Origin of the sequence: Actinophytocola sp. (assembly GCF_036378875.1) — a bacterium.
Taxonomy (GTDB): domain Bacteria; phylum Actinomycetota; class Actinomycetes; order Mycobacteriales; family Pseudonocardiaceae; genus Actinophytocola.
This window is the reverse complement of sequence record NZ_DASUVO010000006.1, coordinates 1-56207: the sequence shown is the minus strand read 5'-3', so window position 1 is coordinate 56207 and position 56207 is coordinate 1. Positions and strand designations below refer to the sequence as shown.

The 56207-nt window shown below is 68.9% G+C and carries 49 protein-coding genes and 2 pseudogenes; 29 read left to right on the top strand and 22 right to left on the bottom strand.

Annotation, left to right across the window (positions count from 1 at the left end; genetic code table 11):
* Positions 1 to 143 precede the first annotated feature (143 nt).
* A complete protein-coding gene (locus VF106_RS02385) occupies positions 144 to 1106 on the bottom strand; it encodes a Gfo/Idh/MocA family protein (RefSeq protein ID WP_330837862.1) in 963 nt (320 codons plus the stop codon).
* Positions 1103 to 2041 (bottom strand): TIM barrel protein, encoded by a 939-nt coding sequence (locus VF106_RS02380; protein WP_330837861.1) that lies wholly within the window; start codon positions 2039 to 2041, stop codon positions 1103 to 1105. Before VF106_RS02380 ends, VF106_RS02385 begins: the two co-directional genes overlap by 4 nt.
* Before the next feature lie 212 nt (positions 2042 to 2253).
* Between VF106_RS02380 and VF106_RS02375 the strand changes: the two genes are divergently transcribed.
* From VF106_RS02375 to VF106_RS02340, 8 genes are all read left to right on the top strand, one after another.
* On the top strand, positions 2254 to 3243 hold the full coding sequence (locus VF106_RS02375) for a sugar ABC transporter substrate-binding protein (RefSeq protein ID WP_330837860.1): 990 nt from the start codon (positions 2254 to 2256) through the stop codon (positions 3241 to 3243).
* The gene (locus VF106_RS02370) at positions 3240 to 4313 is read left to right on the top strand and encodes an ABC transporter permease (protein WP_330837859.1); all 1074 of its coding nucleotides are present in this window, start codon (positions 3240 to 3242) and stop codon (positions 4311 to 4313) included. Before VF106_RS02375 ends, VF106_RS02370 begins: the two co-directional genes overlap by 4 nt.
* Before the next feature lie 7 nt (positions 4314 to 4320).
* A complete protein-coding gene (locus VF106_RS02365) occupies positions 4321 to 5133 on the top strand; it encodes an ATP-binding cassette domain-containing protein (RefSeq protein WP_330837858.1) in 813 nt (270 codons plus the stop codon).
* 34 nt (positions 5134 to 5167) lie between these two features.
* Entirely contained in the window at positions 5168 to 6193 is a 1026-nt protein-coding gene (locus tag VF106_RS02360) for a LacI family DNA-binding transcriptional regulator (protein WP_330837857.1), read from the top strand.
* Between the two features lie 208 nt (positions 6194 to 6401).
* Entirely contained in the window at positions 6402 to 7973 is a 1572-nt protein-coding gene (locus VF106_RS02355; protein WP_330837856.1) for a glucuronyl esterase domain-containing protein, read from the top strand.
* Between the two features lie 1043 nt (positions 7974 to 9016).
* A complete protein-coding gene (locus VF106_RS02350) occupies positions 9017 to 9448 on the top strand; it encodes a Fur family transcriptional regulator (RefSeq protein WP_330837855.1) in 432 nt (143 codons plus the stop codon).
* A gap of 16 nt (positions 9449 to 9464) precedes the next feature.
* Positions 9465 to 11690 (top strand): catalase/peroxidase HPI, encoded by a 2226-nt coding sequence (katG, locus tag VF106_RS02345; protein WP_330837854.1) that lies wholly within the window; start codon positions 9465 to 9467, stop codon positions 11688 to 11690.
* Between the two features lie 513 nt (positions 11691 to 12203).
* Positions 12204 to 12461 (top strand): NAD(P)H-dependent oxidoreductase, encoded by a 258-nt coding sequence (locus VF106_RS02340; RefSeq protein ID WP_330837853.1) that lies wholly within the window; start codon positions 12204 to 12206, stop codon positions 12459 to 12461.
* Between the two features lie 106 nt (positions 12462 to 12567).
* Here VF106_RS02340 and VF106_RS02335 read toward each other — a convergent pair whose 3' ends face one another.
* Entirely contained in the window at positions 12568 to 15405 is a 2838-nt protein-coding gene (locus tag VF106_RS02335; protein ID WP_330837852.1) for a M36 family metallopeptidase, read from the bottom strand.
* A gap of 307 nt (positions 15406 to 15712) precedes the next feature.
* On the opposite strand from VF106_RS02335, the gene VF106_RS02330 reads away from it, so the two are divergent.
* The 4 genes from VF106_RS02330 to VF106_RS02315 all read left to right on the top strand — a co-directional run bounded on the left by VF106_RS02330 (position 15713) and on the right by VF106_RS02315 (position 20566).
* Complete coding sequence (locus tag VF106_RS02330; RefSeq protein ID WP_330837851.1) at positions 15713 to 17323, top strand: alkaline phosphatase D family protein; 1611 nt, start codon at positions 15713 to 15715, stop codon at positions 17321 to 17323.
* Positions 17324 to 17438: 115 nt separating this feature from the next.
* Positions 17439 to 18260, top strand: a complete 822-nt coding sequence (locus VF106_RS02325; protein ID WP_330837850.1) for a polysaccharide lyase family protein — start codon at positions 17439 to 17441, stop codon at positions 18258 to 18260.
* Positions 18261 to 18307: 47 nt separating this feature from the next.
* Entirely contained in the window at positions 18308 to 18787 is a 480-nt protein-coding gene (locus VF106_RS02320; protein WP_330837849.1) for a flavin reductase family protein, read from the top strand.
* 177 nt (positions 18788 to 18964) lie between these two features.
* Positions 18965 to 20566 (top strand): glycoside hydrolase family 43 protein, encoded by a 1602-nt coding sequence (locus VF106_RS02315; protein WP_330837848.1) that lies wholly within the window; start codon positions 18965 to 18967, stop codon positions 20564 to 20566.
* Positions 20567 to 20893: 327 nt separating this feature from the next.
* Here the strand turns inward: VF106_RS02315 and VF106_RS02310 are convergent, their stop codons facing one another.
* Positions 20894 to 22075, bottom strand: a complete 1182-nt coding sequence (locus VF106_RS02310; protein WP_330837847.1) for an MFS transporter — start codon at positions 22073 to 22075, stop codon at positions 20894 to 20896.
* Positions 22076 to 22238: 163 nt separating this feature from the next.
* On the opposite strand from VF106_RS02310, the gene VF106_RS02305 reads away from it, so the two are divergent.
* Positions 22239 to 23096 (top strand): SDR family NAD(P)-dependent oxidoreductase, encoded by an 858-nt coding sequence (locus VF106_RS02305; protein WP_330837846.1) that lies wholly within the window; start codon positions 22239 to 22241, stop codon positions 23094 to 23096.
* Between the two features lies 1 nt (position 23097).
* Here the strand turns inward: VF106_RS02305 and VF106_RS02300 are convergent, their stop codons facing one another.
* The gene (locus VF106_RS02300) at positions 23098 to 23658 is read right to left on the bottom strand and encodes a hypothetical protein (RefSeq protein ID WP_330837845.1); all 561 of its coding nucleotides are present in this window, start codon (positions 23656 to 23658) and stop codon (positions 23098 to 23100) included.
* A 124-nt stretch (positions 23659 to 23782) separates the two neighbouring features.
* Entirely contained in the window at positions 23783 to 27061 is a 3279-nt protein-coding gene (locus VF106_RS02295; RefSeq protein ID WP_330837844.1) for a S8 family peptidase, read from the bottom strand.
* 184 nt (positions 27062 to 27245) lie between these two features.
* Between VF106_RS02295 and VF106_RS02290 the strand changes: the two genes are divergently transcribed.
* The 3 genes from VF106_RS02290 to VF106_RS02280 all read left to right on the top strand — a co-directional run bounded on the left by VF106_RS02290 (position 27246) and on the right by VF106_RS02280 (position 28646).
* Positions 27246 to 27554 carry a hypothetical protein gene (locus VF106_RS02290; RefSeq protein WP_330837843.1) on the top strand — a complete coding sequence of 103 codons (309 nt, stop codon included), beginning with the start codon at positions 27246 to 27248 and terminating at the stop codon, positions 27552 to 27554.
* A gap of 136 nt (positions 27555 to 27690) precedes the next feature.
* Positions 27691 to 28479: a helix-turn-helix domain-containing protein gene (locus VF106_RS02285; RefSeq protein ID WP_330837842.1), complete on the top strand. Its 789-nt coding sequence runs from the start codon at positions 27691 to 27693 to the stop codon at positions 28477 to 28479.
* Positions 28480 to 28481: 2 nt separating this feature from the next.
* Entirely contained in the window at positions 28482 to 28646 is a 165-nt protein-coding gene (locus VF106_RS02280; RefSeq protein ID WP_330837841.1) for a DUF397 domain-containing protein, read from the top strand.
* Positions 28647 to 28695: 49 nt separating this feature from the next.
* On the opposite strand, the gene VF106_RS02275 is transcribed toward VF106_RS02280, so the two are convergent.
* Positions 28696 to 29454, bottom strand: a complete 759-nt coding sequence (locus VF106_RS02275) for a S1 family peptidase (protein WP_330837840.1) — start codon at positions 29452 to 29454, stop codon at positions 28696 to 28698.
* A gap of 115 nt (positions 29455 to 29569) precedes the next feature.
* On the bottom strand, positions 29570 to 30178 hold the full coding sequence (locus VF106_RS02270; RefSeq protein WP_330837865.1) for a TetR/AcrR family transcriptional regulator: 609 nt from the start codon (positions 30176 to 30178) through the stop codon (positions 29570 to 29572).
* Between the two features lie 108 nt (positions 30179 to 30286).
* On the opposite strand from VF106_RS02270, the gene VF106_RS02265 reads away from it, so the two are divergent.
* Complete coding sequence (locus VF106_RS02265) at positions 30287 to 31450, top strand: oxygenase MpaB family protein (protein WP_330837839.1); 1164 nt, start codon at positions 30287 to 30289, stop codon at positions 31448 to 31450.
* Positions 31451 to 32269: 819 nt separating this feature from the next.
* Here VF106_RS02265 and VF106_RS02260 read toward each other — a convergent pair.
* Positions 32270 to 33850: a glycoside hydrolase family 30 protein gene (locus tag VF106_RS02260; protein ID WP_330837838.1), complete on the bottom strand. Its 1581-nt coding sequence runs from the start codon at positions 33848 to 33850 to the stop codon at positions 32270 to 32272.
* 251 nt (positions 33851 to 34101) lie between these two features.
* On the opposite strand from VF106_RS02260, the gene VF106_RS02255 reads away from it, so the two are divergent.
* The gene (locus tag VF106_RS02255; RefSeq protein WP_330837837.1) at positions 34102 to 34632 is read left to right on the top strand and encodes an SRPBCC family protein; all 531 of its coding nucleotides are present in this window, start codon (positions 34102 to 34104) and stop codon (positions 34630 to 34632) included.
* A gap of 267 nt (positions 34633 to 34899) precedes the next feature.
* Here VF106_RS02255 and VF106_RS50790 read toward each other — a convergent pair.
* Positions 34900 to 35034: pseudogene (locus tag VF106_RS50790) on the bottom strand (Imm1 family immunity protein); the annotation flags it as partial.
* Positions 35035 to 35163: 129 nt separating this feature from the next.
* Here VF106_RS50790 and VF106_RS02250 point away from each other — a divergent pair.
* Together VF106_RS02250 and VF106_RS02245 are read left to right on the top strand one after the other, a co-directional pair.
* The gene (locus VF106_RS02250; protein WP_330837864.1) at positions 35164 to 35892 is read left to right on the top strand and encodes an arsenate reductase/protein-tyrosine-phosphatase family protein; all 729 of its coding nucleotides are present in this window, start codon (positions 35164 to 35166) and stop codon (positions 35890 to 35892) included.
* Positions 35885 to 36265, top strand: a complete 381-nt coding sequence (locus tag VF106_RS02245; RefSeq protein ID WP_330837836.1) for a VOC family protein — start codon at positions 35885 to 35887, stop codon at positions 36263 to 36265. The genes VF106_RS02250 and VF106_RS02245 overlap by 8 nt, the downstream gene beginning before the upstream one ends.
* A 3-nt stretch (positions 36266 to 36268) precedes the next feature.
* On the opposite strand, the gene VF106_RS02240 is transcribed toward VF106_RS02245, so the two are convergent.
* From VF106_RS02240 to VF106_RS02215, 6 genes are read right to left on the bottom strand one after another with little or no spacing between them, the layout of a single operon-like run.
* Positions 36269 to 36997 (bottom strand): MBL fold metallo-hydrolase, encoded by a 729-nt coding sequence (locus VF106_RS02240; RefSeq protein WP_330837835.1) that lies wholly within the window; start codon positions 36995 to 36997, stop codon positions 36269 to 36271.
* Entirely contained in the window at positions 36988 to 38106 is a 1119-nt protein-coding gene (locus VF106_RS02235) for a M20 family metallopeptidase (protein WP_330837834.1), read from the bottom strand. The genes VF106_RS02240 and VF106_RS02235 overlap by 10 nt, the downstream gene beginning before the upstream one ends.
* Positions 38103 to 39035, bottom strand: a complete 933-nt coding sequence (locus VF106_RS02230; RefSeq protein WP_330837833.1) for an ABC transporter permease — start codon at positions 39033 to 39035, stop codon at positions 38103 to 38105. The genes VF106_RS02235 and VF106_RS02230 overlap by 4 nt, the downstream gene beginning before the upstream one ends.
* Positions 39035 to 39976 carry an ABC transporter permease gene (locus VF106_RS02225; RefSeq protein WP_330837832.1) on the bottom strand — a complete coding sequence of 314 codons (942 nt, stop codon included), beginning with the start codon at positions 39974 to 39976 and terminating at the stop codon, positions 39035 to 39037. Before VF106_RS02225 ends, VF106_RS02230 begins: the two co-directional genes overlap by 1 nt.
* Positions 39969 to 41474: a sugar ABC transporter ATP-binding protein gene (locus VF106_RS02220; protein WP_330837863.1), complete on the bottom strand. Its 1506-nt coding sequence runs from the start codon at positions 41472 to 41474 to the stop codon at positions 39969 to 39971. Before VF106_RS02220 ends, VF106_RS02225 begins: the two co-directional genes overlap by 8 nt.
* 19 nt (positions 41475 to 41493) lie before the next feature.
* Positions 41494 to 42537 (bottom strand): ABC transporter substrate-binding protein, encoded by a 1044-nt coding sequence (locus tag VF106_RS02215; protein ID WP_330837831.1) that lies wholly within the window; start codon positions 42535 to 42537, stop codon positions 41494 to 41496.
* A gap of 161 nt (positions 42538 to 42698) precedes the next feature.
* Here VF106_RS02215 and VF106_RS02210 point away from each other — a divergent pair, with 161 nt between their 5' ends.
* Together VF106_RS02210 and VF106_RS02205 are read left to right on the top strand one after the other, a co-directional pair.
* Positions 42699 to 44030 carry a helix-turn-helix domain-containing protein gene (locus VF106_RS02210; RefSeq protein WP_330837830.1) on the top strand — a complete coding sequence of 444 codons (1332 nt, stop codon included), beginning with the start codon at positions 42699 to 42701 and terminating at the stop codon, positions 44028 to 44030.
* 36 nt (positions 44031 to 44066) lie between these two features.
* Positions 44067 to 45329: an amidohydrolase/deacetylase family metallohydrolase gene (locus VF106_RS02205; RefSeq protein WP_330837829.1), complete on the top strand. Its 1263-nt coding sequence runs from the start codon at positions 44067 to 44069 to the stop codon at positions 45327 to 45329.
* Positions 45330 to 45335: 6 nt separating this feature from the next.
* Here the strand turns inward: VF106_RS02205 and VF106_RS02200 are convergent, their stop codons facing one another.
* Complete coding sequence (locus VF106_RS02200; protein ID WP_330837828.1) at positions 45336 to 46379, bottom strand: tetratricopeptide repeat protein; 1044 nt, start codon at positions 46377 to 46379, stop codon at positions 45336 to 45338.
* Positions 46380 to 46535: 156 nt separating this feature from the next.
* On the opposite strand from VF106_RS02200, the gene VF106_RS02195 reads away from it, so the two are divergent.
* Genes VF106_RS02195 through VF106_RS02185 form a run of 3 tightly spaced genes read left to right on the top strand, consistent with a single transcriptional unit; the run spans position 46536 to position 47543 of the window.
* Positions 46536 to 46862, top strand: a complete 327-nt coding sequence (locus VF106_RS02195) for a PadR family transcriptional regulator (protein ID WP_330837827.1) — start codon at positions 46536 to 46538, stop codon at positions 46860 to 46862.
* Positions 46859 to 47215 carry a DUF1048 domain-containing protein gene (locus VF106_RS02190; protein ID WP_330837826.1) on the top strand — a complete coding sequence of 119 codons (357 nt, stop codon included), beginning with the start codon at positions 46859 to 46861 and terminating at the stop codon, positions 47213 to 47215. Before VF106_RS02195 ends, VF106_RS02190 begins: the two co-directional genes overlap by 4 nt.
* 1 nt (position 47216) lies before the next feature.
* Positions 47217 to 47543: a DUF1048 domain-containing protein gene (locus VF106_RS02185; RefSeq protein ID WP_330837825.1), complete on the top strand. Its 327-nt coding sequence runs from the start codon at positions 47217 to 47219 to the stop codon at positions 47541 to 47543.
* 93 nt (positions 47544 to 47636) lie between these two features.
* On the opposite strand, the gene VF106_RS02180 is transcribed toward VF106_RS02185, so the two are convergent.
* A complete protein-coding gene (locus VF106_RS02180; protein WP_330837824.1) occupies positions 47637 to 48740 on the bottom strand; it encodes a right-handed parallel beta-helix repeat-containing protein in 1104 nt (367 codons plus the stop codon).
* Between the two features lie 128 nt (positions 48741 to 48868).
* Entirely contained in the window at positions 48869 to 49858 is a 990-nt protein-coding gene (locus VF106_RS02175) for a helix-turn-helix transcriptional regulator (RefSeq protein WP_330837823.1), read from the bottom strand.
* Between the two features lie 93 nt (positions 49859 to 49951).
* On the opposite strand from VF106_RS02175, the gene VF106_RS02170 reads away from it, so the two are divergent.
* From VF106_RS02170 to VF106_RS02160, 3 genes are all read left to right on the top strand, one after another.
* Positions 49952 to 50350 carry a VOC family protein gene (locus tag VF106_RS02170; RefSeq protein WP_330837822.1) on the top strand — a complete coding sequence of 133 codons (399 nt, stop codon included), beginning with the start codon at positions 49952 to 49954 and terminating at the stop codon, positions 50348 to 50350.
* A 114-nt stretch (positions 50351 to 50464) separates the two neighbouring features.
* A complete protein-coding gene (locus tag VF106_RS02165; RefSeq protein WP_330837821.1) occupies positions 50465 to 50983 on the top strand; it encodes a SigE family RNA polymerase sigma factor in 519 nt (172 codons plus the stop codon).
* On the top strand, positions 50973 to 51977 hold the full coding sequence (locus tag VF106_RS02160) for a hypothetical protein (protein ID WP_330837820.1): 1005 nt from the start codon (positions 50973 to 50975) through the stop codon (positions 51975 to 51977). The genes VF106_RS02165 and VF106_RS02160 overlap by 11 nt, the downstream gene beginning before the upstream one ends.
* A 704-nt stretch (positions 51978 to 52681) precedes the next feature.
* Here the strand turns inward: VF106_RS02160 and VF106_RS02155 are convergent.
* Positions 52682 to 53263: a TetR/AcrR family transcriptional regulator gene (locus VF106_RS02155; RefSeq protein ID WP_330837819.1), complete on the bottom strand. Its 582-nt coding sequence runs from the start codon at positions 53261 to 53263 to the stop codon at positions 52682 to 52684.
* Positions 53264 to 53344: 81 nt separating this feature from the next.
* On the opposite strand from VF106_RS02155, the gene VF106_RS02150 reads away from it, so the two are divergent.
* Positions 53345 to 53791: an anthrone oxygenase family protein gene (locus VF106_RS02150; protein ID WP_330837818.1), complete on the top strand. Its 447-nt coding sequence runs from the start codon at positions 53345 to 53347 to the stop codon at positions 53789 to 53791.
* A gap of 55 nt (positions 53792 to 53846) precedes the next feature.
* On the opposite strand, the gene VF106_RS02145 is transcribed toward VF106_RS02150, so the two are convergent.
* Positions 53847 to 55424 carry an ABC transporter substrate-binding protein gene (locus tag VF106_RS02145; protein WP_330837817.1) on the bottom strand — a complete coding sequence of 526 codons (1578 nt, stop codon included), beginning with the start codon at positions 55422 to 55424 and terminating at the stop codon, positions 53847 to 53849.
* Between the two features lie 29 nt (positions 55425 to 55453).
* Positions 55454 to 56207 (bottom strand): annotated as a pseudogene (locus tag VF106_RS02140) (hypothetical protein); the annotation flags it as partial.

The following is a 56207-nucleotide window of genomic DNA, read 5'->3' as shown; positions in this document are numbered from 1 at the left end:
GCGCGGGGGTGGAGGAAGAAGGGCATGAACTCGTCGCGGGGGGAGAGTTCGATGTGGTGGTAGCCGATGTCGGCGACCGTGCGGACCATCTCGGTCATCGGCAGGTGACGGAGCATGTACGGATCAAGCGCGATCTTCATGAGTCAGCTCCCGTAGAAGGCGGGTCGATCCTTCAACCGGACGGACACGGTCTTTCCGGTCCGCCGCGCCTCCACCGTCGCGTCGCTGGTGACCGCCACGGCGTAGCCGTCCCACGCGGTGGGTCCGACCAGGTTGCCCGCCTGAACGGACGACACCCACTCGGTGAACTCGGTGTCGAACGCGGCGCCGAAGCGCTGCTTCCAGCTGTGGAGAAGCCCGGGGTCGGGCAGGCGAACCGCGCCGGCCTCACACACGGTCTCGTGCCGGACGTCGTAGCCGTACTGGCAGTTGACGAACACCTCGAGGTCGATCCGCACGCCGCTCTCGGTATCGAACAGCATCACCTGCGGGTCCCGCAGATGCTCGAACTTGCGAGTGGTCTGCTTCGGCACGACCACCTGTGCGGTGGCGATCTCCTCGTCGAGCAGCCAGCGGATGATGTCGATCTCGTGCACGGCCGTGTCCTGGATGGCCATGTCCGAGTGGTACTCCGTCGGCACGGACGGGTTGCGGTGGGCGCAGTGCATCAACAGCACCGGTCCGAGGCCGCTGAGAGCCTGCTTCATCTCCTGGTAGCCGACGTCGTACCGGCGCATGAACCCGACCTGGACGAGCCTTCGCCCGGACGCCTGCTCCGCCTCCACGATCCGCAGGCAGTCCGCCGCCGTGGTGGCCAGCGGCTTCTCGCAGAACACGTATTTGCCGGCCGCGATCGCGGCGAGCACGTACTCGGCATGCGTCGGACCCCACGAGGTGACCACGACCGCGTCGACACCCGGATCGTCGATCACGTCCTGACCGGTGGGCAGCGCACGGGCGCCGACACCGGCGGCGGCTTCGCGGGCCAGTTCGGCGTCGACGTCGGTCACCGCCACCACCTCGGCGCCAGCCACCACGTCGGTGAGCCGCCGGATGTGGTCGCGGCCGATCATGCCGGTGCCCACGACTCCGATGTGGACGGTCATGAACCCGCTCCGGGGCGCTTCGTGCCGGCGAGTCCGCGAGTGCCCAGGTATTCGCGGGTGCGGATGGCGATCGGCAACGGCACCTCGGGCGCGCAGGGGTAGAGGTCCTGTTCGACGATCACGAAGACCTCGGCGTCCAGTTCGGACAGTGCGTCGATCACCTCGGCGGGGTTGGGCACCCCGGCGGGCGGCTCGACACACACCCCGCGTTTGACCGCCTCACCGAAACCGAGGTTCTCCGCATAGACCTGGTCGATGATCACCGGGTCCATCTGCTTGATGTGCACGTACCCGATCCGTTCGCCGTAGCGGCGGATCAACTCGACCGCGTCGCCCCGGCCGTAGGCGACGTGGCCGGTGTCCAGGCACAGGTTGGCGTAGCGTTGGTCGCTCTCGTTGAGGTAGCGCTCGATCTCGTCCTGGGTCTGGATGTGGCTGTCCGCGTGCGGGTGCAACACCAGCGCGACGTCGTACTCCTCCAGCAGGATCCTGCCCAGCTCGTTGGCGCGCTGCCCGAACGAGGCCCACTGCTCGGCGGTCAACGACGGGGACTCGGTGAACGCGCCGGTCTTCTCGTCCCGGTACATCGGCGGGATGAACACGAGGTGGTGCGCGCCGACCGCCGCGGTCAGCTCGGCGACCCGACGGGTCGTGGCCACCATGTCGTCCCACTCGTGCGGGCGGTGCAAGGCCCCGAACGTCGTCCCACCCGACACCTGGAGCCCACGGCTGCCGACCTCGTCGGCCAGCCGTCGCGGGTCGGTGGGCAGGTAGCCGAACGGACCCAGCTCCAACCACCGATAGCCGGCCTCGGCCAACTCGTCCAGAAACCGCGTGTACGGCACCTGATGCTCGTCCTCGGCGAACCACACGCCCCACGAGTCGGGAGCGGAACCGAGACACAGGTTGCCGACGACGGTACGCGCCGTGGTCATGGCGATCCTTCCTGGTTGGCCGTGGGGGAGTGCACTAGCACGGTCTACTAGCGCGCTCTAGGACTATGCGCTGACCGGTTCACGTGTGTCAATACGCGAACCGGTGCCCGCGACCCCTTGACTTCTGCTGTGACCGGCTCCATAGTCTCTCGAACTAGAGCGCGCTAGTAGAGCGCACTAGTCACACCTGAGGCACGAAGAGGTGCACCTGCATGAAACTCAACAACAGTGCCCTGATCATGTTCGCCGTCGCGGCGGTTGTCGCCCTCGCGGGCTGCAGCAGCAGCGGTGGGAAGCAGGCGCAGGCGGATGCTGACGCCGCCGGCGCGGCGAACACGCCAAGGCTCAAGGTCGCGATGATCACGCACGAGGTGCCCGGCGACACGTTCTGGGACCTGGTCCGCAAGGGTGCGCAGGCCGCGGCCGCGAAGGACAACATCGAACTGGTCTACTCCAACGACGCCGACGCGGGGCGGCAGGCCAGCCTGGTGCAGAACGCCATCGACCAGAAGGTCGACGGCATCGCCCTCACACTGGCCAAGCCGGACGCCATGCGGGACGTCGTGACGAAGGCCAAGGACGCCGGCATCCCGGTGGTCGGGTTCAACTCCGGCATCGACAACTGGAAGCAGCTGGGGCTGGTCGAGTACTTCGGGCAGGACGAGAAGATCGCCGGCAAGCAGTTCGCCGAACGGCTGAACGGTCTGGGCGCCAAGCACGCCGTCTGCGTGAACATGGAGCAGGGCCAGGTCGCGCTGGAGGCCCGCTGCGCCGGGCTGAAGGAGAACTTCGACGGCACCGCCGAGACGCTCTACGTCAACGGCGCGGACATGACCGCCTCCCAGGCCACGATCACCGCCAAGCTGCAGCAGGACCCGACCATCGACTACGTCGTCACCCTCGGCGCGCCGTTCGCCCTCACCGCGGTGGACGCCGTCAAGGACGCCGGCAGCTCGGCGAAGGTGGCCACGTTCGACACCAACAAGGCACTCGTACAGGCGATCAAGGACGGCTCCGTGCAGTTCGCCATCGACCAGCAGCCGTACCTGCAGGGCTACCTGGCCGTCGACGCGATCTGGCTCTACAAGACCAACGGCAACTACAGCGGTGGCGGCGAACAACCGATCCTCACCGGCCCCGCCTTCATCACGAAGGACAACATCGACGCCATCGCCTCGTTCGCCGAGAAGGGCACGCGATGAACGCGGCCCCCGGACTGAGGGAGCCCGCCGCACAGGCCGCTCCCGCGGCCGGTGTGACGCACAGCCAGGCCGGCCGGCGATCGCTCGGGCGCCGGTTCCTGAGCCGGCCCGAGGTGGGTTCGCTGGTCGGCGCGGTCGCCGTGTTCGTGATGTTCTTCGCGGTCGCCGAGCCGTTCCGCAACGCGGCCTCACTGTCCAATGTGCTCTATGCCAGCTCGACGATCGGGATCATGGCCGTCGGCGTGTCACTGCTGATGATCGGTGGCGAGTTCGACCTGTCCGCCGGTGTCGGGGTGATCACCTCCTCGCTGGCGGCGTCGATGTTCGCCTTCGAGTTCAGCACCAACGTGTGGGTCGGTGTGCTGGTCGCGTTGGGCGTGTCGCTCGGGGTCGGGTTCGTCAACGGCTGGGTGCTCATGCGCACCAGGCTGCCCAGCTTCCTCGTGACGCTCTCGACGTTCCTCATGTTGCAGGGTCTCAACCTGGCGGTCACCAAGCTGATCACCGGGAACGTCGCCACCGAGAACATCTCCGACATGGACGGGTTCGACTCGGCGCGCGCGGTCTTCGCCTCGGAGGTCAAGATCGGCGACGTGTCGGTGAAGGTCACCGTTTTCTACTGGCTGCTGTTCGTCGCGATCGCCACGTGGGTGCTGCTGCGGACGCGCGTGGGTAACTGGATCTTCGCCGTGGGTGGCAACGCGGACAGTGCGCGCGCGGTCGGTGTTCCGGTCAAGCACGTCAAGATCGGGTTGTTCATGGCGGTCGGTGGCACGGCCTGGTTCTTGGGGATGCACAACCTTTTCGCGTTCAACACCGTGCAGTCCGGGGCCGGGATCGGCAACGAGCTCACCTACATCGCCGCGGCGGTGGTCGGTGGCTGCCTGCTCACCGGCGGGTTCGGGTCGGCGGTCGGCGCGGCGATCGGCGCGTTCATCTTCGGCATGGCCAACCAGGGCATCGTCTACGCGGGCTGGAACCCGGACTGGCTGAAGTTCTTCATCGGCGTCACGCTGCTCGCGGCGACGCTGGTCAACACGTGGGTGCGCAACCGCGCGGCCCGGAGGTGAGTGGCAGATGTCCCCTGTGGTCGAACTGGCCGACGTCGGCAAGTACTACGGCAACATCCGGGCGCTCCAGGAGGTGAGCGTCGCCGTCCGCGAGCACGAGGTGACGTGCATCCTCGGCGACAACGGCGCCGGGAAGTCCACATTGATCAAGATCATCTCTGGTTTGCACCGCCACGACGAGGGTTCCTACCTCGTGGACGGCGAGGAGGTGGGGTTCTCCTCGCCGAGGGAGGCACTCGACCGTGGCATCGCGACCGTGTACCAGGACCTCGCGGTGGTGGCGCTGATGCCGGTGTGGCGCAACTTCTTCCTCGGCTCCGAGCTACGGAAGGGCTGGGGTCCGGCACGACGCCTCGATGTGGACGGCATGCGGGCGAACGCGGACGCCGAGTTGCGTGCGATGGGCATCCACCTGCCCGACATCGACATGCCGGTCGGCCGGCTCTCGGGAGGTCAGCGGCAGTGCGTCGCGATCGCCAGGGCGATCCACTTCGGAGCGCGGGTGCTGATCCTCGACGAGCCCACCGCCGCGCTCGGCGTCAAGCAGTCCGGTGTGGTGCTCAAGTACGTGGCCGCGGCACGCGACGCAGGTCTGGGCGTCATCCTGATCACCCACAACCCACACCACGCGTTCCTGGTCGGCGACCATTTCGTTGTACTGCGGCAGGGTGCGGTCGAGCTGAACGCGGCCCGCGCCGACCTCACGCTGGACGACCTCACGAGGCACATGGCGGGCGGCGCCGAACTCGACGCGCTGCGGCACGAGCTCGACCGTCTCGGCACCCCCGAGATGGGCGCGTTGCACGAGGTCAAGACGTAGCAGTTAGCTTTAGTGCGGAAGGAGGGGGTGGGACGTGGCAGAGGGCGGCAACGGACGCCGACGCGGCAAGCCGACCATGGAGGACGTCGCCGCGAAGGCCGGTGTGTCGCGTGCCCTTGTCTCGCTGGTGTTCCGGGACCAGCCCGGCGCCAGCGAGGCCACACGGGACCGTGTCTACCAGGCCGCGGCGGAGCTGGGATACCGCCCGGACACCGCGGCCCAGATGCTCGCCCGCAGCCGGACCAGGGTCATCGGCGTCATGGTGACCATGCGCAACACCTTCCACGCCGACCTCGTCGACGCCATCTACCCGGCCGCCGAGGACCTCGGCTACGACATCCTCCTGTCCGCCACATCCCCCGGCCGCGACGAACGACAGGCGGTCGAGGCGCTGCTCGGACACCGCTGCGAGGGCCTGCTGCTGCTCGGCCCGAACCTCGACCCCGAGTACGTCACGCACGTGGGTCGCCAGGCCGCCGTCGTGCCGGTCGGCAGACGCTACCCGGACTGCGGCGTCAGCTCGGTACACGCCGCCGAGTCGAAGGGCGTCCGCCAGGTGATCGACCACCTGGCGGAGCTGGGCCACCGCGACATCGTCCACGTCGACGGCGGCGACCGCCCCGGCTCGGCGGAACGCCGGAAGGCCTATCGCACGGCCATGCGCCGGCACGGCCTCGCCGACCACATCCGTGTCCTGGCGGGCAAACACACCGAGGCGGCCGGCGCGGAGGCCGCGCAGCAACTGCTCGCCGACCGCACCCACCTGCCCACCGCCGTGTTCGCCAGCAACGACCGCGCGGCCATCGGCGTGCTCGACGCGTTCCAGCGCGCCGGGCTGAGCACACCGGGCGACATCTCGGTCGCCGGTTACGACGACAGCCTTCTCGCGCAGCTGTCGCACATCGACCTCACCACGGTCAACCAGAACCCGCAGCGCCAGGGGGAGTTGGCCGTTCGCGCGGCCGTCGCGGCCATCGAGGACCCCGACTCCGGCCCGCAGGACCACGCCGTGGACCCCAAGCTCGTCATCCGCGGCACCACCGCCCAACCGAGGGGCTGACCCGCTCCGTCGGCACTTTCGGAATATTTCGACGCGTTATCCGAAAGTTGATCTGCATTCCAGAATGCGTCGGTTCGTCGTGACATGATTCGTTGACCGGAATCTGCGGCTCGTCTTAGAATATTTTCGAGATATTTCCGAAAGTTGCGTAAATTTTCGGGGAGGAGCCCAAGTGATTATCAGCTCGGGCCGTGCCAAGATCCGTTCGATGGTCGTCATGTTGGCGGTGGCGGCGCTCGCGATCGCGGGTTCGGTGTCGGTATTCGGGAAAACCACGCCGGCGGCGGCCGATGTCGGCATCTTCGCGGTGCCGGAGGACGATGGAGCAGGCTGTGCGGTAACCCTGCCCGGTTCGTTGACCGCCAACTCCAGGCTGCCCGATCCGTTCCGCAAGCTGAACGGATCGCGGATCACGGCCAAGTCCGAGTGGCGGTGCCGGCGGGCGGAGATCAGGGAGTTGGCCGAACGGTACGTCTACGGCGACAAGCCAGGAAAACCCACCAGCGTCACGGGAACCGTGTCCAACACCAACATCACAGTGAACGTGTCGCACAACGGCAGGAGCGCCAGTTTCTCGGCCGGCGTGCAGCTGCCGAGCGGCACCGGGCCGTTCCCGGCCGTCGTCGTCTACGGCGGGTTCGGCGCGGACACGGCCACTATCAGAGCGGCAGGCGCCGCGGTCATCAACTTCGACCCGATGGCGGTCGGCCGTGAGGGCACGCCGAGGAACAACAAACAGGGCGCGTTCTACAGCATCTACGGCAACACCAGCAGTACCGGACTGCTGGCCGCGTGGGCGTGGGGTGTCAGCCGAATCATCGACGTCATCGAGCAGTCGAACGGCAGCATTCTGAAAGCGGACGCGATGGGTGTCACGGGCTGCTCGCGGTTCGGGAAAGGCGCCTTCACCGCCGGGGTTTTCGATCAGCGCATCGCGTTGACCATGCCGATCGAGTCGGGCAGTGCGGGCGCGCCGATCCTCCGCGGGCTTGCAGGGGAGTCCGGTGCCCAGCCGCTGAGCAGTGCCTACGGCGAGCAGCCGTGGCTGGGTGACGCGTTCAGCTCGTTCACGGGCAACCCGGCGAACCTGCCGGTGGACACGCACGAGATGGTCGGCATGATCGCGCCGCGCGGGCTGTTCATCATGGAGAATCCGCACATCGACTGGCTGGGCGCGCGGTCGGGGAGCGTGGCGGCGCTCGGCGGCGCCGAGATCTACAAGGCGCTCGGCGCGGGCGCCAACATCACCTACTGGTCCGACGTCCAGGACGGCACCCACTGCGCCAGCAGGAACGAATGGCGGACCCCGCTGCAGCAGCACATCCAGAAGTACCTGCTGAAGACGGGAAACACCGCCGGCGTCTTCCGCGTCTCGAGCAGGAAACCCGGCAACCTGGCCGAATGGCGGGACTGGCAGACGCCGACACTGTCCGGTGAACCAAGCGATCCGCCGCCGACGGACCCGCCACCCACCGACCCACCGCCGGCCTCTGGCTGCTCGGCATCGGCGGCGGTCAACCAGTGGACGGGCGGTTTCGTCGCCACGGTCCGGGTCACCGCCGGCACCACCGCGCTCAACGGCTGGACGGTTGCCGTGACCCTGCCGTCGGGCACCGGCATCACCAACTCCTGGGAGGCCAGCCGCAGCGGGAACGCCGGCTCGGTCCAGTTCACCAACATCGGACACAACGGATCAATCGCTCCTGGCCAGTCGGTCGAGTTCGGCTTCCAGGGCACCGGAACGGGCACGGGCATGACCCCGGCCTGCGCGGCTCGTTAGCCGCTGAAGGAGAGTGGGGCGGCCGGCCACAGCGCGGCGGTGACTGGGAGCTCCCGCACCTGGGTGCGGGGCCACCGCGCCGAGGCCGGCCGCCGCCACGTCCGGTTGACGCACGAGTGTCCCATTCGCTCTGACTGGCCACCGAATGTTGTCCACAGGCCGCCGCGACCAGGGGTTTTGTCTGTGTGGCTTGGTACGATGGCCTCGGGGTGGCCCCCCGGGTATGGGTGGGGGATGCCTACGCAACCATCTGTGTTGGCGTTGATCATGAGCGGCTTGTTCGGATATGGCGCTGTCCCGAGCGTGCCCTTCGGTCGCGTACTCGGGGACGTTGCTTGGCGGTTCTCGCTGCACGTCAGGGCGGCGGAGCCCGCTTCGGGCAGTTTGGCCGGTGGCCGTGCGAGGAAGGATGCTTCCTCACGCCCAGCGTGAGGAAGGCTCCCTTTCACCGCACCGCGCTCGGCGAGGGCTGGCTCCCGGATGTCGTGAAGGGCACCCCTCAGGACTGGAGGGGACGTTCAGCGTCCTCAAGGGCACCCGCGAGGGATCGGCCACCACCGGGCGGCACAACGTTGAGTGTCCCGAGGGTGCCCCCTCAGGGCATCGGGGGTCTGGACCGCGGAGTCGGTGTCCCATGGGGTGCCTTTCGAGAAGCTGAATCCGCTGATGATCTTGCTGCCCGCAGAGGCGCGCGAAGTAGTGGGCTTCACCCGCTTCCCTTGCCGAGCGCCGCGAACGGCGTGTCTGTGCCACGGGCGCTGTCCCGAAAGACGCTTTCCTGTCGTTGAACGTCATCAGCGCGGCGTTCGAGACATCGGCGATGCCCCGAACGCGTCTTTCAGGACGCGCGCCCGGCGTCGGCGATCGGCACCCCCTGCACCCGTGGCTCCCCGGGGTCCGGTTTCGCCCGTACGGGATGATCCCGCCACAAGATCATCCGGCTAGGCTTTTGCTTCCGCCCGCCCGAGTGTGAGCTGACACACTGCGGACGACCCGGCGACCTAAACTTGATTAATTCCAGAAAATGGGCCAGACTGCTCCGCGTGTCGGCCACTGTGGACTTCGAGTACATGTTGCGTGGGGCGGAACTGCGTGTGACGCGGCCCCGCGTGGCGGTGCTGTCCGCGGTGCACGACCATCCGCACGCTGACACGGACTCGATCATCGGGCTCGTGCGTGCGGAACTCGGCGGGGTGTCCCACCAGGCCGTTTACGACGTGCTCCGTGCGTTGACCGCGGCGGGACTGCTGCGGCGCATCGAGCCACCGGGCTCCGTCGCGCGCTACGAGGCACGGGTGGGAGACAACCACCACCACGTCGTGTGCCGTTCGTGCGGTGCCATCGCCGACGTCGACTGCGCCGTCGGGGAGGCGCCCTGCTTGACCGCTTCCGACGACCACGGTTTCACGATCGACGAGGCCGAGGTCGTCTACCGGGGCCTGTGCCCCGACTGCTCTGCCACAACCACCCTGTAGATCCGGAAGGATTCCCGTGTCTGACAGTCCTGACGCCGTCGTCGGCGAGATGAACGAGCCGAGCGCCGGTGGGTGCCCGGTCTCGGTCGGCCGTCTCAACCACCCGACCGAGGGTGGCGGCAACCGCACCTGGTGGCCGAACCAGCTCAACCTGGCGATCCTGCGCAAGCACAACCCCGCGGCCGACCCCATGGGGGAGGCGTTCGACTACGCCGCCGCGTTCAACTCGGTCGACCTCGACGCGTTGGCACGCGACGTCGACGAGGTGCTGACGACCTCACAGGAATGGTGGCCGGCGGACTTCGGCCACTACGGGCCGCTCATGATCCGGATGGCGTGGCACAGCGCCGGCACGTACCGCATCCACGACGGCCGCGGCGGGGCCGGGGCGGGCATGCAGCGTTTCGCGCCGCTGAACAGCTGGCCCGACAACGGAAACCTCGACAAGGCACGCCGCCTTCTCTGGCCGGTCAAGAAGAAGTACGGCCGCACGATCTCGTGGGCCGACCTGATGATCTTCGCGGGCAACCGTGCCCTGGAGACCATGGGCTTCAAGACCTTCGGCTTCGCCGGCGGCCGCGCGGACGTGTGGGAGCCCGACGAGGACGTCTACTGGGGTCCGGAGCGCACCTGGCTCGGCGACGAGCGCTACTCCGGTGACCGCGAGCTGGAGAACCCCCTCGCGGCCGTCCAGATGGGCCTCATCTACGTCAACCCGGAGGGCCCCAACGGCAACCCGGACCCGCTCGCCGCGGCCCGCGACATCCGCGAGACGTTCAGCCGCATGGCGATGAACGACGAGGAGACCGTCGCGCTGATCGCGGGCGGGCACTCGTTCGGCAAGACCCACGGCGCGGCCGACCCCGACCAGTACGTCGGCGCGGAGCCCGAGGGCGCCCCGCTCGAGGAGCAGGGCTTCGGCTGGAAGAACACCTTCGGCACGGGCAAGGGCCGGGACGCGATCACCAGCGGCCTGGAGGTCACCTGGACGCCCACGCCGACCAAGTGGGACAACACGTTCTTCGAGACGCTGTTCGCCCACGAGTGGGAGCTGACCAGTAGCCCCGCCGGCGCCCACCAGTGGCAGCCGAAGGACGGCGCCGGCGCCAACACCGTGCCGGACCCGGAGAGCGGTGAGCTGAACCGCACGCCGACGATGCTGACGACGGACCTCGCGCTGCGCCTGGACCCGATCTACGAGCCGATCTCCCGGCGTTTCCTGGAGAACCCGGACCAGTTCGCGGACGCGTTCGCCCGTGCGTGGTTCAAGCTGACCCACCGCGACATGGGCCCGATCCAGCGCTACCTCGGCCCGCTGGTGCCGCAGGAGACGCTGATCTGGCAGGACCCGATCCCGGCCGTTGACTACGAACTGGTCGACGCCTCGGACATCGCGGCACTCAAGAGCCAGATCCTGGCGTCGGGACTGTCGGTGTCCCAGCTGGTCTCCACCGCGTGGGCGTCGGCCTCGACGTTCCGTGGCAGCGACAAGCGCGGTGGCGCGAACGGTGCCCGCATCCGCCTCGCGCCGCAGCGCGAGTGGGAGGTCAACGAGCCCGACGCGCTGGCCGGCGTGCTGAGTGCCCTGGAGGGCATCCAGCAGTCGTTCCAGGCGGGCGGGAAGAAGATCTCGCTGGCCGACCTGATCGTGCTCGGTGGTGTCGCCGCGGTCGAGCAGGCGGCGAAGAACGCCGGCGTCGAGCTCCAGGTCCCGTTCACCCCGGGCCGTGCGGACGCGTCGCAGGAGCAGACGGACGTTGAGTCGTTCGCCGCGCTCGAGCCGATCACCGACGGGTTCCGCAACTACCGTGGGAAGGGCAACCGGCTGCCGTCGGAGTACCTGCTCATCGACCGCGCGAACCTGCTGACCCTGACCGCGCCCGAGATGACCGTCCTCGTCGGCGGCCTGCGTGCACTCAGCGCGAACTACCAGCAGTCCACTCAGGGTGTGTTCACCTCGACGCCGGGGTCGCTGACCAACGACTTCTTCGTGAACCTGCTCGACATGGACACAGAGTGGAAGCCGGTTTCCGAGGACGCGGAGCTCTTCGAGGGCCGCGACCGGACCACCGGCGAGGTCCGGTGGACCGGCAGCCGCGTCGACCTGCTCTTCGGCTCGAACTCCGAACTGCGTGCCGTCGCGGAGGTCTACGCGAGCGACGACGCGCGGGAGAAGTTCGTCCGTGACTTCGTCGCCGCGTGGGACAAGGTCATGAACCTGGACCGGTTCGACCTGGCCTGATCCTGTGAGGTCCGGGCCGGCCACCTCCCCGGCCGGCCCGGCGGTCACGCGATGAAGGACGCCTTCCTAACGCCCGCTGTGGGAAAGGCGTCCTTCATCGCACCGCCCCACGCAGTTCGACGGCTCGTCGAGAACCAACGAGATCGTCGTCAGGACCACCACGACCAGGGCGGCGCACGCCGTCGCCTTGAACCTCACCACAGCTCGGTCCATGGCCGCGTGCACGTTCTCATACCCAGAGGGTGAACCAGGCTGGTCGTTCGCGATGCCCGGTCAACGGTCACTGCTGAAAACGGTCGGCCGACACGGGTGTCGACGGTGTCGGGCGTTCGACCGACAGGCGGTCTGCTCGCGGCTCGACGGCGACGCCTGACGCCTCACAGATTCCGGGGCCGTTTCGTCGTACGGGCATGGAAGCAGTGAACGTCGCGATCATCTACCACAGCGCCACCGGGACCGTGTACACGCTCGCGCAGGCCGTCGCCGAGGGCGCGGAGAAGGCCGGGGGCTCAGGTGCGGCTGCGCAAGGTCGCCGAAACGGCCGCACCCGAGGCGATCAACGCCCGACCGGAATGGGCCCAGCACATCGAGGACACCGCCGACATCGCCGTGGCCGGCCTCGACAACCTGGCCTGGGCCGACGCGGTGCTGTTCGGTACGCCCACCCGCTTCGGCAACCCGACCAGCCAGCTCAGGGCATTCCTCGAAACCACCGCGCACCTCGCGAGTCGCGCGTTCGGCCCCGGCGAGTCGCGCGTTCGGCCCCCATGAGCTTCGTTTTCGTGTACGCCGGGTGTTCCCGAAAACGTAACTCGCAGGGGCCGAGAGCGAGACTCGCGGGTGGTCGCCGTTGCTTGGCGACCACCCGCGGGGCCGGTCAGAACGTGAACGCCTGCAGTTCGGATATCCGCACGGTCTGTGCCACCGTGGGGTTTCCTGTGGTGCAGTCGCTCGTCGAGCGCGGATCGTTGTGCTGGGAGCCCGCGTACTTGGGGCCACCGGTGCACTGGTTGGTGACGACCCGGATCATCAGGTGCGTGGCCAACGTTGGTGCGATGCGGAACGACCGGCTCGTCAGGTCAGGTGCCGTCGGCCTTGGCTGGTCGGCCGGGAAGGCACCCGGTGAGCTGGTGAACACCCGCCGGTAGTTCGCCGGGTCGGCACAGTTCTTGTTGCACGACAGGATCTCGAACTGCCGCAGTGCCGTGAAGCGGTTCTGTGCCCCGGGATCGGGGTCACCCTCGATCGCCGGGCGCAGGAGCGCGCTCACCTGGACCCGGGTCACGACCTGTGGGCGGCCGCCCGCCAGGTCGACCGTGACGCTCTTGCCCGCCACCGGTGAGCCGATCGACGCCCAGTTCGTCGCCTCGGTGTCGTCGATGAGCTTCTCCAGGTTCACACCGTCCCCGCTCGCGGTCGCGCCCTGCGTCCGCGAGGCCAGGTTCGGTTGCAGGTGCGGGCGTACCGTGGCCTGCTCGCCCGCCCGGACCGTGCGCTGGAACCGGCTGGTGCCGAAGCCATCCGCCGCGACGATGAAGTTGTACCGGCCCGGTACGAGCTCCGCCGTGTCGGGTAGCGGGGTGTTCGGGTCGCTGTCGGCCACGGGCAACGCCCTGGCCTCGTAGTCGCCGACGTACAGCCGAGCCGGCGCGCCCGTCGGGGCGAACCGCAGCGTCGCGTTGCCGGCGAACGGGGACGCGAAGCTCGGGATCGGGTCCGCGTCGTTCGGACCGGCCGACGCCGCGTCCCGGCCGAGACCGTGCTGGGCGAACACGTTCCACAGCAACGGCACGTCGGCGCCGCCGTAGCGCACCTCGTTCGCCGCCAGCGTGGCGTCCCGCATGTCGACGTAGCTGACCGCGCCGGTCGCGTTCAGCAGGAGCGCGTCGAACGCCTGCTGCACCCAGCGTCGGTTGCCCGGGCAGCGCTCCACCGCGACCTTGCCGTCGGCGCACGCCCTCTGCAGGGCCGGTGTGCCGAGACCGTAGCGATCGATCATGGCCTGGCGGACGTCGAAGCTGGTCGAGCTCCAGATCTCGCCGTCGGCGTGCACCTGCTGACCGACGAGGTCGTAGGACATGTCGCTGTAGTTCAGCTCGCTCTTGCTCATGTCGTAGTTGCGGATGCCCGCCTTCTTGTCACCGGTGACGTAGCCGCCGGTGATGTACGGCGTCTCGCCGAACGGGAGGAAGCCGTTCTCGTAGAGGTACTCCATGGCGAACAGGTCGGAGTGCGACTCGTTCATCGCGCCCGCCTGCGCGCCCGACCAGCCGAGGTCGGGGCCGCCGATCAGCCGGCCCGAGATCGCGTGGGAGTACTCGTGCCCGATCACCGACATGTCGTAGTCGCCGTCGACGCACGGCGCGTAGAACCCGCCAGGGGTGGGTTGCCACAGGAACATGTTGGTGGTCGGCGCCATGCCGTCGGGCGGCGTGATCTGGTTGGCGTTGTTGCGGGACGCGAAGCCAGGCGGCGCCCCGCCGGCCCGGCCGCCGGCCTGTGCGTTGCCGCGTTCCCCGTCACCGCCCAGCCCGCCACGGTCGCCGTTGGACGTCTGCATGTTCCAGGTCTCCTCGGTGAAGCCGAGGTGGTAGGACCAGTCGTGCATCCGGTTGTGCATGGCGAACAGGTTCACGAGTGCCGCGTCGATGTCGTTCTGTTGCTCGCTCGCGAACACCGCCGGGTCGCACTTCTCCTCGAACCACTGGTTCGTCCACGGATGCGTGTACTCACGGGTGGGGCTGATCCGCGATGTCCTGGTCCCGACCGTGCCGCTGGCCAGGTCGTCCCACTTCTCGGTCGCCTTGGCCGAGTTGCCGGCCGACGTCTGGCTGGGGGCACCCGTGGCCGGGTCGATGTCCCACGCGACGCCGCCGTCGGCGGTGCTGACCGCCTTGGCACAGCCCGGTGCCGGGGTGAGGCACCACCGGACCCGGGTGTCGCGGGAGGAGTAGTTGGTCGGCGGGTTGGCGGGGAAGACGTCCCATTCCGGATTGTTCTCGTCGTGGTGGTCGACGATGTCCTCGCGGAGCAGCACCGCGCCGGTGCGCGCGTCCACGTAGGTGGTGTAGCCGGTCGGCTCGTTCTCGTCCGATCCGACGAGCACGACCTGGTAGGCGGAGCGGGGTGCGGCCGCCGGCATCGGCACCGCGCCGAGCCGGACACGCGTGGTCGCCAGCTCGCCGGCGGGCACGCCCGCGTCGGCCGCCGCCGCGGTGAGCGCCGCCTCCGGTGAGATGGTGGCCGGTTCGGGCGCCGCCCGCTCCGGGCTGACGGTCGAGCTGAGGTAGACCACCACGCCGTCGCGGATCCCGAACGCCGCCAACCCGTCGACGATCGTGGGCAGCTCGCCGAAACGCTGGCGCAGCAGGACATACGCGCCCTGGCCCATCGGCCGGTCGACCAGCACCTCCATCGCGTCGATGCCGGACGCGGAGATGCCGAACGTCTCCCGGTTGTCGGCCAGGAAGCCCCTGGCGACGGCGACGGGATCGCTCGTGGCGCCGCGCCGCTGGACGTCGGCGCGTGGCAGGAGCGTTCCCGGGGTGCCGTACCGGTTCCACCGGACGGTCGTGCTGCTCTGACCAGCGAGGCTGCGCTGCCGGTCGGATGGTTGCGCGGTCGCGCCACGGTTGTCGACGTCGCCGTTGCCGGCCACGTCGCCCTGCACGGGAACCCCGGCAGCCGCCACCGGCGCCCCGGAGGCCGTTCCCATCGCGAGTGAACCGGTCAGGATCGTTGCCGCTACCAGTGCAAATGTTCTTCGGAGATGGTGTCTCCGCATCTGTCCACGCCTCTCTGAGCAGGGTAGGTGGATGGAACGGTCCCAGCTTTCCCTTGCGCGGCACGGAAAGATATCCGCCGATCGTCTGCCCGGCCGGTCCGGGTGGCCGGCGCGTACCCGCCGTTCGCAGGAGTGGCCTTCGTCCGTTCGGCTGTTGTTCAAGATCGGTTCGCTTGCCAGCCTTGAGTGACTTACGTACGGTACGTAACTAATCAGCTGGCGAGACGGGAGCCAATCGGTGATCGAGTCCTCGAAGGATGCCGGCGAAGGTGCCGGCACAGGTCTTGACCGGCGTTCCTTCCTGGGGCTGACCGGCATCAGTCTGGCGGCGTTCTCGCTGGGTATAGCCGCGCCGGGGGACGCGGTCGCGGTCGCGGCGGGACCCGTGCCCGCCGACCCGTTCCGGCTCGGGGTGGCGTCGGGAGACCCGGAGCCGACCAGCGTGGCGCTGTGGACCAGGCTGGCGCCAGAGCCGCTGGCCGCGGACGGGCACGGCGGGATGCCGCGCCGGCCCGTCGACGTGCACTACGAGGTCGCCGAGGACGAACGCTTCACCCGGGTGGTGCGGCGGGGCCGGGCCGTGGCCACCCCTGAGCTCGCCCACGCGGTGCATCCCGAGGTGCACGGCCTGCGGCCGGGGCGCGAGTACTTCTACCGCTTCCGCGCGGGCAACCAGATCAGCCCGGTCGGCCGGACCCGCACCGCACCCGGCCCCCGCGAGAACCCGGACCGCCTGACCTTCGCAATGGCGTCCTGCCAGGCCTGGTACCACGGCCACTTCACGGCGTACAAGCACCTGGCCGCCGACGACGTCGACATGGTCTTCTTCCTCGGCGACTACATCTACGAGTACGCGATCAACGCGAACAACCTGTGGCGCGAGGGTGTGCAGGTCGACCGGATCCACGACGCCGAGACGCAGACGCTGGAGCAGTACCGCCTGCGATACGCGCTGTTCAAGACCGACCCGCACCTGCTGGCCGCGCACGCCGCCGCCCCCTGGGTGTCCACGTGGGACGACCACGAGGTCCAGAACAACTACGCGGACGTCTACTCCCAGTACGGCATCTCCGTCGAGGACTTCGAACGGCGCCGCTCCGTCGCCTACCGGGCGTACTACGAGAACCTGCCGCTACGGGCCACGTCCCTGCCCCGGGGGCCGGACATGAAGCTGTACCGGCGGATGAAATGGGGCAGGCTGGCGGAGTTCAGCGTGCTGGACACCCGGCAGTACCGGGACAACTTCCCGACCGACTCGACAGCGGGCGGTGAACACACCGATCCGCGACGGTCCATCCTCGGCGCCGAGCAGGAGCGGTGGCTGACCGACGGCCTGCGGCGTTCCGACGCGACCTGGAACGTGCTCGCCCAGCAGGTCGTCATGGCCCAGATCGACCGCGACACCGGACCGGGCAAGACGTTCAGCATGGACATCTGGGACGGGTTCTCCGCCAACCGTGACCGGCTCCTCGGCGCCGTCCAGCGGTACGGGGTGGACAACCTGCTGGTGCTCACCGGCGACATCCACCGCCACGTCGCCGCCGAGCTGAAGGCGAACTTCAACGACCCGGCGTCGGCCACCATCGGCACGGAGCTGGTGGTCGGCTCGATCGGCTCCGACGGCGACGGCGCACCCACCGACGCCTACACCGAGCTGTGGCTCTCCAACCAGCACGTCAAGTTCTACGACGGACGTCGCGGCTACGTGCGATGCACCATGACGCCGGAGGAACTGACCTCCGAGTACCGCGTCGTCGACTACATCAGGAAGGACGACAAGGCGCCGGTGTCGACGATCGCCACGTTCGTGACCGAAGCCGGCCGCCCTGGCCTTGTGAGGGCGTCATGAGCGGAGCTTGCGGAGCGAATCATCAATACTCAGGACGCCGTCGAGCCCGCGGAGGGCGACGGAGTAGCGGAGCCTGCGGAGCGTTCCGGCGCCACGTAGCGGGGGAGGGGGCGTCATGAACCAGCCAGTCCACGGTCTCACGGCCCGCCCCAGCATCGGCCGCATCGACCTGACCTGGCAGGCACGGTCGTACACCCCGCTCGTCGACCACTTCGCGGTGTACGCCTCGCCCGACCGGACGTTCCAGACAGAGACGCTCATCGGGAAGACCATCTACGGCACGTTCCGGCACGACAACCTCGGGCCGGCCAGGCAGACGTGGTACTACCGGATCGTCACGGTCGACGCCGCGGGGGAGCGCAGCCGCCCGTCCGCCGTGTTGCGTGCCTCGTCGGTCGAGTCCGTGGCGATCGGGGGACGCCCGGTCGCCGTGATCGGCACGTTCGACCGCAAGAGCCTGGAGCTGGCGCTGGCCCCCGGCGGCTACAACGAGTTCCTCACCCGCTTCCCGAGCGGGGTCGACTACACCCAGGGAGTGAGCACACCCGCCGCGGACTGGCCGTACCTGCATCCCGGACCGGCCGACAAGTGGGCCGGCAGCAAGGCGCACACGTTCAGCTTCCGTTTCCGGCTCGACACGGCGCCCGCCGCCGATCTCGCCCTCGCGGTCTGGCTGATCGACACGCACGCCACCACACCCGGCAAGCTCGTCGTGGCGTGCAACGGCAACGCCGTCACCGAGGCAGCGCTGGAGAAGGGCGCGACGAAGGGCTCCACCCAGGGCGACGCGACCGTGCCAGGCAGCCCGCTTCGGCCGTCCATTGTGGAGGTCCCGCTGCCGCGCGGAGTGCTGGTCGCCGGTGAGAACGTGCTCACGCTCGCCAAACCGGAAGGCTCGTGGCACGCCTATGACGCGGTGGGTGTGTTCGCGCCCTAGGTTGTTGGGCGAGCGCCGGCCGGGCAGTCGTGACAGTGTGATCGACCATGGCGGACTTCGACGATCTGGTTGGGCGGCTGGACTATCCGATGCTGGTCGTGACCGTGAACGACGGTCGGCGGCTGGCGGGGTGTCTGGTCGGGTTCGCGAGTCAGTGCAGCATCGATCCGCCGCGGTACATGGTGTGGCTGTCCAAGAACAACCACACCTATACCGTCGCTCGCGGCGTCGACCGGCTGGCCGTGCACGTGCTCACACCCGAGAACCGGCCGCTGGCCGCGTTGTTCGGGACGGTCACCGGGTTCGACGAGGACAAGTTCGCCCGGTGTGCGTGGCGGGACGGGCCGTACGGCGTGCCGCTGCTCCTGGACTGTCCACAGTGGTTCGTAGGGGAGGTGTTGGCGCGGTACGACACCGGTGATCACGAGGGTGTCCTGCTCGCGCCGGTCGCCGTGGGGGAGGGGACGGGGCTGGGGCAGCTCGGGTTCCAGACGGTCCGTGACCTCGACGCCGGTAACGAGGCGTGACGGAATTGTTCACGCTCACATGATGGCTTCAACTTAACGTTCAGGACCGCGTAGCCGCCATGGTGAGCGTTCACAACCTCGGCAACTGAATCGTTGACTGAACGGTGAGGCGTGGCTACAGTGGGTCACACGCGCGTCGATTCCGCCCTGTTGACAATGACGTCGAGGAACTGCGCCATGCCCTGCTCGAGAAAATTGTTCCGTCTGCTGTGGACAGCCGTGCTCACGGCGGCCACCACCGTCGCGCTGATGGGCGCCGGACCCGCCGAGAGCCCGCGTGCACCGGCTGCCAACTTCACGAACCCGGTGCTGTGGCAGGACTTCGCGGACATCGACATCTTCCGCGTCAACGACGCCTACTACTACTCGGCGTCGACCATGCACTATTCCCCCGGCGCGCCGATTCTGCGCTCCTACGACCTGGTGAACTGGGAGTTCGCCGGACATTCGGTGCCGCGACTGGACTTCGGCGCCAAGTACGACCTCAACGGTGCCCGAGGCTACGTGCGGGGAATCTGGGCGTCGTTCCTCAACTATCGCCGGAGTAACAGCACGTTCTACTGGGGCGGCTGCGTCGACTTCGCCAACACCCACATCTACAGCGCACGGGCCGTCGAAGGGCCGTGGCAGAAGCACACCACGATCAACAAGTGCTACTTCGACGCCGGTCTGCTGGTCGACGACAACGACACGATGTACGTGGCCTACGGCAACACGAACATCAGCGTCGCGCAGCTGTCGGCTGACGGGAAGACCGAGGTCCGGTCACAGCAGGTGTTCAGCACCCCGTCGAGCATCGGCACACTGGAGGGCGCGCGGTTCTACAAGCGCAACGGGAACTACTACATCTTCCTGACCCGGCCGGCCAACGGGCAGTACATTCTCAAGGCCAGCAACCCGTTCGGGCCGTACACGCTCCAGCAGGTGCTGCTGAACATGCCCACCCCGATCCCGGGCGGCGGCGTGCCGCACCAGGGCGGCCTGGTGCAGACCCAGAACGGCGACTGGTACTACATGGCGTTCGTGGACGCCTACCCGGGAGGAAGGGTGCCCGTGCTGGCGCCGATCACCTGGACCGCCGACGGCTGGCCCAGGATCACGACGGTGAACGGCGGCTGGGGCGCCAGCTATCCGTTCCCGAACCTGCCGTCCCGCCCGGTGAAGCCGATGATCGGCGTGGACACGTTCGCTGGCACCACATTGGGGCCGCAGTGGGAGTGGAACCACAACCCCGACACCACCCGGTACACGGTGAACAACGGGCTGCGCCTGCAGACCGCGACCGTCACGAACGACCTCTACTCGGCACGCAACACGCTGACCCACCGCATCCAGGGCCCGACCTCGACCGCGACGATCACGCTCGACCTCTCCGCGATGCGGGACGGCGACCGGACCGGACTGGCCATGCTGCGGGACTCCTCGGCGTGGATCGGCGTGAAGCGGGACGGCGGCCGCAACCGGGTGGTCATGGTCAACAACCTCACCATGGACAGCAACTGGAACACCACGAACACCGGCAGCGAAGCCGCGAGCGCGACCTTTACCGGCACCCGCATCTGGTTGCGCGCCAACGCCGACATCCGACCGGGCGCCGGCCGGCAGGCGCGGTTCTCCTACAGCACGGACGGCGTCACCTTCACCCCGCTCGGCCCCGGCTTCACCCTGAACAACGCGTGGCAGTTCTTCATGGGCTACCGGTTCGCCATCTTCAACCACGCCACGCAGGCACTCGGCGGTGCCGTCACCCTGCAGCGCTTCGAGCTGTCCACCCCGTGACGCGGAAGACCGCGTTCTAATCCTGCGTCGGCTTGGGGAGGCTTCCTCCCATGTCGGGTGGAGCCGCTTCGGTCGGCGGGCGCGGAGTGTACGGGCGGTCCGGCGGGGCGGGCTCGTCGTCGTCGACCTGAACGGGTTGGTTGACCGGCGGTGCCTGCTCCGCGGGGCGACCGGATGACATCCACACCGCCAGACCAGTGAGAACACCAGCGATGGCAACCGCGATTCCGCCGTTCACCCACTTTTTCTCGATCACAGGGGAGATCCTTTCGGTGACCGGGCGCGCACTCAGTGCTACCGATGTCATCGTCCGGAGAAGCGGGAACGCTACCGAGAGCCGCCAGGCCGTGCGCCGCGGCTGTGTCCGTGACGGTGTTCCTTCCGGTCGAGGACCGCCGGGGCGAGCACGGCGACCAACACCGCGGCGGTGAGCGCGAAACCGACCGCGTACCCGACCGGACCGACCACCAAACCGAACCCGACCGCACCGAGCCCGAAACCGGCGTCGAACGCGAGGTTCCACAACGCGCTCGTCCGGCCGTAATCCGTCGAGTCCACCCGTTCCATCATCAGGGCCAGGGTGACGTTCTGCGCGGCGCCGTACCCGGCACCGAACAGCGCCATCCCCGTGACCGTCGCGAGTGGACCACCCAGGACCAGCAGCGCCGCACCAGCCGCGGCGGCGAGCACGGACGGGACGAGCAGCGGCCCCGAGCCGCGCCGCCCGGCGAACCGCCCGGCGGCGTACCGTGCGACGGGCGTGGTCAGCGCCTGGACGAGGAGCGCGCCGGCAGCCGTCCCCGCCGGGACCGCGAGGGGCAGGAAGGTGGCGAACACGCCGCCCGCGAACGTGAACGCGGTGAAGATCACGGCCAGCCGCGCGAGCCCGCCCCGCACACCGAGCACGGAGCCGCCACCCACCGGCCGCCCCGATCGCGCCGGCAGCGCCGGCACCGCGACCAGCGGCAGCAACGCCACCGCGGCGGCGGCGGCGAACACCGTCGTGAACCCGACGTGTTCGCTGAGCCAGAGACCCGCCGGCAGACCCACGATCCCCGGTACGCCGACCACGACGCCGTAGAGCGCGAGCGCCTCGGCCCGGCGCGACGGCGGCGCCAGTTCGGCCGCGAGCGCACTGCCGACGACCACGACGATCCCGAGGCCGGCGCCGCGGAACAGGCTCATCGCGAGCACGAGCGCCGTCGCCGGCGACCCGACCAACGCGAGCGCCGGCGCACCGAGCAGCAACAGGCCCGCGGCCATGACGGCCCGGTAGCCCAGCCGCGCCAACAGCCGCGGCACGATCAGCTCGACCAGCACGGTCGCCAGCATCATCGCGCCCGTCACCAGCCCGGCGCCGACCTCGCCACCACCGGCCCGGGCGACGTAGAGCGGGACGACCGACAGCAGCAGGCAGAACCCGCTGAGCGCCCCGAACGACGTCACCAACAACATCACCACCGGCCGGCTCAGGATGGACGTGGTCGGTTCGCTCGTCACCTCGTTCACACGGACAGCCTGCGACGAGCCGGGATGATCACGCATCCGGCAGATGACGGAACAGGTCCGTGGTCGCTTATGGCGCGCGTCACGGCGGTGACGCTGTCACACCGTTCGGACCGCCGGTGTCTTCTGGCCACCGGAATCAACATCAACAGAATGGACAGACATCGTGAGCAAGGTCTGGTTCGTCACTGGTTCGTCGCGTGGTTTGGGCCGCTGTTTCATCGAGGCCGCGCTTTCTCGCGGCGACCGGGTTGCGGCGACCGCCAGGAACATCGATGGCTTCGACGAGCTGGTCGCCGCCTACGGCGATGCGGTGCTGCCGCTCGAGATGGACGTGACCGACAAGGCCGCCGTCTTCGAGAGCGTGAAGCGGGCACACGGGCACTTCGGCCGTCTGGACGTCATCGTGAACAACGCGGGCTACGCCCAGATCGGCGCGATCGAGGAACTCTCCGAGCAGGAACTGCGCGACCAGCTGGAGACCAACGTGTTCGGTGCGGTGTGGGTCATCCAGGCCGCGTTGCCCCACCTGCGTGAGCAGGGCGCGGGGCACATCATCCAGCTGTCCTCGGCGGCCGGTCTCATCGCGATGCCGCTCGGCGGCGCGTACCACATCTCCAAGTGGGGAGTCGAAGCCCTGAACGAAAGCCTCGCCAACGAGGTCGCCGGCTTCGGCGTCAAGGTGACCGTGATCGAGCCAGGCGGCTTCGCCACCAGGGACGGCAAGAACCCCAACCCACTCGACAACGGCCACATGGCCAAGACCGACCCGGTCTACGACGGCCTGCGCCAGCGCCTCGGCGCTGTCGCGGGTCGGCAGCCGGCCGGTGACCCGGCCGCGGCGGCCCAGGCACTCCTGACGATCGTCGACGTCGACAACCCGCCTCTGCGTGTGCTCTTCGGTCGGGGCTTCTACCCGATGATCCAGCAGGCCTACGCGGATCGTCTCAAGACCTGGGCCGACTGGCAGGATCTCTCCGCCGAGGCGCACGGCAACCGCGACCAGGTCAACCTCGTGCCATGACTCAGCCGATGACCGACAGCAGGTCGGCGCAGAAGTTCTCGGTGTCGTCCGGGTCCGCGAGCTCGTCGCGGCCGGTGCTGTCGAGTACGCGGAACGACAACACCTCGTCGTCGTCGAACACGACCTCCCAGCGAACCAGTCCCGCATCGTTGAACAACCTGGCGCCGTCCGGGCCGTATGCCTTGGTGGAGCCCGCGGCGAGGCCGACGAGGGTCACCGTGCCGTCGCCGTTGTCGGTCAGCGACATGTCCTTCTCGAAGACGGCGTTGAAGACCTGCGTGAAGGACTTGCCGTTGGCGAGGTTGGTCAAGGTGTCCGTGCCGTGCAAGGTGTCCACGAAGTAGTCGAACCCGTCGCGACGCTGGCTGACGGACTCGCTGATCATGACCTCCCGGTCGTGCTGGAGGGTGAGGCCGCACTGCGTGATCACTTCGCTGCGCGAGAGGTAGAAGTGCGCGCCATGCGGTGACGCGGCGGTCGCCGGAACGACCGTGGTGCCAAGCAGCAGGGCGACGGTTCCACCCGCCACCCCAATTCGGCGAAACGCTTTGATGATACCCATTTCAACCATCCTGACCTGCGAAAACTTGCCTGAACCGCCTGTCCGTCGAAAGTGGACTTGTGGTCGTTACGGCAGCGTCGCAGGGGTTGTCGTCCGGTCGCGGGGCGTTATGCGCCGGATGGGCTCACCTGCTCCGGTACGCGCGGATGACGGTCTGTGTAACGGTGTTGCCGGCGGAGTCGGTGGCATGGGCGCGTAGTGATACGTACCGGTTACCCCCCGGATGGTTGATCGTCGCCGTGTCGTTGGTGACAGTGACGGGGCGCCACGTGCGCCCGTCGTCGAAGGACACGTCGGCCGACAGCGCGGTGACGGTGGCTTCCGGGGCGTTGTACGGCTGCTGCACGGTGATCGGGATCCGGATCGAGTCGGCGGTCACCGCGTTGTGGGTGTCGAGGCCCGGTGGGGCGAAGCGGACGGCCATCAGCGGCAGCCCCGTGCCGCCCTTGCCCTTGCCTTCGGCCCCCGGCTCCGGCGGGCGTGCCGAGGTGAACGTCCACACGCACGAGATCCGCGTCGAGAACGACGACACTCCTGACCGTTTGGCCCGCACCTCCAACCGGTACGGGGTCGGCTCGGCCGGTACCTCGAACTGGCCGGCGCCGGGCTGCGTGGTCTTCCCGACCTCGACGCCGTCCTGGTACAGCACCGTCGTCCCGGAGTCCACCATGGACACTCCGGCCCGGTCGAGACCGGCGTCGCCGTACATCGGGAGGTTGATCGCGAGCACGTCGCCGAACCGGGAGGCGAACTCGCCGTCGGCGGTGAAGCTCGGACCGAACACCGCGGAGTTCCATTCCTCCACAGTGGACTGTCCGGGCTGGTGGTCGACAAGGCCGCCGGTCACTACCGTTTCGGTACGTATCTGCTTGTTGACCACTGACCACTGCTGCAGCTCCCCGGACCACCGCAGGCCGTCCACGTTGTGGTACTCGGTACGTGCCAACGGTAGCCGGAAGCCGAACCCGAAACCGTTGCTCACGTCGAACCGCGGCTCCCTGGCGACCCAGATCTTGGTGCCCTGTTTGCGGTCCGCCTGCGCGCGGTACGTAGCACGCACCTCGGCCAGGTCGCGGTCCACGACGTGCCGCGCGAACCCGGTGGGCAGGACGCCGTAGTCGAACCACGCCAGGTTGTAGGTCACCGTGCTCCGCAGCACCTCGCCATGCGAGTCCGGCACGGCCCACACGCCGCCGATGCTGGTGACCATTTCCTCGTCCGGCACCGGGTTCCCGCTCTGGCCGACGCCGATCCGCTCGAACGTGTCGCCGAGCACGCCGGTGGACAGCGTGCTGTGCGGGGTGAACCGGTGGTACGCCACGGCCACCGCCTTCGGCACGACGTTCTGGCGGTCGAAGGTCACCGCCACGGGCCGGGCCGACCGGGCGTCGAGCACGACCGTCGTGTCGGCCCGCACGTCGACCGTCGGGTCGACCAGCTTGGCCGAGTCGAACGTCGTCCCACCCGGTCGTGGTGTGCTGATCGCGGCGTCCACGTGGTACCGCCCGGCACGTACCCGAAGCGTGCCGGTACCACCGATCCCCGGCACCGGGCGGAACCGCCGCTGATCCAACCCGAACACGAAGGAGAAGTGGCTGTCGGTCAACGCCCCGGTGCCGTCACGTGTTTCCAGTGTCAGGTCGTAGCTTTCCGGCTCCCGGTCCACCGCCACCGGGGTGACGACGCGGACACCGGTGTCGTCCGTGGCCACGATGTGCGCGCCGAACGCGCCTTCCGCTGCCGGCAACGCCGTGTCGACGGTGATCTCCACGGCGGCCTGGCCGCCTGCCGGAATGGTCAGCGATTGTGTGGAGAGCCGGAACATGCCGTCCGGGACCGGCTCGCCGCCGGGCCCGCCGACCGGCAGGGTCAGCCGCACGTTCTTCGGTGACGTACCGGCGTTGTGGTACGTCACCGTCCTGGCCACCGCCGAGTCGTCCTCGTGCGGCCAGCTCATCCGTCCTACTGAGACAGTTGACGGCGAGGCGTAGACGTTCTGCCCGACCGCTCGTGCCGCGTCCACCCGGCCAGCGCCCTGCTCGTAAACACCGGTACCGTCCAGTGGCTTCGCTGAGCCGACCAACGCGGCCTTCAACTGCGTGCCGGTCCACTCCGGGTGCTGCTGCGCCAGAATGGCGGCCGCGCCGGCCACGTGCGGGGTCGCCATGGACGTTCCACTCAGCGATACGTACCGGTCGCCGCGCTCGCCGCGATCGGAGAACCGGGATCGGGCCGCGAGGATCTCCACGCCCGGAGCCAGGATCTCCGGCTTCAGCGCCGCGTCGTGCACCCGAGGCCCTCGGCCGGAGAAGCCGGCGAGCGCGTCCTGGTCGTCGACCGCGCCCACGGCGAGCGCGGCGTCGGCGCTGGCCGGCGAGGCGACCGTCTCGGCGCCGTAGCCGCCGTCGTTGCCGGCCGCGACGACGAACAGCGTGCCGTGCTCGGCGCTGAGCCGCTCGATCGCGACCTCCAGCAGGTCGTCGTCCGCCGTGTCCGGGCCGCCGAGACTCAGGTTCACCACCTTCGCCCCGGCCGCCGCGGCCCATTCCATCCCCGCCAGGATCGCGGACTCCTGGCACGCCGAGCCCGCGCACACCTTGCCCACCAACAGCTTCGCGCCCGGCGCGACCCCGGTGTGGCGACGGGCGGACGCCACGCCCGTGCCGGCGATGGTCGACGCCACGTGCGTGCCGTGCCCGTCTGTGTCCCGGACGCTCGGCTCGGACGTGAAGTTCTTCGTGGCCGCCACCCGCCGGCGCAGGTCGGGATGGGTGTCGTCGATTCCCGTGTCCAGCACGGCGACCGGCACTCCGGCGCCGTTGTAGCCGGCCTTCCACGCGACCGGGGCGCCGATCTGGGGGACACTCACGTCCAGGCTCGGCCGGCGCGTCCCGTCCAGCCAGACGCGGCCGGCGCCGCGGTGCGCGGCCCAGAACTCGGCCGCGTTCTGCTTGGGTTGGCGCACCGCCACCGCGTCCAGCGCCGGCAGCGTGCGCGTGACGGTGGCGCCCGTCGACTGTCCACCTTGGACGATCAGGGGGATGTCGGCACGTCCGGCGTCGCCGAGGCCGTCCCGCAGCAGCGCGGCCACGTCGAACAGGCGCTGGTCCAGCTGCCCGGTGCGCACGGCGGTCCACGCGTCGTTCGGCACCACCAGCAGCGAGTCGTCGACGGCGGTGGTGGCGAAGTGCACCTGTTCACGGCCCGGCGCAGGCTGCACCTGTGGTACCAGTTGTTCACCGACCCGCCGCACGGTTACGTGATCACCAGTGATCAGTGTGATCGCGCCGACGAACTGGCTGGCCGGGGCCGGCAGGCTCTCCGCCTGCCCGGGAACCGGTGACCAGCCCGCCGCCACCGCCGCGGCGAGCAGGACCACGGACAGCTTCGCCCCGACCGGCATGGCGCCCTCCCGTATTCAAGATCTGTAGATACAAACCAAACCGGTTGCCGCCGCCGCGTCAAGGGGCTTGGCCGAGCGACTTCGTGCACCGCACCTTCCAGGAGTACTTGGCGGCGAAGGAAGCCGTCGACGAGGACCGCATCGATGTGCTGACCCGACACACCGGCACAAGACGCATGCCCGCATGCTGCGCCTACTTGCCGCTGCCTACATGGACCTCGAGGTCGTCGAACCCGCGATCGCCGCTCGCGTCGAGGAAGCGCTCAAGGCAGTGGTCCCGCCGCGCGGCCAACGAGAGGCCCGGTCGGTCGCTTCGGGCGGTGCCGCTGTGCTCCATCGAAACGAGGCTCTGCGCGGCTCGCTGGATACGCCCACGACCCTCATGCTGAATCATGGCCAGGAAGTGGTCGGCACCGGATTGAATGGGTGTAGCGGTCCACGTTCGTGTGCTGATCTCACCCCCGGTGAATCACTCTCTGTTCTCCTGATTTGATTGGCCCGGCATTCCACAGTGCTCGGTGTACTCAGGACGTTAGAGCTCTCTTCCGGAAAGACGTGTGTCCTTCCGGAGGTGGGAAGGAGTGAGTGTGCCGAACAATCGACAACCCCCGAGGCCTCGGGACCGGATCATGGGTGCCCGGTTGCGGGCGATCCGCAAGGAGCGGACGAGCTTGAGCCTCGAAGCCGCGGCGAAGGTGCTGGGCTGGGGGCTCTCGAAGATGTCCAGGATCGAGAACGGTCTACGCCGCATCAGTACCGAGGAAGTGGCGATGATCCTCACCGCCTACCAGATTCCCTCCGCCGAGCGCGATGAGATCGTCGCGGAGGCCAGGGCGGACAACGCCTCGGGTTGGTGGGATCGCCCGCTGCCGGGTGTTCCCGCCGAGATGGGAACTCTGGCCAGTTATGCCGCCGACGCGAACAGTCTCACGAACTGGGCCGTTTCGGTGGTGCCAGGCCTGCTGCAAACCGAGGCGTACGCCATGGCGCTCATTCTCTCGGACGACGTTCCCCGAGACGTCGCGGAGTTGCGGTGGTTGGCGCGACGGAGACGACAGAAAATTCTCGGCACCGTCGACTATTTCGCCTACCTCAGCGAGACGGCGCTCCGGACACCATTCGGCGGCCCCGACGGCCACCGGCAACAAATCAGACACCTTCTGGATGCGCGCGTGCGCGGGATTCCCGTTCGGATAGTCCGTGAACACCTGCCGGTGGGACTGGTCACGCACTCATGGCTCTACATGACTTTCCCGCACACCCCGCCGGTGGTGAACGTCGAGGTGGCCGAAGGTGGGGTCTACCTCCACGACGACCAGGCGGAGCCGTACGCCAAGGTGATCGCCAAGCTGGATCGCATCGCCCTCACCGTCAGTGACAGTCAGGATATGCTCCGAGCAATCCTGAAGGAGGCGTGATCATGGACTGGCGCAAGTCGACCTTCAGCGGGTCGGGCGGCGACTGTGTGGAGGTCAGGCAGGACCTGGCTGCTCTCCGGGACAGCAAGAGCCCCACCGGGCCCGTGTTGGCCGTTGACTTGTCCCGGCTGCTGGCGGCGGTCAAGGCCGGGGAACTGAACCGCTGAAGGTGGTGCGGCCCGCCCGGCCCCATACTCCGGGCGGGCCGCGTCGGCGTTACACCGCTCCCGCGTTCTGGCTGATCCAGCTGCGGAAGGCCGGCACGTCGACGTAGATCGACGGTTCGCGGGCGCACGTCGCGCTGCCGCCGGAGCGGCTCGTCGCGCCGATCAGCTGCCAGACGCCGTTGACCCGCTTGATCTCCGGGCCGCCGGAGTCGCCGTAGCAGGCGCCCGCGGTGTTGCCCGTGTTGTCGGTGCAGATCTCGGTGGACCCGGCGATGCCGCCATTCACGCACTCGCTGTCGTTGACGATCGACGTGTCCAGTTCCTGCAGGGTGACCGGCGCCGAGCCGCAGCCTCGGGTCGGGCAGGTCAGGCCCCACCCGATGATCCTGGTCTGGGTGCCGACCGCGCCGGAGGACGCCGCGACGGCGACCGGCTGCTGGCTGACGGAGGTCGCCAGCTGGAGCAGTGCGATGTCGCCCGACGGGTGGGCGATTCGCCTGGACACCCGTGCGACGGTGCCGCCGCTGGTCCGGTTGTTGGACCCGACCCGAACCTGGAACGGAGTGCCGCAGTGCGCCGCGGTGACCACCCAGTTCGCCTTGATCAACGAGCCGCCGCAGGAGTGGCTGCCGCTGCTGCTCTGCAGCGAGACCATGAACGAGTAGGTTTGCGTCGCGTTGTGGCCACCCACGATGTACGGGGTGACGTCGTCGGAGGTCGCCGCTCCCGCGGTGCCCGGCGCGATGAGGCCGGAGATTGCGGTGGCGGCGATGGCGGCCAAGCTCACGAGCAGGGTTCGCGCTCTCATGTAACCATTTCTCCCTTGATCGGCCGGGGCCCTCGACCCGGTAAACCGACCGTAGGGATGCGCTGACACCCCGTGACACCCCCATTCGGAGGTTCACATCCACAGACAGCCGTGATCAGTCCGGCTCGAGCATGGGCACGAGGAACTTCCGCGCCACGGCACGCACCTGCTCGTCGTCGTCAAGGTCCACGACCTGGCTCGGGGTGAGCAGGAACGACGAGCAGACGCGTGCCATCAGCTCCGCCACGAGCTCGACGTCCACCTCGGACGACACGTGGCCGGCGCGCTGTTCGCGGCGAAGCTGGTGCGCGACGAACCGCTGTACCGCGGCGAGTGTCCGGCCGCCGTCGCGGATCATGGCCGGCACGAGCACGTCCGGCTCGACCGTCAACAGGCCGCCGATCAGCGGGTTGTGCCGGATGGCCCGCAACGCGCTGACGAACCCCGCCACGACCCGGTCGGCGGCGGTCCTGGCCTCCTGGATGTCGAGGACGAACTGGTCGAAGTACCGCCGGAACTCACGACGTACCACCTGCTCGACGAGCGCGTCCTTCGTGGCGAAACGGCGGTAGACGGTGATCCGGGAGACCCCGGCGCGCCGCGCCACATCCTCCATTGTGGACCGTCGAATTCCCATGCGGCAGAACTGTTCGTAGGCGCCGTCGAGCACCCGCGTGGTGACCTCGTCGGCGTCGTCGGCCGGCTCGTCCGCGCCGGCGAATATCCGTTCCAGTAATGACTCCGTGACCTTCTCCTTGCTATGATACGCGCTTACACATCTTGTATCACGGTATCAACCCTGGTGGTCGGCACTCAAGGAGGAGTTCCGGACATGGACCAGCTCAACAGGCGCAAGATGTTGCTCATGAGCGGCGGGATGCTGGGCGCCCTGGGTGCGTTGGGCACGCCCGCCCAGGCGGCGGCGACGGATCCGAAGTGGGTGTGGGACCCCGAGGCCGATCCACTGCTCGCCAGGATCTTCGAACGAGGCCAGGTACCCGAGGTCAACCGGCTGTTGCGCACGTGGACCCGCAACGACCAGCCACTGCCGGACGGGTTGCCGGCGGACCTGCGTGAGTTCATCGAGGAGGCCCGACGGCTGCCGTCGTGGGCGGATCAGGCCACATTGGACCGAGCCGCGGATTTCACGCAGCGCAAGGGAACCTACCTGGTTCTGCTGTACGGCATGGGCGGCGGCATCCTGAGCACGGCCATCCCGAACGAGGCTCGGGCCGTGTACTACTCCCAGGGCGGCGCGGACCTGAAGGACCGCGCGGCCAAGACCGGCAAGCTCGGCTACGACCTCCATGAGCTGAACGCCTTCCGACCCGACGGCCACATACTCGTGACCGCGGTGAAGACCCGCCTGGTGCACGCGGCCGTCCGGCACCTGCTGCCGCAGTCCCCGCACTGGGGCGGCGAGATCCCGATCAGCCAGAACGACATGCTGGTCACCTGGCACACGCTGCCCACGTATGTCATGCGCAAACTGACCGAGTGGCGGGTCCCGGTCACCTCCGCGGAGGGCGACGCCTACCTGCACGCCTGGCGGGTCACCGCCCACATGCTCGGCATCAGGGACGAGTTCATCCCGGCCACCTGGGCAGCGGCCAACGCCCAGTCGCGGCAGGTGCTGGACCCCGCCATGGGCCCCACCCGCGAGGGCGTGGACCTGGCCGACAAGATCCTGGCGATCTCCGCCAGGGGAATCACACCGGACGGCAGCACGCGGCCCCTGCTGAACGCCCTTGCCCGCTATCTGGTCGGAGACCGGGTGGCCGACTGGTCCGCCGTCCGCCGGGAGCCGTTCTGGAGTCCGCTGATCAGCACCGGTTTCCCTGCCTGGGTGGCCTTGCGGGAACACCTCATGCCGCTGCCCCTGGTGCCAGAGATCGCGTGGACCCTCGACGAGGTGGTGCGCCAGTACATCCTGTTCTACCTCTCCGGAGGAGAACAGATCAGCATCGAGATCCCAGAGGGCAACCGCCCCTCCTGAGCCAGGTTGCCCGCGGGGGTGCGGTGCCCTGAAAGACGCGTTCGCGACAGAGCCGTGCCCTGAAAGACGCGCTCGGGACGTTCAACCTCGATCCACCGGTGATTTTGTGGGGTGTCGCGCCTTGCGGGGAGGTGCTGGCCTGGTCAGGCCCGCTTCGCGGGCGCCGGGCGCGCAGCGCCCGGCGCGCACCCGCAGGGTGCGTCGCGAAGGACGCGTTTGGGATACGGCTGGTGGCCTGAAAGACGCGATGGGGACGTTCAACGACATGAGCGCGTCTTTCGGGACATTGCCGTGGCGTGAACAAGCCATATGGGTGCGCGGTCAGCATGACCTGAGCGTGTGGGGAAGGACGCCTTCCTCGCATGGCCGTCGGCCCAAGTCGCCACCGCCCCTGATTACGCGCAATTTCGGGCGCGAAGCGCCCGAAACCGCGCAGCGGGACCATCGAACCGCACGCAAGCCACCAAGACCATCGGTGGATCTGGGTTCAACGACATGAACGCGTCTTCGAGACAGCCGGCGCTGCGCGCCTTGCCCGCGTAGTGGGCGAAGCCGCGACGCTTTGCGGCAGGGGGGTCGATCGATTCAGCGTTCGCGATGGCCGCGGCCGCTGGAAACCGCCGAGCCTTCCTCGCCGTGGGCGTGGTGAAGGACGCTTTCATCGCATGGCCGGCCGCTAGACTTGCCGCTGCTCTTGGGCGCGACGCTGGTGGACGCGGTGGATGGTGTGAAGCGTGACCGATGACGTGTGGCGGCCACTCCGGCGTCGGGTGGCTGTGTTCACCGCGGCGGGTGGGCCGCTGTTCGCGGCCTACGTGATCACGCACAGCTCCACGCTGGAGGGAGTCGTGGTCGGAGTGCCGCTGTTCGCTGCCGGCGGGTTCGCGATTGGGGCTCTGGTCGCCGGGGCACGCGAAGTCGAGCGGGTGTGGATCGCGCTCGGGCTTGTGGCGCTCGCTGTCGTGGCTTCGGTCGCGTTCGCGGTGTCAGGACTGTGACTACGGTCTGATCTGGTACGTGACCAGTGAGCGGGCCGGCGCGGTTGCCGTGAACGTGCCGCCGTTCACCGCGATCGCGGGTTGGGCCGTCATGCTGTTTGCCGTTGTTGGTCAGGTACGGGGTCGCGGTGCCGGTGGTGATGCCGGTGTTCGGCAGCGTGTACGACACCGACGTGGCGCTGCTGGCCGCGTTGAGGACGACGACCGCCACGGTGCCGTCGGTGTTCCGGTACGCGGACAGCCGCAGGTTGCCGTCGCCGGTGGTGGTGGCGATACGTGTCGCGTTCGGGCGCACGAAGCGGCTGTAGTTCGCGATCGCCCAGAGTCGTTTGGACACCCGGTAGCCGTCGCCGTTCAGCTGTATCAGGCCTCGGGTGGCGCCGACCGACGCGCCGTACCAGTAGACGTAACCGTTGACGTTGCCGGTGGTGAGTGCGGTGTGGACGGCCTGCGCGACCGCGAAACCGTCGTAGCCGCTGCCGTCGTCCCAGTTCTCGTTCCACGTCGTGCCGTTGGGGGACCACTCCGACATCCAGGTGCGTTTCTGTGTTGGCAGCGGGGCGTTGACCTGGCTGGCGTAGTTGTGACCGGTGTGGGTCGCCACGTGGCCGCGTGCGGTGGGGTCGGCCTCGATCGCGCTGGTGTAGTTGCGTTGCTGGGTCCAGTCGAACGAGTCGCAGCATGCCACCTTCAGGCCGGCGGACGCGGCGATCGGTCCCATGATCCTGGTGAACTCGGCCGCCTGCGCCGGGGTGAACCGCATCGAGGAATACGTTGTGGTGTAGTCGGGTTCGTTGGTGAAGCCGATGTCGGTGACCGTGATGCCTTCCTGCGCGTAGAACCTGGCGTACTGGACGAGATAGTTCGCGTAGGCGGTGCGCCAGTCGCCGCTCGCGCACGACGCGCCCGACAGCCCGCACAGCGTGCCGCCGTTCGCCTCGTCGTTGTTGGTCTTCATGTAGGCGGGCGCGCTCCACGCGTTGGCGTAGAAGCGGGTCACCCCGTACGCCTTGGCCTGCTGGGCAAGCCACACCTGGCTGTCGTCGTCGCGGTCCCAGACATACCGTGGCGTCGCGTTCGGCCCACCCGGGTTGGTCGGCTGGATCGACGAGTTGGCGGTCGAGCCGACGTGCAGTCGCAGGATGGACAGACCAACTCCGGCCGTGCGGGACAGCAGCAGGTCCAGCACCTGCCGCTGCCGGGTCGCCGACAGGCCCTCCGAACCGTGCATGATCGCCCCGCGGCCGAACGCCTCGGAGAACCCGAAACCGTCGATGGGCTGGAGGTTCCGCGCACCGTCGACGGTCGCCGTGGACGCGGCGTGCGCCGCCGGTGGGGCGACGAGCAGGCCCAGCGCGAGCAGGATGGCGGTCGCCAGAGCCAACAGCCCTGTTCTGGGCACGGCGGAACCTCGGGGCATCGTTGCCTCCGTTGGTGTGAACGAAACAGCGCAAGCTAAATGGTCGTTCCGGCGGTGTCAACAAATGCCTTTGCGCACCGAAAATTTCGGAATTCGAAGTGGAATGTGGTCCATTTCGCGAGCGCCGCGTGCGTCCTGGTTGTACCTGGCTGACCTTCCGCTGTAGCCGCCTTGACCTCCGTGCGCTGCGCTGATGTGGTCGGTAGGGCGCTACTGGGAGGTGCGGTATGGCCATGGTCAGGCCGAAGGACAAGCAGGTCTACGCGACGCCGCTCGCCACGGGTGAGGTGTTCATCGACGCATCGCCCGAGGAGGCGTACGAGATCGTCAGTGATCCGGTGCGCATGGCGGGCTTCGCCGAGGAGTTCTACAAAGCACGGTGGATCCGCGGCGCGAAGGGCCCCGCCGTCGGTAGCTGGTTCTCCGGCAGCAACCGCAACGGGTGGCGGCGCTGGGTGACCCACGCGCAGGTCACCGAGGCCGAGCCCGGTCGCCGGTTCGCATTCCGGGTGCGGTTCCTCGTGCCGATCTCCCGATGGGAGTACGAGATCACCTCGGCGGGGGACGGCTGCTGCGTCACCGTGCGGAACTGGCTGCGGGCACCGCTCTGGTTCGTCCCGATCGCCATCCTCATCACCGGCCAGCCGGACCGGCCCACCACCAACAAGAACAACATCGCCACCACACTGGCGCGGCTGAAGGCGCATCTGGAGTCCCCGGTCAGCACCATCGAAGATCGTCGCCGGCCGGAGTGGACAGTCTAGACGGAACTGGCGCCACGAGAGTCCCGCGGTAGGTGGCGCAGGCCGTCGACGAGGACGGCGATCCTCGGCGCTGACGTCGGCGAACCGTGCCGTCGGCGACCGCGGCATCGAGCAGCGCCGCGCGGGTGGGGCCGAGTCGCTGCAGGAAATAGCCGGGTAGGCCAGAGAACGCCGGATCGCCCGAGTGCAGCGCGGCCCTGGAGAACCCGGGACTGCGCCGCGGCCTGACCTGCTGCCCCAGACCCACGCCACGGAAGCCCACTCCACGCCGGCCGGTCGCTCCCCGGTCGCCGCGTAGTCCTCGGCAACCGCCCGAAGCTGGTCGACGGTGAGCATGGCGGTCGCGGGCAGAGACACCCGGTCGGGGTCCCATGGGTCGTAGACGACCTCTGGCGGGTCAGTGGGCGGCTTGCCGGCGTTCGGACGTCGCGCTCAACTGGACGCAGGCCGTATCGCCCCATCGGGAGGAAGGCTCGTCCACAGTGGTCCATCAAACTGTTTTGATGTATCGTTCGTGGTGTGGTGTCCGATGTGGTTGCGGGGCCGCCGGTGTTCGTCCGGTTGGCTGGGCATTCGCTGCGGTGGCAGTTGCTCACCGCGCTCGCGGGGAGTGACTACCGGGTGCGTGAGTTGGTGACGTTGGTCGGCCAGCCGCAGAACCTGGTCTCCTACCACCTGCGGTTGCTTCGTGACGGCGGGTTGGTCACGGCGACGCGCAGTACCTTCGACGGTCGCGACAGCTACTACCACCTGGATCTCGACCGCTGTGCTGAGGCGTTCTCGGCGGCCGGGGCGGCTCTGCACCCGGCCTTGCGGTCGTCCGCCGCGCCCGCGAGCGGGGGTCGGATCGCGGTGCTGTTCGTGTGTACCGGCAACAGTGCGCGCTCACCCATTGCCGAGGCGTTGCTGCGGCATCACTCCCGCGGCCGCGTGCGCGTGGCCAGCGCCGGGACTCAGCCCAAGCCGCGGCTTCACCCGGACACCGCACGCGTGTTGCGGGAGGCGTTCGGCATCGAACTCGCCGGCGACCAGCGGCCGCGGCACGTCGACCGGGTGGCGCGCCGGTTCGACCACGTGATCACCTTGTGCGACAAGGCCCGTGAGGTCTGTCCCGAGTTCGACCACCAGCCGCGGCGGGCGCACTGGAGCATTCCTGACCCCGACCGTGCCGGCCTTCGGCGCACGGCGGCCGACATCGACACCCGTGTCCGGCATCTGTTACCCGTTCTCACCAGCCAGGGAGGTTCACGCCATGGCTGACCAACATGCCAGCGTCCGCTACCTCGTCGACGACGTCCAGGCAGCCGTCGACTTCTACACCACACATCTCGGCTTCACGCTGAACACCAACGTGGCCCCCGCGTTCGCCGACGTGACGCGTGGGCACCTTCGCCTGCTGCTGTCCGGACCCACCAGTTCCGGCGCCCGCGCCACGCCCGACGACGCCGCCGGCGCGGGCCGCAACCGCATCCACCTGATCGTCGACGACCTCGACGCCGAGATCAGCCGGCTTCGCGACGCGGGCCTGTCTTTCCGCAGTGACGCCGTTTCCGGCCCTGGCGGGCGTCAGATCCTGCTCGCCGATCCGGCCGGCAACCTGGTCGAGTTGTTCCAGCCGGCCGACCGGAGTTGACGACTACGTTGTGCTCGGTGGAAGGAAGCCGCGGGTGAACAGGTCGTGGGCGGCGGTCAGGTGACGTTGGGCGCGTGACAGTGAGATCTCGTGATGGCCGGGAAACAGCGCGTCAATGTCCAGAGTGGCCAGACGGGACAGGCTGCGCGCGTACTCCGGGACACGGCAGTCGTGCAGGTTCTGTAGTGAGATCCGGCCGCCGGTGAAGACGCAGTCGCCCGAGAACAGGGCCTGGTAGCGCGGGGTTTCGAGCAGGTAGCACGTGTGGCCGTCGGCGTGGCCCGGGGTCGCGATCGCGCTCAGGACCACACCGCCCAGGTCGATTCTGGTGCCGTCTGTGATGGGGACGACCGTCGGGCATGGTGGGAACTGGTAGTCGCAGGGGTACGTTCCGCCTGTTCGCGCCCGCTCCAGGCTGATCATCCGCTCGTCGCCCTTGGCGATCCAGCCGGCCGCCGGGGAAGCGGCCATGACGCGCAGGCCCGGGATCCGTTCCGCCAGGCCGGCCGCGCCGCCGGCGTGGTCCGCGTGGGCGTGGGTCAGCAGCAGGTACTCCGGCAGAGGTGGGTCCATGTTGCGGAGGATCGCGGCCACGTCGCGGCCTGCGCCCGCGTCCACCAGGGCCGCGGACCGTCCACCTTGGATCAGATAGACATGGCAGTCCAGCGGGTCGGTGAGGTCGAAGCCCGCCGCGCCGCTGCCCACCAGCCGCACGTGCTCCGTCAGTCGCACGCCGGGAACCTCCGCGCCAGGTCCACGACGATGTCGGCGGCCAGCCGGACATCCGCCAGCGCCACCGACTCCGTGGCGCTGTGTGCGTCCAGGATCGAACCCGGGCCGAAGACGACCGTCGGGATGCCGGCGCGGGCGATCTTGCTGGCGTCGGTGCAGAACGGCATGCCGTGCACGGTGGCGTCCCGTCCGTGGTCGGTCAGTGCCTGACCCAGCGCCGTGACGATGGGGCTGTCCGCCGGGGTGTCGAGCGCGTAGTCCACTGTGAACGGTGAGTCGACCTCGACCTGCCCCGGTAGCAGTGCCGAAAGCTCCTCGCCCTCGGTTTCCCATACCGTCAGCGGGTTCTCGCCGGGGAGCGTGCGCCGGTCGATGTCGATCTCGCACTGGCCGGGCACGATGTTGGGCCCGGTGCCGCCCTGGATGCGGGTCACGCACCGGGTCGCGGCGCCGAGGAGTGGGTGTTCCGGCAGGCGCGGTGGGTTCGCGTCCACATGCGACAGCACGCGGGTCATGAGCGACACCGCGTTCACCGCCTCGGCCGGGCGGGAGGTGTGGCCGGCCTGCCCGAGCGTCCGCACCGTGTACCTGACGACGCCCTTGTGCGCGGTCGCCGGCACCAGGTCCGTCGGCTCGCCGACCACCGCACCGACCACCGCGGCGGGCAGTCCGTCCAGCAGGCTCAGCACGCCCCGGTAGAGGTGCTCCTCGTCGACCACGCCGGCGAACACCACCGTGTACGGCGGCGTCGGTCCGGCGGCCAGTTCCGCGCACGCCATCATGAACGCCGCGAGCGAGCCCTTCGCGTCGCACGCGCCGCGGCCGAAGAGCCTGCCGTCACGTACCTCCGCCGCGTACGGGTCTACTGTCATGCCGTCCGTCTCCACCGTGTCCAGGTGGGACTCCAGCAGAATCGCCTTCGGGTCCCGGCCCGGCACGACCGCCACGACGTTGGGCCTGCCCGGGAGCACCTCGTGCAGCCGCGCGGTCACGCCTTGGTCGGTCAGCCAGTCCCGGACCACCTCGGCCACCGCCGCCTCGCCAGGGCCGGCGCCGTCCCGCGGGTTCACGCTCGGCGTGCGGATCAGGTCACGCAGCAAGGTTTTCATGTCGTGCGCCGTTCCCGTGCGTACGCCAGCAACAGCGCGATGATGAGCAGGCCCAGCGCCACCTGTCGCGGTCCCTCGTCCAGGTTCCACGCAACGAGCAAGGCGGTCAGCAGCGTCAGCAGCAACGCGCCGGCGACCGTGCCGAGCACGTGTCCCCGACCACCGAGGATGGACGTGCCGCCGAGGACCACCGCCGCGATCGACAGGAGCTGGTACGGGTTGCCCATCGTCAGTGAGCTGGTGCCGGTGAAACCAAGCAACACCAGGCCCGCAACACCCGCGAGCAGTGCGCACGCGGTGTACATCACGAACGTCGTGACCGGCACCGGCACACCCGAGGCCCGTGACGCCGGCTCGCTGTTGCCGAGCGCGAAGGCGTAACGCCCGAGACGGGACAGGTGAAGCAGCCACACGGCCGCCGCGGCGATCGCCAGCCACAGCACCGTGGCCAGCGGGACCCCCAGCACGTCGTCGTTGGCCAGTGCGTCCAGCAACGGGATCCGCGCGGAGCTGGGGGAGCCGTTGGTGTAGATCAGCAGCGCGCCGGCGATCACCGTGCCGGTCGCCAGCGTCATCACCATCGGCGGCAGGTGGAGCCAGATCAGTCCGGCGGCGTTGACGAGTCCGACGAGGACACTGACCGCGAGCGCCACCATGATGCCGGTGGCACCGTCCGAATCGGACGCCACCCGCGCGCAGACCACCGCGGACAGCGCCACCACCGCCGACACGGACAGGTCGATGCCGCTCATCATCACGACCAGCGTCTGTCCTACCGCGACGATGCCGAGGAAGGACGCGGTCTGGATCAGGTACCGCACGCTGGCGATGCTGTCGAAACCCTGTGCGAACAGGACCGCGGCCAGCCAGACCAGCGCCAGCACCCCGAACGACCACGCGGCACGGTTGTCCCGCAGGAGCGCACGCATCACGCCACCCTCTCCCGCGTCGCCAGTGTCTTCACCGCGACCGCGACGACCAGCACCACGCCCTGCAGGATCATCTGGTAGAACGTCGAGATCCCGGTGAACAGCAACAGGTTCGTGAGCAGTCCCAGCAGCAGCGCGCCGAGCACGGTGCCGCGCATCTGCCCGACCCCGCCGAAGAAGCTGATGCCGCCGAGCACGGCCACCGCGATCGAGTTCAGCGTGTACGGCACGCCGATGGTCGGGTCGCCGGACCCGGTCTGGATGGCGAGTCCGATCCCGGCGAGGCCGACGAAGAACCCGGCGAAGCCGTACGCGAGGATCTTGGTCCGCCCGGTGGCGATGCCGTTGGCGTACGCGCCGTGCTCGTTGCCGCCGACCGCGTACACGGCCATCCCGAACCTGGTGCTGCGGACCAGTTTCCACCCCACCAGCGCGATCGCGATCGCCACGGCCGGCAGCGCGATCCCGTGCCAGCCCATGTTGTAGGCACGGACCAGACCGGACGGCACGTGCCCGCCAGGCTGCGGCAACACGATCAGCGTGACCCCGCCCCACAGGAACGACGCGGCGAGCGTGACGATGATGGGTGGCAGGCCGGCGTACGCGACGAGCACGCCATTGGCCGCGCCGGCCAGCACGGTGACGACCAGCGCCAGCGCCATCGCGAGGAGCACGCCGCCGGCGTCGTCGGTTGCGGTGACCACGAAGACCGCCATCCCGAGCGAGAGCACCGCGCCGAGCGACAGGTCGATGCCGCCGGTCAGCATCACGATGGTCTGCCCGACCGCGGCCAGGATCAGCGGCAGGAACTGCGCCGACAGGATCGTGATCGTCGACGGGTCCAGCAGCGTGGGGTCGAGCTGCTGGTAGGCGAACAGGACCACGACGAGCAGCCCGCACAGGCCCACCAGGTCCAGTCGCGCGCGAAGGAACTCAGGCATGGGTCACCTCGCGCCCGACCACCGAGGCGTGCACGAGCCGTTCCTCGGTCAGGTCTTCTCCATGGAGCAGGTCGACGACCGTGCCCTCGTACATGACGGCCACCTCGTCACACAGTCCCACCAGCTCCATCGTGTCCCCGGACGTGACCAGCACTGCCATGCCGTCGTCGGCCAGCCCACGCAGCAGGTGGTAGATCTCCCGTTTTGTGCCCACGTCGATGCCCCGCGTGGGTTCGGCGAGCAGCAGCACCCGTGGGTTGGTGGGCAGCCACTTGGCCAACGCCACCTTCTGTTGGTTGCCGCCGGACAGCCGCCGCACCTCCTGCGCGGGCGAGGACGCCTTCACCCGCATCCGCTCGATCAGATCGGCGACGAGCCGTGCCTCGCGCTGGCGGGAGACCGTGGTCAGCGTGCGGCCCGGGGCGAGCACACGCAGGCTGGGCAGCGCCAGGTTCGTGCGGACGCTCTGTGTCACGTGCAGTCCCTCGGCCTTGCGGTCCTCGGGCACGTAACCGATGCCGCGGCGGATCGCCTCGCGCGGGGCGGACAGCCGACACGGCCGACCGTCCATCTCGATCTGTCCACTGTGGCGTCTCAGACCGAAGAGCGCGCGGAGCACCTCCCGCTGGCCCTGGCCCTGCAGCCCGCCCAGCCCGACGATCCGGCCAGGAACCAGGTCCAGGTCGATGCCCTCACACGCGCTGGGCACCGACAGCCCTCGTGTCCGCAACACCGGCTCCATCCGCGTGTCCCGGGCCGCCTTCGCCGGGAACATGTCGGACAGCTCCCGCCCGACCATGAGCCGGACCAGGTCGTCGTGGTCTGTCTCCTCCCGGTCCCGGGTGGTGACGACCTCCCCGTCCTTGAGGACGGTGAGCCGGTCGCTGATCGCGAGCAACTCACCCATGCGGTGGCTCACGATCACCACGGACCGCCCGCGCTCGCGGAGGTCGTCTACCACCCGGAAGACTGCGTTGACCTGGTCGTCGTCCAGAGCCGAGGTGGCCTCGTCGAGGATCAGCAGGCGCGGGTCCGAGGTCAGCGCCTTGGCCAGCTCGACCAGCTGCCGCACGCCGAGCGGTAGCCGGCCGACCCTCGTGCGCGGATCCACGTCGACGCCGACCCGCGCCAGCAGCGGGCGGGCCTTCGCCACCAGGTCCCGGTGACGCACCAGACCGTGCCGGGTGGGCCAGGCGCCGAGGAACACGTTCTCGGCGACGGTCTGGTGCGGGTTGAGGCTCAGCTCCTGGTGCACCGAGGCGATGCCGGCGGCCCGGGCGCGGTGGGGCGACCACGCCCGGACCGGCTCACCCGCGTACCGGATGGTGCCGGAGTCGGGTGCCAGCAGACCGGTGATCAGCGACAGGACGGTGCTCTTCCCGGCGCCGTTCTCGCCGACCAGGGCGAGCACCTCACCGGTGCGGATCTCGAAGCTCACGTCGCGGAGGACTCGCACCCCGGCGAAGGACTTCGACACCTTCTCGACGCTCAACGACACGGTCAACTCGGTGCTCCCGTTACTCGGCGATCAGCTTGTCGATGTCGCTCTGCGAGATCATCTGGATCGGGTAGGAGTCGTCGGGCTGGTCGGTCTTGACGTACTGGTCGAGGTTGTCGTCGGTGATCTCCGGCAGCGGCACCGTGATGTCGGACGGCACGGACTTGCCACCGGCCTTGGCCACCGCGGCCCGCAGCGCGATCACGCCGAGGTAGTTGGGCTGCGCGGTGGCGAGCGAGGAGAACCCGGACGCCTTCTTCTCCGCCCACATCTTCAGGAAGCCGTTGTAGTTCTCACCGGTGATCGGGACGAGCGTGGCGTTCTGCTTGACCAGTGTCTGGAACGCGGCCGCGGACAGGGCGCCACCCTGGGAGAACACGCCGTTGATCGTCGGGTTCGCCTGGTACGCCGATGCGAACGCCTGCGCGGCCGGGGCCAGGTTGTACTCGCTGTGCACGTTCGCGACGACCTTGATGCCCGGGTACTTCTTGAAGACGCCCTCGGCGCCCTTCCAGCGGTCCTCGCTCACGGACACGCCCGCCGGGCCGTTCATCGCGATGATCTGGCCCTGGCCACCGAGCTTGTCGGCCAGCCACTGCGCCATCATGCGACCCCACTCGACCTGGTCGGTGCCGACCCGGATGACCTTTTCGCTGGTCACGAGGCTGTCGAAGTTGGCGACCACGATGCCGGCGTCCACTGCCTGCTCGAGGACCGGGTTCAGCGCGGTGGACGATCCGGCGTCGACCAGGATCACGTCATACTTCTGCTGGATCATCGCGCGGATCTGCGCGATCTGCTGGGAGGTGTCGCCGTTGGCGTTGAACGTCTCGTAGCTCGCGACCGTGCCGGCGCTCTTCAGCTTCTCGACGTCGTCTTCGATCATCCCGAGCGTCTGCTGCATCCAGGACGGCGCGAGGTAGATGGTGGACCAGCCGACCTTGAGACCGCCGTCGGACCCGCTGTCGCTGGCCTCGCTGGAGTCGACACCGCAAGCCCCTGTGGTCAGTACTGCCGCGAAGGCCATCGCCATCAACGCGCGTCGCGTGAATCGGGCTCTCATGGACTCTCCTCAACGAGCTATGTTCGTAAGTGGTTCGCAAGGCGAATGTGCGATAGCCTGCGCCTACGAGGCCTACGCCGTCAATAGGGAGTTCGTTAAGACCCGGCAACGGTGTAGCTTGAGTGGGAACCACTTCCGAACCTAGGTCGTATAGAGGTGCCATGCCGATCGTGCTCGGACTCGTCCTCCACGAGAGTCACCGGACCGTCTACGAGGAGGCGGCGCGGACGCTGTCCGGTGTGCGGCTGGAGTGGATCGGCTACCAGCACGAGGACGAGATCCGTCCTCGGGTCGAAGACCTGTTCGGCAGGCTGCACGTGGACGGGCTCATGCTCGGTCAGGTCCCGTTCGCCCGGGTCCGGGACGTGATCCCGGCCGACGTTTCGGTGACCGTGACCCGGTCCGCCGGCCTCGACCTGTCCGTCGCCCTGTTCCGCGCGGCCGCCCGCGGCTGGCGGGCCACGCCCGTCAGCATCGACACCTTCGACCCGGAGACGGTCGACGAGGTGGTGCGGGCGCTCGAGATCGAGCGTGACCAGGTGAGCTGCCTGCCCTACGACCCGGCGCAGACCGTCGACGAGATCGTCGACTTCCACCGGACGTTCACGGCGAACACGGGCGCGGAGTACGCGATCAGCGTGCGCACCGCGGTCACCGCACGGTTGACCGAGACCGTCCCGGTGCTGAACGCGCATCCCGGCTCGTCCACGATCAGGGCCAACCTGCACGAGCTCGCACTGCGGGTCCAGTCGCAGAAGGCCGACGCGTCCCGGTTCGCCGCCGGCGTGTTCATGGTCGTCAACCAGGACGTGCAGTCCGATGTGGACAGAGCACGGATCGGGTTGATGAACCTGCTCGTCAACGCGCCGGAGTTCAGTGACGCGTGGATCGAGAACCGGGACCGCAGGGGTGTGGTGGCGTTCGCGCACCGCGCGCTCTTCGAGCAGGCCACCGACAACTGGGTCTCGATGTCGATTCTCGGCCGGGCGCAACAGACTCTGGGCATCCGCGTGGCGGCAGGCTTCGGTGTCGGCGCGTCCGCCCGCACCTGTGTCCAGCTGGCCGAGTGGGCGGCGGCGCGGGCCGAGCAGGAGAGCGCGCCGGCGGCGTACCTGGTCGAGGACGGTGGGGTGATCATCGGTCCGATGGGCGGCTCGGACTCCGGCACTCCGCTGAACTACACGTACCGCGAACACGGCGGCAACTTCGAGGAGCTCGCCCGTCGCGCCGGGCTGTCCGCCGCGACGCTCTCGCGGCTCGCCGCGCTGGAACGCAGCCTGCAGGGCCGGCCCATCTCACCGAGCGACCTGGCCTCCTCGCTCGGCATCACGGATCCCAGCGGGCGCAGGCTGATCCGTAAACTGGGGGAGTCGGGCTTGGTCACCGAGGAGGGCAGCGCGCAGTTGCACCGCAAGGGGCGGCCCACCCGCCTGTACCGGCTCGGTATCGGGGCGGCCGCCGCGGAGGACGAGCGCGATGACCAGCGCGCGTGACGACGGCGTGGCAGCGGAGGGAAGTGGAGCGAGCCAGTGAGCGCAGACCTGTTGCTCAGCGGCGGTGACGTCGTCGATGTCGGCGGCGGGCACGTCGGCCGGTTCGACATCGCGGTCCGCGGTGGCCGGATCGCTGCCGTGGCACCGGATCTGCCGCACGAGGCGGCCCAGGAGGTCATCGACGTCACCGGCAAGCTGGTCACCCCCGGCCTGGTCGACATGCACACCCACGTGCACCCCGGCGCCACGTACTGGGGCATCGACCCCGACCCGATCGCCTGGTACTCGGGCGTCACCACCTGGGTCGACGCCGGGTCGGCCGGCGCGTACACGCTCGACTCGCTGCGCGCGGCGGCGCGTTCGTTCCGGGTGCGGACCGCGGCGCTGCTGAACATCTCCTCGGTCGGTCTCACCGCGGCGGACGGCGAGTGCCGCGAACTGTCCAACTGCGACATCGACCTGGCCACCGCGACCGTGGCGGCCAACCGCGACCTCGTCGTCGGCGTGAAGGTGCGCATGGACGGCAAAACCGTTGGCGCGAACGGGTTGGAGCCGCTGCGACGCGCACTCGCGGTCGCGTCGGCCGGTGGTGTCCCGGTCATGGTGCACATCGGCGTCGAACCGCCCACAGTGGACGAAGTGCTCGGGCTGCTGCGCCCCGGCGACATCGTCACGCACTGCGCCAGCGGGCTGGCCAGCGGCATGCTCGACGGGAGCGGGCTCGCCCCGGCGGTCCGCGAGGCCCACGCGTCCGGCGTGCTCTTCGACATCGGGCACGGCTCCGGCGGGTTCGCCTTCGACGTCCTCGAAGCGCAGCTGGCGGCTGGGGTCGTGCCGCACACGATCTCCTCCGACCTGCACGCGCGGTGCCTCTATGGTCCGGTTTTCGACCTGCCCACCACGATGACCAAGCTGCTCGCCGTCGGGATGACCATCGAGCAGGTGGTCGCCGCGGCGACCGTGCGGCCCGCCGAGGCACTGGGGCTGCCCGACGGCGCCGGCACGCTGGCCGTCGGCGCTCCGGCGGACCTCGCGGTGTTCTCCGTGGAGGAGGGCGACTTCGCGGTGGCCGACTCGCACCGGCAACGGCGCACCGCGCATCGGAGACTCGTCAACGACGCCACCTACGTCGCGGGCCGGCCGCTGCCGCCGCGGCTGCCGGAGGGACCCAGGCCGTGGATCCCACTCACCGCCGCCCAGCGGGCCGCGTTGCGGGAGCGTGACCGACGGGTGCGGGAACTGCTCCGCACTCCTCTTGTCGACGTGGACGGGCTGGCCGAGCAGTACCCGCGCACGTAGCCGAGTTCAGGAGAGTTCGTCCAGGAAGGCCTGCAACTCGGCGATACGGGGATGGTTCGGCGGTAGGCGGCTTTCGTAGTGCGCGAGGCATTCCCGGGTCAACCGCGCCGCCTCGGTCCTGGTGCCCTCGACGGCCACCACCCGCGCCAGGTTGGCGATCGACCGCACGGTGTTCGGATGGCCTCGGCCGAACATGCGCTCGCACTCCGCCACGTTGTCCCGCAACAGGCGGCCAGCCTCGGCGTACTCCTCAAGTCCAAAAAGGACGGTGGCGAGATTGTTCCGCACGTTCGTGGCGAAGTCCGTCTGGTCCGGTGTGCCCGTGACCGAGGCGAGCACGGCTCGGAACAGTTCGGCCGCCTCCGCGGCGTGTCCGAGCTGGAACATGGTGGCGGCGAGGTTGTTGCGGGCGATGGCGGCTTCCTCGCTGTCAGCGCCGAAGGTGCCTTCCGCGTCGGCCAACAGATCGCGGTACAGCACGGCCGCCTCCTCGAACCGGCCAGCTGACCGCAGCGCGTTCGCGGTGTTGTCGCGGCTGATCAAGGTGGACTTGTCCCTGGCGCCAAGGGATCTGGCCCGACGATCGGACACGTCCTCGTGCAGTGCCTGCGCTTCCGCTGGCCGGCCGAGCTCGGTGAGCACGACGCCGAGCGCCTGCGCGGTGCTGAGCGTGTCCTGGTGCTCGCTGCCCAGTATCCGTTCCTGGCCGGCGAGCGCGTCGCGAAGCAGCTCCTCGGCCAGCTCCAGGTTGCCGACGGCACACTGCATGTCGCCCGCCTCGTACATGGCGGTGAGCGTGTCGGGGTGATCCGGGCCGAGGTTGCGGTAGGTGAGCCGCGCGACGCGGTGCAGTAGTTCCGCCGCGTCCTTCTGCTGGCGGGGATCCTTCGACATGAGGTGTCCGACCTGCTGCATCGCCCTGACCGACTCCGGATGTTCCTCGCCGTGGCGTTGGACCGCCGTCCGCAACCGCAACCGCGCCGACGTGAGCGCGTCCGGAGTGATGGTGACCTCGCGCTGCTTGTCACCGCGTCGCCGCAGGAAACCCATGGCGCCCCCTCCTGTGGTGGACCCACCCTCGCACAGGCCAGTGGCCGTTCGCGCCGTCAGACGCCCGAATGCACCCAGCTGGCCCACTCTCTACTCTGTGGTACGTTATAGTGGTATTCGGTGTCACCGAGTACCAGTGTGGCTGGGAGGACCAGGATGGACGACCTGACGGAGATGCTGAAGGGCACGCTCGAGGGGTGTGTGCTCGAGATCATCGGCGGCGAGGAGACCTACGGGTACGCCATCACGCGTCGGCTGAACGAACTCGGCTTCGTCGACGTCATCGAGGGAACGGTGTACACGATCCTGCTGCGATTGGAGAAGAACGGGCTTGTCCAGGTCGCGAAACGACCGTCCGGGCTCGGCCCACCGCGCAAGTTCTACGCGCTCAATGACGCGGGGCGCGAAGAGCTCGCGAGGTTCTGGGCGAAATGGGAGTACGTCTCATCACGGATCGACAAGCTCAGGGAGGGCAAGGGATGAACTTCTGGGAGACCATCACCGGCAGCGATCTCACCAGGGAATGGAAGGCGTTCGAAGTCCGGGCCGCGGCATTGCCCGCCGACTACCAGGCCGCGTGGGAGAAGATCAAGATTTGTCTTTCTCCCTACTCGGACTTCACCGGCCGCAACCTGATGCCGATCGTCGACGGTGTCCTGGGCCTGCTCGAAGAGACGGCGTCCGATGGGCAGCGCGTTCACGAGGTGCTGGGTGACGACATCGAGGGGTTCTGCGCGGCGCTGGCCGGCGGTGAAGGAGCCCGGAGTTATCGCGACCGGTGGCGCGAGCAGTTGAACAGGAACGTCGCAAGGAAACTGGGCCGGCTCGGAGGTTGACGTGGGTATCCAAGACATCATCGAGGGCAAGAAGCAGTGGCGGGCGCACATGGCGCGGGTCAAAGCGCTCCCGAGGGACTACCAGATCGTGTACAAGGAGATCCAGCGGTACTTCTTCAAGGTCGGGCCGGTCGGGCTGGCTGACGGGCAGCTGCTCTCGGAGCTTCTCGATTTCTTCGAGGAGGGCGTCGCGGCCGACAAGGGAGTTCTGGAGCTCATCGGCGACGACGTCGCGGCCTTCTGTGACGGCCTGGTGAAAGACACGCGCACCTACGCGGACATCTACCAGGAGTCCATCGGCGGGGAACCTGGCACGGCCGGGAAGTAGTACCTGCCTGGCATCCGGTCTCCCGGCCATGTCGACCGGGAGACCGGTGCGGAGATCATCGTGTTGCCACGCAAGGAAGTCTGACGGCCTGCCTCACACGCCGGCCGAGACCGTCACCCCGGCGCCGACCTGTCGTGGCGTCGCGACGCCGGTCACCAGGTTGCCCGTCGAGGTGACCACCAGCCCGGCGCCCGACCCGCGCTGGTAGTTCAGGCCGACGCCCACTCCGTTGCCGCGCACCGTGTTGCCGATGACCGCGAGGTTGCCGGTGCCGTAGTTCACCCGTGTCTCGAGGAACGTCCCGGTGCCACCGGAGAAGTCGAAGACGCGGTTGCCGGACACAGTGGAGGCCGCGTCGCCCTGGATCGACAGCCGGATGCCGGACTCGACGAAGTCCTCCAGGTAGTTGTCGGTGATCGAGGAGCCGTACAACCGCTCGGCCCACAGGGCGACGCGACCGACGTCGTAGACGTGGTTGCCGCGCACGAGCCAGCCCGCGGCGTTGTCCATGCCGATGCCGTCGGTGCCGGCGCCGCCGATCCAGTTGTCCAGCAACTGCCAGTCGGTCACCGAGTTGCCGGTGTCCTCGACGTCGGTGGCGACGTCCTCCACGTTGATGCCGCGTGCGCCGGAGTCGTGGATGTGGTTGCCGACGATCCGGCCGTTGACCTGGGTGTTCGTCAGCGCCGTCCCGTTGGCCGACAGGTTGGTCACCCGGATGCCGTGCCGGGTGGCGTCCCGGATCACCACGTCCTCGACGACCGACTGCCACGACCGCAGCACCAGCGCGTCGTGGGCGCCGGGGTTGGCGGCGCCGTCCGCCAGCAGGGTCAGCGACCGGATGGTCACCGGTTCACCGGTCCACGGCACGTTGTCCAGGTAGGTGTCGCTGGCGAGCATCGCGTCCAGGTTGGCGCCGGCCGCCTGCTGGATGACCGCGCCGGTGCGGGAGACGCCCCGCAGCGTCCGGTTGCCCTCGAGCCTGATCGTGCCGTCGATCAGGCAGGTGCCCGACAGCACCACCTCGCCACCGGTCGCGGTCCCGCCGAGCGCGGCGTTGATCCGCTCGTCGTCGCCCGTGTTGTTGGCACACAACAACTCGACCCGGTCGTCACCCCATGCCTGGCCGCTCGACAGCACCGCGGCCACCAGCGCGATCACGAGGGCCAGCAATCCCGCGCGCCGTACCTGTCTCATGCTCGTCCTTTCGCACTCACGAAACACCAGAGGTCTAGACCACTCTCGATGCACAGTAGCGAAAGAAGCTAACCATGTTCAGGAGTAGTTCGACGAATATTGTCGTGATGCTGCCAGCGGGTCGGCGGTCAGGCTTGGCTGGCGTGGGACGCGAGGCGATCGGCGAGCGCGATGACGAGGTCGCGCAGTTCAGCGGGGCGCTCGATGACGAACGGCCGGTCGAGCGAGGCCAGTACCGGAGGCAACCAGTCGAGCCGTTCCGCCCGCAGCTCGACGCGCAGCCAGCGCTCGGTCGCCCGCTCCTCGCCTGCCGCGGGCGCGTGCTCCTCCAGGTTCGCGACACTGGCGGGAAGGTGGGCGCGGATCTGCTCGACCGTCCCGTGGATCCGCAAGGTCACCTCGTGCCGGTACTCGGCTGTGGCGAAGGCTGACAACAGGCGCTGTGCTGGGTCGGGCCCCGCAGGCGTTTCGAATGAGCCGGGCAGGGTGCGCGCGTCCGCGATGCGATCGAGCCGGAAGGTTCGGTCCGCGCCTATCTGGGCGTCCTTGCCCGTGACGTACCACCGGCCCGCATGGGCGACGATCCCGTACGCGTGCAGCGTGCGTTCGCTGCGCCGTCCGTCGCGGTCGGTGTAGCGGATCGAGACCGGTCGGCGGTGGCGCACCGCATCGGCGATGGTGAGCAGGACCCCGGCGTCCGGGGTGTCGAACTCGCCGGACTGATCCGTGAAGGCGAGGGATTCCAGGAGTGTGTCGAGGCGGCGGGCGATGTGCTTGGGCAGCACCCGCCGGATCTTCGCCGATGCCGTCTCGTTCGCGGTGTGCTGCGTCGTCGTCAGCCCTGCCCGGCGGCCGGCGACCAGGCCGAGCAGCACGGCCAGCGCCTCGTCGTCGCTGAGCATGAGCGGAGGCAAGCGGTACCCGGGGGCGAGCCGGTACCCGCCGTAGCGGCCGCGCACCGATTCCACGGGCACGTCCAGGTCGATCAGCTGGTCCACATACCGCCGCACGGTGCGCCCTTCGACGCCGAGCCGGTCGGCGAGTTCGGCCACCGTCCGGGTGCCGCCCGACTGCAGCAGCTCCAGGAGTGTCAGCACGCGGCCGGTTGGTCGAGGCACGTGCGTAGCCTAACGCGAATACAGGACCGATTCTGTCCACTATTTCTCCTAGCCTGCGACGTGCACGCCTCCAGCACAGCCAAGGAGATCCCCATGGACTTCGTCTCGATCCGCATCATCACCAGCGACGTGGCGCGCCTCGTCGAGTTCTACGAGCGAGCCACAGGAGTGCTGGCGACGTGGGCCACCGAGGACTTCGCCGAACTCAGGACCGTGGGCGCCACTCTCGCGATCGCCGGCACCCGCACCGTCCCGCTGTTCGCCCCGGGCTCTGCCCGCCCGGCGGACAACCACAGCGTGATCACCGAGTTCCTCGTCGACGACGTGGACCGCGTTCACCAGAACCTGACCGGCTTCGTCACCGACTTCGTCACCGAGCCCACCACGATGCCCTGGGGCAACCGGTCGCTGCTGTTCCGTGACCCCGACGGCAACCTCGTCAACTTCTTCACCCCCGTCACTCCGGCGGCCATCGAGAAGTTCGCACGCTGACGCTTGCGTCGACACGTACCTCTGCTGCTCCTGACCGGGAGTGTTGATCGCGCGTGCAACCTCCCAGGGGCCGACCGCGTTGTTACCCCGTCCAAGATCTGCAGGAGGATGCCGGTGGCCGGTTTCGATGAAGACTTCGCCGACTTCTACTCGGCGCGGTTCGACGCGGCGCGGCGTACCGCGTACGCGCTGTGCGGCGACTGGGTCGAGGCGGAGGAGCTGGTCCAGGGAAGCTTCGTCCGTTTGTACGCGAAGTGGCCACGCGTGGCCGGCGGCAACGCGGAGGGCTACCTGCGCACCACCCTTGTCCGGCTCTTCTTCGACACCAGGCGGCGGGGTCGCGCGAAGGAACTCCTGGTCGCCGAGGCGCCTGAGCGGTCGGAGCACTCGAGGGACATGGCGCGCGTCGACGAGCAGCAGTCGCTGCTGGCGGCACTACAGGACGTGCCACCCAGGCAGCGGGCAACGCTCGTGCTGCGCATCGTCCACGACCTGCCCGTCGAGCAGGTCGCGCAGGTGCTGCGGTGCTCGGCGGGCACGGTCAAAAGTCAACTGTCACGAGGGATACAGGCGTTGCGGGCGGCGTACCGCGACACCGACACACCGGAGCGGAGTGTGCGAGATGTGGGATGAGGATGGCCTCGGGGCCGCGTTGCGGGCCGAACTGGCGCAACGGACCCCGCCAAGGCCCCGCGGCGGGCTGGCCGACGCGGTCGCTCGTGGCCGGCGTCGGCGTCGGCGCCAGCAGTTCGGCACTGCGCTGGCGGCGGTGGTCGCGGTCGCCGGGGTGGCCACGGTCGCCGTCACCGCGGGAGCCCTGCCTTCCGGCGGTCAGGACGTCGCGGCGACCGGGACGTCCCAGACCGGGTCGACCCCGACCGAAGCGCCGTGGCCGCGGGCCGATCTGCCAGCGCACTCCCCGTCCACCACATGGACTCCGGCGGCGACCGCGCCACCACCGGCCGGCTGGCCGACCGAGCCAGTGCCCAGGTGCGAGATCCCCGACATCACCGACCGCGACCTGGACAGCGTCCGCGCCGACCTGTCGACGCTGCAAGATCGGGTCTTGCAGGCCCTGGCCGCGGTGAAGGGGCCGTGGGTCTGGCCCAGTTCGGCGTCGGCCCAGGGGCCGAGCAGCGTTCCGGTGGCTGGGCCCGATGGCGTGACGTCGGTCGGCGGCCTCCTGGTCGAGGAGAAGGTGCCGTCCACCAGGCCGAACACTCGCGACGCGTTCATCTACACCGCCGACGTGTCCGACGCCGAGGGCATCGGCAGCGTGGTGCTCACCTTCGGCCGGTTCACCGGTGATCCACTGACCGCGGCGGACGACCAGGCCTACGACATGGGCAACTGTCAGCCACCGAAACGGCACGTGCTGGCGGACGGGACCGTGTTGCAGATCTACGACGTGGTGCCGAGCGAACCGTTCGCGTCGCAGAACCAGACCCTGCGGATCTACCGGCCGGACGGACAGCTGTCCTCGCTGTCGGTGCGGAACTTCGGCAGTCCGGACTTCGAAACCAACCGGGACGATCCCGGAAACCCGCACCGGGTCGGCGCCGGCCGGCCGACGCTGCCGCTGACGGAAGCGCAACTCGCCGAACTGGGCCTGGCCCTGGTGGGTTGACCGTCAGTGACCTACTCGCCTGGAGCGGTGGGGTCGCCTAACCGCGGCGTGCGTGATCGCCCGCTGCGTAGCGTTTCCAGGTTGCGCCTGCCTCGGCGGCGAGCAGCTCGGCGCGGGCGGGATAGTAGCCGCCGAGGCAGGCGACGACGGCGGGTGGGGCTTGGATGAGCAGGTCGCGGATGGCGCGGGTGCGGCGGTTGAGGTTGGGGATGCCCAGCCGATGCAGCCGCAGCCGCAGTGAGCCCGGATGGAGGGGTTGGGCCGGCGCGCCGGCCGGGGAACAGCAGAGTGCTGGCGGGGTTGGTGGCGGTGGCCTGGTTCGACCGGGTGGCGATGTGAGCGAGCAACACGGTGGAGAACGGCGGGATGATCGGCACGGTCTTGCCGACGACGAGACGCAGTCGGACCTCGCCGATGACGAGTTCGACGTCGGCCACGGTGAGCCGCGCGATCTTGAGGGGTTGGGTGTGAGCAGGATCAAGAGCGCGACCACGCGGTTCTGCAACGGAATGTGTCGTCGTCGTGGACACGGCGGATCAGCTGCTGGTGGTGGTGAACCCACCGATCGATGTCGGGCTTCCCAGCATCCCCAGTTGGGTCGCACGCTGACCCATTGCTCCGATCACGCAGTCGCGAGTTCGCATCGGACGCGATCGGCGACCGTCGCGCGCACGGCGAGAGGTGTGCGCGCGAGGACGGTGGGGTCAGAGCATGGCGAGCCGGTCCACCAGTAGCTCCGTCCTCCGCTCGGTGTGCTCCGGCGGCAGCCGTCCCGCTCGGGTCAGTGTGGCCAGCCCGTGCAGGGACGCCCAGAACACCTCGGTGAACAGCCCCGGGTGGACGCCGTCGCCTGCGACCTCGCCGAGGGTCTCCAGCAGGGCGGCGAAGGCGTCCTTCAGTGGTTCTGGAGTGTCCGCCTTCGCGAACGCCAGGCCGCCGTCGAGCTGGAACATGGCGTCGTAGACCGCCGGGTTGCGTGCGGCGAAGTCGAGGTAGGCGCGGGCTAGGGCGGTGACCCGGGCGCGCGGACCGTCCGCGGCGGAGGCGGCCGCGGCCCGTACCGCCGCGGCCATCTCGGCGGCGCCTTCGAGGGCGACGGCGCCGATGATCTCGCGTTTGCCGCGGAAGTGGCTGTAGAGGACGGGCTGGCTGTATTCGATGCGCTCGGCGAGCCGGCGGGTGGTGACCGCGTCCCAGCCCTGCTGCTCGGCGAGTTCGCGGGCCGTCGCCACGATGAGGCGTTCGCGGTCCGCCCGTTCGCGCTCCTTGCGTTCCTGTACCGACACAATTCGATCCTAGCATCGCTAGACAAGCGAGCGACAGTAGGATTAGCGTTGACATGTCATCTATCAATGCTAGGAGTCGTCATGCTCAACGCACTCGAGGTGTTCACCACCGTGGTCGTCGGCCTGATGGTGGGGGTGGAGTTCTCCGTCGCCTTCGTCATCAACCCGATCCTCGACGCCCTTCCCGACGACAGCAGCCAACGCGGCCGCGCCCACGGGGGCCGGATGCTCGGTGCCGTGATGCCGTTCTGGTACATCGGCTCGCTCGTCCTCGTCGCGGTCTGGGCCATCGCCGGATGGCACCACGACGGCACCGGCCTCGTCGTCACTGGCGGCGCACTGCTGATCGTGAGCGTGATCATGTCGGTCCTGCTGCTCGTCCCGATCAACAACCGGGGCAAGACGTGGACCCCCGAGAACCGGCCAGAGGACTGGAAGGAGCAGATGAACCGCTGGGACCGCTTCCACTACGTCCGCGTCGCCGTCATCATCGCCGCCTTCGCCCTGCTGGTCGCCGCCCTCGCCTGAGCCCGCGGGCCGACACCGCACACGCGGGGCCACATGACCGACTTCGATACTGGCCCTACGCGCACGTCGTTCGGGGGTCGAGTGGTGCGCCGGCCGGCCAGGCGAGGTCCTCCTGTTCCAGGAAGCCGTCGGCGCGGATCTGGAGGATGGGCATGGCCTTGTTCGCGGGGTTGCCGTTCCGTTCGAGTGCGATCACGCCGGTCGCGCCAGGAATGGTGTTGGTGCACCGGAAACCGAGCAGGTAGTCGCTGACCGTGCTCGGATCGCTGGTGGCGAGCGGGTTCCGGCGAATCGCCGTGATGGCGGTGAGCGCCGCGTCGTGGCTCATCATGGCGTGCCCGTCGGCCAGGTCGACCTGGCCGAACCCGCTCTCGAGGAACATCTCCGTGAACGCGTCGTAGTTCTTGCGGTTGTCCGAGTCCGGTGGCGCGGTGTCCCACTGACCGTCGTGCGCGAGCGCGGTGTAGAACACCCGGAACCCGAGATGACCCGAAGCGGGCAGCGGCTTGCCGGCGATGTTGGCCGCGTCGTCGCCGGTCACGATGTCGAGCGACCGGATGCCGCACGAGCCGCCCTCCGCGAGCGCGGTCATGAAGGACACCAGGTCCGCGCTGCGCCCGGCGAAGACGACCACATCCGGGCGGTTCACACAGATGTCCGGGCGCATCTGCACGAACCGGTTCGTCATGTACTCGTCGCGTTGGGCGCCGTTGAGTTGCTGCCTCGGCGACCGGTACGGATCGGTGTACGGGATCCCGATCCCGACCCGGGACTCGTACTCGGCGGTGAACGCCGACGCCAGCGTCCTGCTGTAGCTGTCCTCCTCGTTCAGGTCGTGGACCAGCATCACCCGCTGGTAGCCGTGCGTGCCGAGGTAGGACACCATCGCCCGGGCCTCGTCGGTGTTGGTGGGGGCCACCCGGGCGAAGTGCTGGATGGGTCTGCCGTCGAGGTCGGTGTTCATGTCGTCGGCGGTGACGACCGAGCCGACGGTCGCGATGCCGGCGGAGGAGAGGGCGGCCACCGCCCGTCGGGTGTTGTCCAGGCTCTGCCCGATGCCGGTGACGGCGGCGATCCGCTCGGGCTCACGGGCCTTCTTGATCGCGTCCACGGCCTGTGGCCACCACTGCGCCCGGCTGCCGTAGCTGGCGAGCAGCAGCTTGATCTTCGGGTCGGTGCCGCCCGCGACGGACTCCTCGTTCGCGCGCCGCACCGCCGTCATCGCACCCTGGACGCGGTGCCGCAGGGGAGCGATCGTGTCGCTGTCCTGGCTCGGATCCGGGGTCATGTTGTCGAGCAGCACGATCGTGGTGGCCGAGCCGGTGATCTCCGCGTTCAGTGCGGACAACTCGCGGGTGAGGTCGGCGAGCGGGCCGTTGTCGGCGAAGCCGACGGAGTCGAGGTCCAGGCCAACGCAGGTCCGGGGTGTGCCGACCGCGTCCAGTCCAGGTCCGCAGGGAGCCGGCGGTTCGAGCGCAACCAACGTCAGCGACGTCGCCGCGATCACGACCGAGACCAGCGACGTGGAGCTGACCACCCAGTGCCGCCTCGGCCAGCGACGCGGGTGGACGAGACGACCGGACGAGTGACCCCAGCCGTGCAACGAACGGGTGAGACGCGAGAACCACCGCATGGCCGATCCGTTTCTGTGTGTGGGGGCGGTCAGTCGTGCAGGTCGCCGACGTCCGGCCTGCGCGACTGTGTGCGCAGGTCATGGAAGGCCTGGGAGATCACGTCGTGCAGCTCCTCGTCCGGCATGGCGAACGGGTTCGCCGAAAGCCACTTGGCGATGACGAGCCGGGTGACGATGTTGCCGATCGGCGGTCGTTCCGGCGGCGTGGTCGTGATGTGCCTGTCGACCAGCTCGTGATAGTGGTCGGCACTCGGGCAGTTGAGCGAAAGATTGTCCGGCGCCCTGGTCACCAGCCGGAGCCGGCCGGTCCAGTCCGCGTGGGGTTCGGTGTCGAAACTGGTCGTGAACGCCGACACCACGGCGCCGAACTGCCCGAGCGCCAGCCGGCAGTAGGCGTCGCGTGCCGGGTCTCCCTTGGTGTCCGGCTCTTCGAGCAGCGCCGTGAACTGGTCGAGATAGGACGGCAGGTCCTGCTCCGTGCCCCGTTCGACCAACGCCGACACCAGGGTGCGCGCCAGCCACGGATGCAGCTCGGCGTGGTCCGGGGTGGCGGCGTGGTCGGCGGGCACGATCACCCACAGGGACTCGCGAAGCTCGGTGAGGATGCGGCCGAGGCGGGGATGGGCGACGACGCTCGTCGCCTCCGCGGGCACCAGCCAGAGCGCGGTGGCGAACGGCGCGGCGCTGACGAGCTCGTCCGTGCCGATGGGCAGGCCGTCGGGGGTACGCCGGTCACCCGCGATCTCCGCCGCCCAGGAACGCCAGTGACCGGCTTCTGACGCG

Coding starts and splice junctions, on each gene's coding strand:
- VF106_RS02190 (WP_330837826.1), top strand. CDS start 46,859: ATGAACTTCTGGGAGACCATCACCGGCAGCGATCTCACCAGGGAATGG.
- VF106_RS02145 (WP_330837817.1), bottom strand. CDS start 55,424: ATGCGGTGGTTCTCGCGTCTCACCCGTTCGTTGCACGGCTGGGGTCAC.
- VF106_RS02300 (WP_330837845.1), bottom strand. CDS start 23,658: ATGGGTATCATCAAAGCGTTTCGCCGAATTGGGGTGGCGGGTGGAACC.
- VF106_RS02315 (WP_330837848.1), top strand. CDS start 18,965: ATGCCCTGCTCGAGAAAATTGTTCCGTCTGCTGTGGACAGCCGTGCTC.
- VF106_RS02255 (WP_330837837.1), top strand. CDS start 34,102: ATGGTCAGGCCGAAGGACAAGCAGGTCTACGCGACGCCGCTCGCCACG.
- VF106_RS02170 (WP_330837822.1), top strand. CDS start 49,952: ATGGACTTCGTCTCGATCCGCATCATCACCAGCGACGTGGCGCGCCTC.
- VF106_RS02265 (WP_330837839.1), top strand. CDS start 30,287: ATGGACCAGCTCAACAGGCGCAAGATGTTGCTCATGAGCGGCGGGATG.
- VF106_RS02285 (WP_330837842.1), top strand. CDS start 27,691: ATGGGTGCCCGGTTGCGGGCGATCCGCAAGGAGCGGACGAGCTTGAGC.
- VF106_RS02275 (WP_330837840.1), bottom strand. CDS start 29,454: ATGAGAGCGCGAACCCTGCTCGTGAGCTTGGCCGCCATCGCCGCCACC.
- VF106_RS02385 (WP_330837862.1), bottom strand. CDS start 1,106: ATGACCGTCCACATCGGAGTCGTGGGCACCGGCATGATCGGCCGCGAC.
- VF106_RS02215 (WP_330837831.1), bottom strand. CDS start 42,537: ATGAGAGCCCGATTCACGCGACGCGCGTTGATGGCGATGGCCTTCGCG.
- VF106_RS02225 (WP_330837832.1), bottom strand. CDS start 39,976: ATGCCTGAGTTCCTTCGCGCGCGACTGGACCTGGTGGGCCTGTGCGGG.
- VF106_RS02180 (WP_330837824.1), bottom strand. CDS start 48,740: ATGAGACAGGTACGGCGCGCGGGATTGCTGGCCCTCGTGATCGCGCTG.
- VF106_RS02370 (WP_330837859.1), top strand. CDS start 3,240: ATGAACGCGGCCCCCGGACTGAGGGAGCCCGCCGCACAGGCCGCTCCC.
- VF106_RS02355 (WP_330837856.1), top strand. CDS start 6,402: ATGGTCGTCATGTTGGCGGTGGCGGCGCTCGCGATCGCGGGTTCGGTG.
- VF106_RS02320 (WP_330837849.1), top strand. CDS start 18,308: ATGGCGGACTTCGACGATCTGGTTGGGCGGCTGGACTATCCGATGCTG.
- VF106_RS02325 (WP_330837850.1), top strand. CDS start 17,439: ATGAACCAGCCAGTCCACGGTCTCACGGCCCGCCCCAGCATCGGCCGC.
- VF106_RS02245 (WP_330837836.1), top strand. CDS start 35,885: ATGGCTGACCAACATGCCAGCGTCCGCTACCTCGTCGACGACGTCCAG.
- VF106_RS02295 (WP_330837844.1), bottom strand. CDS start 27,061: ATGCCGGTCGGGGCGAAGCTGTCCGTGGTCCTGCTCGCCGCGGCGGTG.
- VF106_RS02150 (WP_330837818.1), top strand. CDS start 53,345: ATGCTCAACGCACTCGAGGTGTTCACCACCGTGGTCGTCGGCCTGATG.
- VF106_RS02280 (WP_330837841.1), top strand. CDS start 28,482: ATGGACTGGCGCAAGTCGACCTTCAGCGGGTCGGGCGGCGACTGTGTG.
- VF106_RS02335 (WP_330837852.1), bottom strand. CDS start 15,405: ATGGGAACGGCCTCCGGGGCGCCGGTGGCGGCTGCCGGGGTTCCCGTG.
- VF106_RS02160 (WP_330837820.1), top strand. CDS start 50,973: ATGTGGGATGAGGATGGCCTCGGGGCCGCGTTGCGGGCCGAACTGGCG.
- VF106_RS02290 (WP_330837843.1), top strand. CDS start 27,246: ATGCTGCGCCTACTTGCCGCTGCCTACATGGACCTCGAGGTCGTCGAA.
- VF106_RS02200 (WP_330837828.1), bottom strand. CDS start 46,379: ATGGGTTTCCTGCGGCGACGCGGTGACAAGCAGCGCGAGGTCACCATC.
- VF106_RS02365 (WP_330837858.1), top strand. CDS start 4,321: ATGTCCCCTGTGGTCGAACTGGCCGACGTCGGCAAGTACTACGGCAAC.
- VF106_RS02375 (WP_330837860.1), top strand. CDS start 2,254: ATGAAACTCAACAACAGTGCCCTGATCATGTTCGCCGTCGCGGCGGTT.
- VF106_RS02195 (WP_330837827.1), top strand. CDS start 46,536: ATGGACGACCTGACGGAGATGCTGAAGGGCACGCTCGAGGGGTGTGTG.
- VF106_RS02380 (WP_330837861.1), bottom strand. CDS start 2,041: ATGACCACGGCGCGTACCGTCGTCGGCAACCTGTGTCTCGGTTCCGCT.
- VF106_RS02210 (WP_330837830.1), top strand. CDS start 42,699: ATGCCGATCGTGCTCGGACTCGTCCTCCACGAGAGTCACCGGACCGTC.
- VF106_RS02230 (WP_330837833.1), bottom strand. CDS start 39,035: ATGCGTGCGCTCCTGCGGGACAACCGTGCCGCGTGGTCGTTCGGGGTG.
- VF106_RS02235 (WP_330837834.1), bottom strand. CDS start 38,106: ATGAAAACCTTGCTGCGTGACCTGATCCGCACGCCGAGCGTGAACCCG.